This is a genomic window from Mesorhizobium shonense, from assembly GCF_040545255.1.
Classification (GTDB): domain Bacteria; phylum Pseudomonadota; class Alphaproteobacteria; order Rhizobiales; family Rhizobiaceae; genus Mesorhizobium; species Mesorhizobium shonense.
The window spans coordinates 1-55,754 of record NZ_JBEPLM010000025.1 but is presented as its reverse complement, the minus strand read 5'-3'; the positions used below and the strand labels follow the sequence as shown (position 1 = coordinate 55,754).

The window sequence follows — 55,754 nt, the reverse complement described above, 5'->3', positions numbered from 1 at the left end:
ATGGGCGAGCTGCTTCACCTTGATCATGGCCGCTCTAACTCTTGTTTCTGCGCAATTCCGAACGGAAAACCGCTACGCACTTTTCCTGGAATAGTTCCAGCAATGGTCCCGTCGTACCCCTATCAGGTCGGCGGCGTGCCATTCTCGTCCAGCACCGCGCCAGCGAAATAGAGCGAGCCGCCGATGAGGATGCGCGGCGCCGGGCCGTCCCAGCTGTCGCGCAACAGCATCAGCGCATTGGCGACGGAGCCGACCGGCTCGGCCGACAGGCCGGCGTCCGCGGCGCGCAGCGACAGCTCGTCATTCGGCACGCCGGCGTCGCTTTTGCTCACCGGCACCGTGTAGACATGCCGGGCCAGCCCCTTGAAGGCGCTGAAATAGCCGCTCTGGTCCTTGGTGTTGATCATGCCGGAGATGAGGATCAGAGGGCGCGGGTTCTTTTCCTCCTGCTCGGCCAGCGCTTCGGCGATGACGACACCGGCGCCCGGATTGTGACCGCCGTCGAGCCAGATCTCGGCGCCCTTGGGCGCAAGGTCCACCAGACGGCCCTGCGTCAGCTTCTGCATCCTGGCCGGCCAGGCGACATTGGCCATCGCGCGTTCGGCGGCGCGGTGGCCGATCTCGAAGCCGGCCGCCTTGACCGCGGCGATCGCGGCGGCGGCATTGGCGAACTGGTGCCGTCCAGGCAGGCGCGGCAGCGGCAGGTCCATCAGGCCGTCCTCGTCCTGATAGACCATGCGGCCGTTCTCCTCGAAAGCCAGGAAATCCTGGCCGTAGACGACGGTCGGGCAGTCGAGCCGCTCGGCGGTCTCGATCAGCACCTCAAGCGCCGTCTCGCTTTCCTGCGCGCCGATCACCACCGGGCAGCCGCGCTTCATGATGCCGGCCTTTTCGGCCGCGATCACCTCGACCCGATCGCCGAGATAGGCTTCGTGATCCAGCGACACCGGCATGATCACCGAGACCGCAGGTCGCTCCACGACATTGGTAGCGTCGAAACGGCCGCCGAGCCCGACCTCGATGATCGCGGCTTCGGCCGGATGCTCGGAAAACAAGATGAAGGTGACGGCGGTGAGGATCTCGAAGACGGTGATCTTCTGGCCCTGATTGGCCTTGGCGACGCGCGCGATGGCCTCGGCAAAGACATCGTCGTCGACCAGCTTGCCGCCGCCCTCTGCCGCCAGCCGGTAGCGCTCGTGCCAGTTCACCAGATGCGGCGAGGTATGGACGTGGACGAGGTGGCCAGCCGCCTCCAGCAGCGCCCGCGCAAAGGCGGCGCAGGAGCCCTTGCCGTTGGTGCCGGCGATATGAATGACCGGCGGCAGCCGGTCCTGCGGATTGCCGAGACGTTCGAGCAGGCGGGTGATGCGGTCCAGCGAAAGGTCGAAGCCTTTCGGGTGGAGCGTCATCAGCTGTTCGATTTCGCGGTCGGCGGCGAGCGTTGTCATGGCAGAATCCTAAGCGCAGCCCGGCTGGCGCGCAATCGCGGTTCGCGGCGAACGGTGTCGCGTCAGGCCTGCGGCCGGGATTCCGCGTTGACGACCGCCGGCGGCAAGATTTCTGGCTCGACCGGCTTCTCTGGCGCCGGCATCTTGAGCAGCATCTTCAAGAGCCGCGCGATGGTCTGGCGCATCTCCAGCCGCGAGACCACCATGTCGACCATGCCATGCTCCATCAGGTATTCGGCGCGCTGGAAGCCGTCGGGCAGCTTCTCGCGGATGGTCTGCTCGATGACACGCGGGCCGGCAAAGCCGATCAGCGCGCCGGGCTCGGCGATGTGGACGTCGCCCAGCATGGCATAGGAGGCGGTGACGCCGCCCGTCGTCGGATTGGTGAGCACGACGATATAGGGCAGGCCGGCTTCCTTCAGCCGGTCGACACCGACCGTGGTGCGCGGCAGCTGCATCAGCGAGAGGATACCCTCCTGCATGCGGGCGCCGCCCGAGGCGGCGAACAGGATCAGCGGCCGCCTGCGCTGGAGGGCGACCTCGAAGGCGTGGACAATGGCTTCGCCGGCCGCCATGCCGAGCGAGCCGCCCATGAAAGCAAAATCCTGCACGGTGACGACGACCGGCAGGCCATCGATGGTGCCGGCGGCATTGAGGATCGCATCCTCGAGGCTGGTCTTGGCCTTCGCCTCCTTTAGGCGATCGGTGTAGCGCTTCTCGTCGCGGAACTTCAGCGGGTCCTGGACGACCTTGGGATTGTCCAGCGTCTCGTATTTGCCGTCGTCGAAGAAGTATTTCAGCCGCTCCTTGGCCGAGATCTTCATGTGATGGCCGGAAGCCGGGATGACGAACTGGTTGGATTCCAGGTCCTTGTGGAAGATCATCTCGCCGGTCTCGGGATCCTTGATCCAGAGGTTTTCCGGCATGTCGGTGCGCCGGCCGAGCATCGAATTGATCTTCGGACGGACGTAATTGGTGATCCAGTTCATGGCTTCGGCTCCTGTCCTGGAAGATAGACGTAGGAAGACTATTCGGCGGCAGCAAGGCGGGCAGAGCGCACGCCCTGGGCGAGGCCGCTGACCAAAGTGGCGACCGCCTCGGCCGGATCGGCGGTCTTCTCGCCCTTGGGTCCCAGCACATTGGCAACCGCGTTGACGATCGCGGTGCCGACGACGACGCCGTCGGCCGAGGCGCCGATCACCCGGGCCTGCTCGGCGGTCTTGACGCCGAAGCCGACGCAGACGGGCAGCGCGGTGTGGCCCTTGATGCGCTTGACCGCCGTCGCGACCTTGGCCGTGTCGGCAAGGGCCGAGCCGGTGATGCCGGTCATCGACACGTAGTAGACGAAGCCGGAAGTGTTCTCCAAAACCTTGGGCAGCCGCTTGTCGTCGGTGGTCGGCGTCGCCAGCCGGATGAAATTGATGCCGGCCTTCAGCGCCGGGATGCAGAGCTCCTCGTCCATCTCCGGCGGCAGGTCGACGACGATCAGGCCATCGATGCCGCTGGCCTTGGCATCGGCGAGGAAGCGATCGACACCATAGATGTAAATCGGGTTGTAGTAGCCCATCAGCACGATAGGCGTCTCGTCGTCGCCGGCGCGGAATTCAGCCGCCATCTTCAGCGTCTTGACCAGCGTCTGGCCGCCTTTCAGCGCCCTCAGGCCCGCCGCCTGGATGGCCGGACCGTCGGCCATCGGATCGGAGAAAGGCATGCCGAGCTCGATGACGTCGGCGCCGGCGCCCGGCAGCGCCTTCATGATGGCTAGAGAGGTGTCGTAGTCCGGATCGCCGCCCATGATGTAGGTGACCAAAGCCGGACGGCCCTCGGATTTGAGCTTCGCCATGCGGCGGTCGATGCGGGTCGTCATTGTCAGATCTCCATGCCCAGCATCGAGGCCACCGTGTGCACGTCCTTGTCGCCGCGGCCGGACAGGTTGACGATGACGATCTGGTCCTTGTCCATGGTCGGCACGATCTTCATCGCATGCGCGATGGCATGCGCGGATTCCAGCGCCGGGATGATGCCTTCGACGCGGGTCGTCAGCTGGAAGGCTTCCAGCGCCTCGTCGTCGAGGATCGGCTCATATTGGACGCGGCCCGAATCGCGCAGCCAGGAATGCTCAGGCCCGACGCCGGGATAGTCGAGACCGGCCGAGATCGAATGGCCATCGAGGATCTGGCCGTCCGAATTCTGCAGGAGATAGGTGCGGTTGCCGTGCAGCACGCCGGGCTGGCCGGCATTCATCGAGGCGCAATGCTCGACGCCGTCGAGGCCGCGCCCGCCGGCTTCGACGCCGATGATGCGGACTTGCCTGTCGTCGAGGAAGGGGTGGAACAGGCCGATGGCGTTGGAGCCGCCGCCGACGGCGGCGATGATGACGTCGGGCAGGCGGCCTTCCTGCTCAAGCACCTGGGCACGCGCTTCCGAGCCGATCACCGACTGGAAATCGCGCACCAGCTCCGGATAGGGATGCGGACCGGCGGCGGTGCCGATCAGGTAATAGGTGCCCTCGACATTGGTCACCCAGTCGCGCAGGGCCTCGTTCATGGCGTCCTTCAGCGTGCCGTGGCCGGCGGTGACCGGCCGCACCTCGGCGCCGAGCAGCTTCATGCGGAAGACGTTGGGGCTCTGGCGGGCGACGTCGGTGGCGCCCATGTAGACGACGCAAGGATAGCCGAAGCGCGCCGCAACCGTGGCGGCAGCGACGCCATGCTGGCCGGCGCCGGTCTCGGCGATGATGCGCTTCTTGCCCATGCGCTTGGCGAGCAGGATCTGGCCGAGGCAGTTGTTGATCTTGTGCGAGCCGGTGTGGTTGAGGTCCTCGCGCTTGAAATAGACCTTGGCGCCGCCCCCGAGGCCCTTCGCCGAGGAAACTTCACGAAGATGCTTGGTCAGGCCCTCGGCGAAATAGAGCTTCGACGGCCGCCCGGCATAGTGGGTGGAGAGGTTCTGCAGCTCGGCCTTGAACTCCGGATCGTTCTTGGCTTTGTTCCATTGCTCTTCGAGGTCGAGGATCAGCGGCATCAGCGTCTCGGCGACGAAGCGGCCGCCGAAAATGCCGAACATGCCCTGCTCGTCGGGCCCGGTGCGGAAGGAATTGGGCATAGCCGGCTTGTCCATCGCCGATCTCCTAAGTCTTGACTGGTGAGCCTGCCGGAAGGCCGGCTTTCGCCTTTCCGCGGCATGCCCAGGTTGGGTTCGTCAGGCGGCGCGGTCGTCGCGCGCGGCCCTCACGGCCCGGAAAAACTGCTCGATCAGCGCCGGATCCTTGACGCCCGGAGCGCTTTCCACGCCGGACGAGATGTCTATTCCGGGCGGATTGGCCAGTCTCAGGGCATCGCCGACATTGGCGGCGTTGAGCCCTCCGGAAAGCATGTAATCGAGGCCGGCGTCAAGGCCGGCAAGGATGCGCCAGTCGAAGGCGACGCCGTTGCCGCCCGGCAATTGCGACCCCTTGGGCGGCTTGGCGTCGAACATGAAGCGGTCGGCGATGCCGATATAGGGTTTCAGCCGGTCGAGATCCGCCGCTTCGCTGACCGACAGCACCTTCATCACCGGCAGGCCGTAGCGCGCCTTGAGCTCCGCCACCCGTTCCGATGTTTCGGCGCCGTGGAGCTGCAGCATGTCGGGGCGCATCCCGGCGACGATCTCGTCGAGGAAGGCGTCGTCGGCATCGACGGTGACGGCGACCGCCTTGGCCTTGCCGATCGCAGCCCGGCGCAGGCGGCCGGCGTCGACGGGTTCGATATAGCGAGGGCTCCTGGCGAAAAAAATGAAACCGACATGGCTGGCGCCGCCGGCAAGGGCGGCGGCCATCGCGGCGTCGGTCTTCAATCCGCAGATCTTGATGTCGAGCGTCATGGCGCGGGATTGGCACGAAACGGCCAAAGAGTCGAGAAAAAGCATGCTGTTGCCGGACGATCAGAAAGCGCTAACTTTCTCAGGAGACAAGGCGGGAGCAACAATCATGGCCGACCAGACCGTCGCCGAACTCAGGCAGAAGATCGCGCAGGCGCGCGAGGTAATCGCGCATCTGATGGAGAAGTCCGACTTCAACGGCGCCGAGGCGCACCGGGCGCTGGATTATTTCGGCAGCGATGCCTTCGACCGGAATTTTTTGCCATGGCCGCATCAGGGCGAGGAAGGGCTGCGGCCGGAAGAGCTTAATGCGGCGAATGACGATTGAGCGGTCAAGGTCGGTGCGAGCCGAAGGTAGATAATTGGGGAAAAGGCGGCGGGACAGCACCCCCCTCTGGCCTGCCGGCCATCTCCCCCGCAAGGGGGGAGATCAGCAGCTTCGGCGCTTAGCCCTTCCTGCAACGCTTGAGATTGGCGAAAGCCGTGGCAACATCCAATCTCCCCCCTTGCGGGGGAGATGGCCGGCAGGCCAGAGGGGGGTGGGAAGGATCGCGGCGTGGCAGCTTTTGTTCCCTTTCCAGCCGCCGCCAGCCTTACTCAAACACGATCGCCTGTAACGCCCCACCGTTGCGCTTCAGCCAGTCCTTGCAGCGGTCGGTGTCGGGGCAGAGCTTTTCGCACAATTTCCAGAATTTCGGACCGTGGTTCATCTCTTTCAGATGCGCGACCTCGTGCGCCACCAGGTAATTGATGACCGGCGGCGGCGCCATCATGATGCGCCACGAGAAGGAAAGATTGCCCTCCGACGTGCATGACCCCCAGCGGCTGGAGGTATCCTTATACCGGATTGCCTTGGCGCGCTTGCCGATCGCCTCGGTATGCTTGACCACCAGCTTCTCGATCTCGCGCTTGGCCTCGCGCTTCAGATAATCGGCAATGCGGCGCGGCAGGTGAATGCGCTCGCCATGGACGATCAGCAGCGGGCCGCGATCGTCGCGCGCGATGGTGACGGTGCCGCGCTTTGCCGGCTCATGGACGATGCGATGCGGCACGCCGCGGATCGGGACCTTGATGCCGGGCCGCACCTGCGGCCGCATCGGCACCTTGGCCAGGCGCTGCTCCAGCCAGTCTTGATGACGGTCGAGGAACTTCTCCACCTCGCCGCGCCGCAGGCCGGGCGGCACGGTGATGCGCAGGCCCTGGCCGCCGGAATCGATGCGCAGCGTCAGCCGCCGGGCCCTGGCGCTCTCGACAATCTTGAGCGGCAGTGTGCGGCCGGCGACGCAATGCTCGCGCTCGACGACGGGCTTGGGCTTTGGCTTGGTCAGGTTGCGAAAGAAGCCGAGGGACATGGCTGGACGATACGCGATTCGAGGAAAACGGCCAGTAGACTGAAGCTATATGGAGAACAAAAAAGAAACGGCGCCGCTTGCGCGACGCCGTCTTATCGTGCCGAGACCTGTCGCAGGATCTCAGTCGTCGAGCAGGTTCGTGCCCTTGCCGCGCTTCGGTGCGGGCTTTCCGGTCGCGTCGTTCGTGGTGGTCGGCGCAGTCCGCTTGTTGCGCTCAGCCATGAAGCGGTCGAACTCTTCCTGGTCCTTGGCGCGGCGCAGCTCGCGCGCATACTCGTCGAACTCGGTGAGCATTTCGTCGAGCTTGCGGCGCTCCTCGGCGAGGCGCTCGAGCTCCTTCTCGCGCCAGTCGTCGAACGCGACGTTGCCAGTGCGAGACGAGCCATGGCCCCAGCGGGCAGCCTTGTCGGAGCTGCGGCGGCAGCCGGCGAAGATGCCGTCCGTGGCGCGGTTGACGTCGCGCTTGAAGCCTTCGAGCCGGTCGCCCCAGATGATGTAGGCGAGCATGGCGAAGCCGAGCGGCCAGAACACCATGAAGCCGATCACCATCAGCGCGATGGTAGCCGGCGTCCAGGCCGGACGGATCAATGCGGTTGTGTTCATTTCTCCCAATCCTTCCATTGGAGACAGCCAAACCGGCTGCGTGGAATCGAAATGGGAAGGCGAAATCGGCGATTCAAGGCAAGTTCGGCCAAAACCGGCGAAGGGTCTGAAATGATTATCGCTTTTTGAGTTTTTCGAGGAAAAGCACTGCCATTCCGGCAACGAGCCCCCAGAACGCCGCGCCGACGCCGAACAAAGTGAGCCCCGAGGCCGTCACCGCGAAGGTGACGGTGGCCGACATGCGCTCGTCCGCGTCATGGAGCGCGATCGACAGCGCGTTGGCTAAAGGCGCCGTCAGCGCCAGGCCGGCGACCAGCACGATCAGGCTCTGCGGCAGGACAGCGAAGATCGCCACCAGCGAGGCGCCGAAGATGGCAAAGACCAGGTAGGCGAGTGAATAGAACGGCCCGGTCTTCCAGCGTTCGGCGGGGTCGGGATGGACATCCGGGCCGGTGCAGATCGCCGCCGAGATCGCCGCCAGATTGGTGGTCGAGGCGGCGAACGGCGCCGAGAGCAGCGAAAACAGGCCGGTGACGCCGATCAGCGGGCCGGGCTCCGGGTGATAGCCGGCGGCTTTCAGCACGGCGAGGCCGGACAGATTCTGCGAGGCCATGGTGACGAGGTAGAGCGGCAGGGCCAGGCCGACGATTGCCGAGATGGTAAACTGCGGCGCGACCAGCGTCAGCGTCGACAGCTCCGGCGCCGGCAGGCCGCCGACGCGGCCGGTGAGGAAGGCGGCAAGGCCGCCGCCGATCAGCACCACCAGGACCGAGACCGCCGGGTTGAACAGCCGGATGACGAAGAAGGCGGCGATCAGCGGCAGGATCAGCCACGGATCGGCGGGGATGGCCTTCACCGCACTGATGGCGAAGCCGACCAGGATGCCGGCCAGCATGCCGGATGCGACCGAGGCGGGTATCATCGCGATCAGTCGGGTCAGCGGCTTGAACAGGCCGGTGGCGATCAGAAGCATGCCGGTGACGATGAAGGCGCCGACGGCTTCCGGCATCGTGAAGCCGCTGGAGGCGGCAATCAGCGCCAGGCCCGGCGTCGACCAGGCGGTGATGACCGGCATCTTGGTGCGCCAGGACAGCCACAGGCATTCGATGGCCATGGCCAGGCAGATCGCCGTCACCCAGCTTGCGGTCTCGATCTGCGTGGCGCCGACCGCCTTGGCGGCGGCAATGATGATGGCTAAAGTGCCACCGAAGCCGACGATTGCCGCGACGAAGGCGGATATCGGAATGGAGATGCGCATCGTCAGGCGACCCGCCGGGCCATGTCGCCGACGGCGCGCTTGAGCAGGTCGAGGTCCTGCGGGCGCGACAGGCGATGATCGCCGTCGGGGATCAGCGACAGCGTGACGTCATCGGACGGCAGCAGGGCCGCGAGTTTTAACGCATGCCCCGATGGCACGTCCGGATCGGCGAGACCCTGCAGAATATGCACCGGGCAATGGGTGTCGATCGGCCCGGTCATCACCCGGTTCGCCCGGCCATCCTCGATCAGCGCGCGCGTGTAGATATAAGGCTCGTCCGAATAATCCGACGGTTCGGCGAAAAATCCCTTTTTCGAAAGGTCGCGCTTTTGCGCCTTGGTCAGCACCGGTTCGATCAATTCGGCGGTAAAATCCGGCGCCGGCGCCAGCAGAACCAGGCCGGCGACGCGATCGTCGCCGGCCTTGCGCAATTCCTGCACCATGCGCAGCGCGATCCAGGCCCCCATCGAGGAGCCGACCAGGATCTGCTTGCCCTTGCTGAAGCTCCGCAAGACGGCGAGGCTCTCGGCCAGCCATTTCGAGATCGTGCCGTCGGCGAACTCGCCGCCGGATTCGCCATGGCCGGAATAGTCGTGGCGCAGATAGGCGCGGCCTTCGCTGGCCGTCCAGGCCGACAGCGCTTCGGCCTTGGTGCCCAACATGTCGGACTTGTAGCCGCCCAGCCAGACGACGCCAGGGGCGGCACCCGGCGCCTGCCTGACGGCGATCTCCGCTCCGTCCACGTCGATGAAAACTGGTGCGCTGGCGTTCATGACCTTGTCCTTCCCGGCCGGTCTTTTGGCACAACCAATGGTTCGCGGAAAAGTGCTCGCGACGTTTCTTTGCTTGGTGCAGGCGACAGCTAGCTTTTGCGGGCAAGCTTTGAGGTGATTTCCTGGCGAGGCTGTGCTATTGACTCCGGCCGCGCGCTCACCACATAGGCGCGTTCACAGATCGAACTCAAAAACCCTGAACGAAAACGGCCGAGGAGACCACGACCATTCGCAGACCTTTCAAAGCAGCGGCACCCACCAAGGACGGTCCGCGCTCCAATCGAGACATCCGGGTGCCCCGGGTCCAGCTCATCGACGCAGAAGGCCACAACCGTGGCGAAGTTTCCATCAACGACGCGCTGCTTCTGGCCGAAGAGGCCGGGCTCGATCTCGTCGAGATATCGCCCAACGCGCAGCCGCCCGTCACCAAGATCCTCGATCTTGGCAAGCTGAAATACGCCAACCAGAAGAAGGCGGCCGAAGCACGCAAGAACCAGAAGGTCATCGAGATCAAGGAGATCAAGATGCGCCCGAACATCGACAGCCATGACTACGAGACCAAGATGAAGGCCGTGCGGCGCTTCTTCGAAGAGGGCGACAAGGTCAAGCTGACGCTGCGCTTCCGCGGCCGCGAGATGGCGCATATGGAGCTCGGCATGCAGCTTCTGAACAAGGTCCGCGAGGAAGTGGCGCCGATCGCCAAGGTCGAGGCGGAGCCGAAGCTCGAAGGCCGCCAGATGATGATGGTGCTGGCGCCCCGCTGACAGGGTGCCTCACATTTTCTTTCCCTCCAGGAGCCATCCGGCGCGACCGCCGCAATCCGTCGTACCGATCACGGTTTCGAGAAAGAGAATTGACCGGCCGGCGCTGCTTCGTGCTCCAAAATCCGCCTGAATTGCGGAGCACGGCGTCCCGACGATCGGCGGGGGCGCCTACCCGATCGCCGGCAAACCCTCGACGATCGGACTGCAATCATGGTCGATGACGTGAAATTCGCGAATGACGACCCGCCCGCCGGGTTGGGCGCCTACCAGCAGATGCGCAGGCTGGTGCTGGCGGTGCTGATCGTGGTGCTGTTCGCGGCATTGCTGTTCGGCCAGTCGACCTTTCCGCCAGACACGCCGATGCATGAGTCGATCGAGATGTTCGGCGTGCTGCTGATCTTCCTCGGCGTCGTCGGGCGCCTGTGGTCGACGCTTTATATCGGCGGGCGCAAGTCCTCCGAAGTGGTCACCGGCGGACCCTATTCGATCACCCGCAACCCGCTCTATGTGTTCTCGACGGTGGCCGCCGCCGGTGTTGGCGCCCAGATCGGCTCGTTCAGCGGCATCGTCCTGTTCGCGCTTCTGTGCGCCGGGGCCTTCCATATCGTCATCCTGCGCGAGGAGAAATTCCTCAAGCAGGCGCTCGGCGCCCCTTACGAAGCCTACCTGGCGCGCGTGCCGCGGTTCTTTCCAAAACTCTCGCTTTACAAGGAAGGCGACACCGGCAGCTTCAAGCCGCGCCTGCTCTTGAACACGCTGCTCGACGGGCTTGTATTCCTGGTGGCGCTGCCTGCCTTCGAGCTGATCGACGGCGCCCAGCAGTCGGGGATGCTGCCGGTGTGGTTCCGGTTGCCCTGACTTGGGGACGGCGCATGCCGGGCCGGATCTGCCGCGCAACGTCATCGGCTTGGAGTGAAGATCACAAATTACGGACGTCGGCGCCGCCCCTCATCCGCCTGCCGGCACCTTCTCCCCGTATAGTGACGGGGAGAAAGGGCTGGCCGCGATGCTGGCGCCATTCTTGCAACGTTGGCGATTGGCGAAATCAGCGATGAGAGCGCCCCTCTCCCCGTCACTATACGGGGAGAGGATGCCGGCAGGCAGGTGAGGGGCGGCGCCGGCGCCGGGAGAATTCATCCTGAAGCGTTCGCCATACGAGCGTCGCCTCGGGTGTTGCACACCGGCCGTCTTTGATCTATAGGACCGCCGTTCCGCGTACCGGTTCGAAAATCGTCTCTGATTTTCGGAAAGCACGATACGCAGAATGAAAAACGAAAACCGCCCGGCAGGGCATGCCGTGGCGGTTTCATTTGCTTTTCGGGCTTTGGTCGGCCCGAAGCGAGAAAAGAAGCGCGATTGTGCGCCCATGATACGGAGTAGCAAAATGCCCAAGATGAAGACCAAATCGGCCGCCAAGAAGCGGTTCAAGATTACTGCCACCGGCAAGGTGCTGTCGGCTGCCGCCGGCAAGCGCCACGGCATGATCAAGCGTTCCAACAAGTTCATTCGCGATGCCCGCGGCACGATGGTTCTGGCTGAACCGGACGGCAAGAAGGTCATCAAGAATTTTCTGCCGAACGGCCTTTAAGCATTTCGGTCCGGAACAGCGTTTTAAGGAGATCATGACATGGCACGCGTAAAGAGAGGCGTCACCGCCCACGCCAAGCACAAGAAGGTCCTGAAAGCCGCCAAGGGTTTCTACGGCCGTCGCAAGAACACCATCCGCATCGCCAAGCAGGCGGTGGAGAAGTCGCTGCAGTACGCCTACCGCGACCGCAAGAACCGCAAGCGCTCGTTCCGCGCGCTGTGGATCCAGCGCATCAACGCGGCGGTGCACGAGCATGGCCTGACCTATGGCCGCTTCATCGATGGCCTCAACAAGGCCGGCATCGAGATCGACCGCAAGGTGCTTTCGGACATGGCCATCCACGAGCCGCAGGCTTTCGCAGCGCTTGTGGCCAAGGCCAAGGTCGCGCTCGAATATCTGAAGAACACCACGCCGAATGCTTTTGAGAGCGCTGTAGCCTAACCAGCGCCTTCCCAAGCATCTTCGACACTTGATTTGGGAAACCCGCGCTGGCAGGGCTGGCGCGGGTTTTTCTTTGCTTCCAATCGGGTCCGGAACATGAGCGACATGGACACTCTCGAAAATTCCCTTCTGGCCGATATCGCGGCCGCGACCGACGAGCAGGCGATCGAGGCGGTGCGCGTCTCAGCGCTGGGCAAGAAGGGCTCGGTCTCCGAAATGCTGAAGACGCTCGGCGCCATGAGCGCCGAGGAGCGCCAGGTGAAAGGCCCGGCGATCAACGGCCTGAAGAACCGCATCACCGAAGCGCTGAGCGCGCGCAAGGCGGAGCTGAAGGACGTCGCGATCGCCGCACGGCTTGCCGCCGAGAAAGTCGATGTCACGCTGCCGGTGCGCCAGTCGCCGGCCGAGCGCGGCCGCATCCATCCGATCAGCCAGGTGATCGACGAGATCGCGGCGATCTTCGGCGACCTCGGCTTCGCCATCGCCGAAGGTCCGGACATCGAGACCGACTATTACAACTTCACCGCGCTCAACTTCCCCGAGGGCCATCCGGCGCGCGAGATGCACGACACCTTCTTCTTCCAGCCGGATGAGAAGGGCGAGCGCAAGCTTTTGCGCACCCATACCTCGCCGGTGCAGATCCGCACCATGGAGCGGCAGAAGCCGCCGATCCGCATCGTCATCCCCGGCAAGACCTACCGGCAGGATTCGGACGCCACGCACTCGCCGATGTTCCATCAGGTCGAGGGACTGGTAGTCGACAAGACAGCCAACGTCGCCAACATGAAGTGGGTGCTGGAGGAGTTCTGCAAGGCCTTCTTCGAGGTGCCGTCGGTCAAGATGCGCTTCCGGCCGTCCTTCTTCCCGTTCACCGAGCCCAGTCTCGAGGTCGACATTCAGTGCGACCGCTCGCGGCCCGGCGAAGTGCGCTTCGGCGAAGGCTCCGACTGGATGGAGATCCTGGGCTGCGGCATGGTGCATCCGAACGTGCTGCGCGCCGGAGGGCTCGATCCCGACGAATATCAGGGCTTCGCCTGGGGCATGGGCATCGACCGCATCGCCATGCTGAAATACGGCATGCCGGACCTGCGCGCCTTCTTCGACGCCGACGTGCGCTGGCTCACGCATTACGGCTTTCGCCCGCTCGACCTGCCGACGCTGTTCGGGGGGCTCTCGACGTGACCGCCCCGCATACCGGCGGCTGCCGCTGCGGCGCGGTACGGTTCGAGGCGTCAGCCGAGCCGCACCACATCAGCTATTGCCATTGCGGCGATTGCCGGCGCGCCAGCGGCGCGCCGGTGTCGGCCTTCGTCGGCTTCATGGCCGATCAGATCGCGCTCGACGGCAAGTCGTTGAAGACATTCGAGAACGGCCCGGTGACGCGCTCGTTCTGCGGCGTCTGCGGCTCGCCGATCGCCTATGTCGACGAGCGGCTGGCCGACCAGATCTATTTCATGCTCGGCGCCATGGACATGCCGGCCTATTTCAGGCCGACGCTGCATGCCCATGTTCGCGAGCAGCTGCCCTTCCTGCATATGCCGGACGACTTGCCGCGCCATCTCAAGACCAGCGTGCCAAGACCATCATCGTCTAACCCGGACGGAACACAGTCATGAAATTCACCCTCTCCTGGCTCAAGGACCATCTCGAGACCGACGCTTCGCTTGCCGAGATCGTCGAGCGACTGACCGCGATCGGCCTGGAAGTCGAACATGTCGACGACAAGGCGAGCCTGAAACCCTTCGTCATCGCCAGGGTGCTGACCGCGGTGCAGCATCCCGACGCGGATCGCCTGCGCGTGCTCACCGTCGATACCGGCGACGGCAAGCCGCCGGTGCAGGTGGTGTGCGGCGCGCCCAACGCCCGCGCCGGCCTGATCGGCGCCTTCGCGGCGCCCGGCACCTATATCCCCGGCATCGACGTGACGCTCTCGGTCGGCAAGATCCGCGGCGTCGAAAGCCACGGCATGATGTGCTCGGAGCGCGAGCTGGAACTGTCGGATGAGCACAGCGGCATCATCGACCTGCCGGCCGATGCGCCTGTCGGTACCAGCTTCGCGGCCTATGCGCATCTCGACGATCCGGTGATCGAGATCAATTTGACGCCGAACCGGCCCGATGCGACCAGCGTCTACGGCATCGCGCGCGATCTCGCGGCGAGCGGCCTCGGCCGCCTCACCGGCGGCGCGATCATGCCGCATGCCGGCGAAGGGATGTGCCCGGTGAAGGTCAAGATCGAGGCGCCGGAACTCTGCCCCGGCTTCGCGCTGACGCTGGTCAAAGGCGTCAAGAACGGCCCGTCGCCGAAATGGCTGCAGCAGCGGCTGATCGCCATCGGGCTTCGGCCGATCAGCGCGCTGGTCGACATCACCAACTATGTCACCTTCGATCGCGGCCGGCCGCTGCATGTCTTCGACGCCAACAAGGTCGCAGGCAATCTGGTCGTGCGCCGCGCCAGGGACGGCGAGAAGGTGCTGGCGCTCGACGGGCGCGAATACACGCTGACGCCGGAGATGTGCGTGATCGCCGACGACGATGGCGTCGAATCGATCGCCGGCATCATGGGCGGCGAGCATTCGGGCTGCGACGAGAACACCACCGACGTGCTGATCGAGTCGGCGCTCTGGGACCCGATCGCGACGGCCCGCACCGGCCGCGCGCTCGGCATCATCAGCGATGCGCGCTACCGCTTCGAGCGCGGCGTCGATCCCGAATTCATGGTGCCCGGCGTCGAGCTCGCCACCAAGCTGGTGCTCGATTTCTGCGGCGGCACGCCGACGGAAATCGAGGTGGCAGGCTATGCCGGCCACAAGCCGAAGATCATCTTCTTCCCGCTCTCGGAAGTGAAGCGGCTGACCGGCATTGAGGTGCCAAGAGAGGAAGCGCTCGGGATCCTGACCAGGCTCGGCTTCGAGCCGCGCAGCTCGGGCGACGCCGTCGAGGTGAAGGTGCCGTCCTGGCGGCCGGATGTCGACGGCAAGGCCGACCTGGTCGAGGAAGTGATGCGCATCCACGGCGTCGACAACATCTTGGCCCAGCCGCTGACCTCGCATGACGCGGTCAACGGCAAGATCCTGACCACGCTGCAGGTGCGCACCCGCGCGGCCAAGCGCGCGCTGGCCGTGCGCGGCATGATGGAGGCCGTCACCTGGTCGTTCATCCCGGCCAAGCACGCCGAGCTGTTCGGCGGCGGCCAGAACGCGCTGAAGCTCGCCAATCCGATCGCCGCCGACATGTCCGACATGCGGCCCTCGCTGCTGCCGGGGTTGATCGCTGCTGCGCAACGCAATGCCGATCGAGGCATCGGCGACGTGGCGCTGTTCGAGGTTTCCGGCACCTATGAGGGCGACATGGCCGACCAGCAGCGGCGCGTCGCCGCCGGCGTCAGGCGCGGCACGGCCAAGCTCGACGGTTCCGGCCGCAGCTGGTCCGGCAATGCCGGACCGGTCGGCGTGTTCGACGCCAAGGCGGATGCGATCGCGGCGCTCGAAGCCTGCGGCGCGCCGGTCGACCGGCTGCAGGTCGAAGCAGGCGGCCCGGCCTGGTACCATCCCGGCCGCTCCGGCACGATCAAGCTCGGGCCGAAGACCGTGCTCGGCACCTTCGGTGAATTCCATCCGAAGACGCTCGAATCGCTCGACGTTGTCGGATCGATCTGCGGCTTCGAAGTCTATGTCGACGCCGTGCCGGAGCCCAAGGCCAAGCCGACACGCACCAAGCCGAAGCTCGAGCTATCGCCCTTCCAGGCGGTAAAGCGCGACTTCGCCTTCGTCGTCGACAGGTCGGTCGAGGCAGGTACCTTGGTGCGGGCAGCTTTAGCCGCCGACAAGAAGCTGGTCACCGGCGTTTCGGTGTTCGACGTCTTCGAGGGCGCTGCGCTCGGCGCCGCCAAGAAGTCGATCGCCATCGAAGTCTCGATCCAGCCGGTCGAAAAGACGCTGACCGACGAGGATTTCGAGGCGCTCGCAAAACGCATCGTCGAGAACGTCAACAAGCAGACGGGCGGCGTGCTGAGAGCGTAAGGCATTGCGGAGCGATGGCGAATCGCCCTCCAAAGGGCGATGGACCATCTTCGCTATTCCGGCCTGCCCTACGAAGAACAGCGTGCGGCCTTCCTCGCCATCGTCGCGGCCGACCCGCTGCTTGCCGAAACACTGGCGCGGGTGCGTGCGCTCGCCTTGCCGGATTGGCTGGTGGTGTCCGGCGCGCTGTACAACAGCGTCTGGAACCATCTGACCGGCAAGCCGCCGGGCTACGGCATCAAGGATGTCGACCTGTTCTATTCCGACGATACCGACCTTTCCTACGAAGCCGAGGACGCGGTGATCCGCCGGGCGGCGCGGCATTTCGAGGGACTGGCGCTGCCGGTCGAGGTGCGCAACCAGGCGCGCGTGCATCTCTGGTATCCGCTCAAGTTCGGACAGGAGTGCCCGCGCTATGCGAGCGCCAGCGAATCCGTCAGCTACTTTGCGTCGAAGACGCATGCGGTTGGTGTGCGGTTCGATGGAGCCGGGGCGTTGGAGCTGATTGCGCCGTTCGGGCTCGACGATATTTTCTCGTTCCGCATCACACCGAACAGGGTGCTGGATAATCAGCGGACGCATGAGACGAAGGGTGCTCGGGCGAGCGAGTACTGGCCGGAGATCAGCGTGGTGCCTTGGTAGGGAATTGGAGACGTCCGCGCGAGGCACCCCCCTCTGCCCTGCCGGGCATCTCCCCCGCAAGGGGGGAGATTGGCAGCTTCAACGCTGCCGCTTCTCTTTCAACGTTGGCAATTGGCGAAATCGGCAGTGAAGTCTGATCTCCCCCTTGCGGGGGAGATGGCCGGCAGGCCAGAGGGGGGTGCCTCGCGCCGGCATCTCACAACTTTGCGTCGCGCCACGCAAAAAAGGGGCGCCGAAGCGCCCCTTCAGTTATCCAGGTGGGTGTCTAGCCATTCACCAGCGCCAGCAGCTCTTCGGTGTAGCGCTTGCCGACCACCTTGTCTGGCGACAGCGCGTCACCGATAGCCGCGACTTCCGCCGCACTCAATTCGATCCCGGCGGCCGCGGTGTTCTGCTCCAGATGGCGAATCTTTCGCGCACCGGGGATCGGCACGATGAAATCGCCCTGGTGCAGCACCCAGGCGAGCGCCAGCTGCGCCGACGTCACGCCCTTCTCGGCCGCCATCTTTTCCAGCACCGCGATGAAGGCGTTGTTGGCTGCCATGGCTTCGGCCTGGAAACGCGGCAGGCCAAGGCGCCAGTCGCCGGCGCCGAGGGCGTCGGGCTTGGCGATGGTGCCGGTCAACAGACCCCGACCGAGAGGGCTGTAGGGAACGAAGCCGATGCCGAGCTCGCGGCAGACGGCGAAGACCTCGTCCTCAGGGTCGCGGCTCCACAGCGAATATTCGCTCTGCACAGCGGCGATCGGATGCACGGCATGCGCCCGGCGCAGCGTCGCACCGCTTACCTCCGACAGGCCGAGCGCCCGCACCTTGCCCTCGCGCACCAGCTCAGCCATGGCGCCGACCGTATCCTCGATCGGCACGTTGGGGTCGACGCGGTGCTGATAGTAGAGGTCGATGACATCGGTATCGAGCCGCTTGAGCGAGGCTTCCGCCACCGCCTTGACGTGCTCGGGGCGGCTGTCGACGCCGGCCATGCGGTCGGTGCCCGTGCCTTCATCGAGAATCTTGAAGCCGAATTTGGTGGCGATGGTCACATGATCGCGCACCGGCTTCAGCGCCTTGCCGAGCAGGATCTCGTTCTCATAGGGGCCGTAGACTTCGGCCGTGTCGAAGAAATTGACGCCGATCTCGACGGCGCGGCGCAGCGTGGCGATCGCCTCGGCTTCCGGCTGGCCGCCATAGCCGAAGCTCATGCCCATGCAGCCGAGGCCGACGGGGAAGACTTCGAGTTCAGTTCCTAGCTTGCGGGTTTTCATCACGCGTCTCCTTGTTGCGATGGGCAGGAGATAGCGCCTTGCATTTCGTTCGATAATCATGTCTCTTTTGCACGGCTTGTTCTATAAAATAGATCAATGAACCGCGCCAACCTTTCCCAGCTTGCAGTCCTCGCCACCGTCGCCCAATGCGCGAGCTTCCGCGGCGCCGCGCGCGAGCTCGGCATCGCGCCCTCGGCAGTGAGCCACGCGGTATCGAGCCTCGAGGCGCGGCTTGGCGTGCGGCTCTTGGCGCGCAGCACACGCAGCGTCGCGCCGACCGAGGAAGGCGCACAGCTCTTGGAACGGCTGCGGCCGGCACTGTCCGAAATCGACCTGGCGCTGGAGACGGCGGTCGAGGCGCGCGACCGGCCGGCCGGCAATCTCAGGCTCAGCGTGCCGCGCACCGCCGCGCATCTGGTGCTGACGCCGCGGCTCGGCGCCTTCACTGCCGCCTATCCCGACATCGTGCTGGAGATCGTCATCGAGGACCGCTTCACCGACGTCGTCGAAGGCGGCTTCGACGCCGGTGTGCGGCTCGGCGAAAGCCTGCAGCGCGACATGATCGCGGTGCGCATCGGGCCCAACCTTCGCGGTGCCGTCGTCGCCGCGCCGTCCTACTTCGAAACGACCCCCAAGCCGCGCCATCCGTGCGATCTGGCGGACCACCGCTGCATCCGCTTCCGCTTCTCCAGCGGCATCCTCTATCGCTGGGAATTCGAGAAGAACGGCGAGGAAATCGAGATGGCGGTGGAAGGGCCGCTGATCCTCGACGAGGATCATCTGATCGCCCAGGCAGCGGTCGACGGCGCCGGCCTCGCCTTCGTCTTCGAAGACTATGTGAAGGCGCCGCTCGCCGACGGCCGGCTGATCCGCGTGCTTGAGGACTGGTGCCCGTCCTTCGACGGCTTCTTCGTCTACTATCCAAGCCGGAGGCAAATGCGGCCGGCGCTGAGGGCATTCGTGGATTTTTTCAAGGTCACGGGCTAGGCTGCCACAGCAAACCATCGCTGGTGCTGACTGGAATCCTACCGAACGTCGGCGCCGCCCCTCACCTGCCTGCCGGCATCCTCTCCCCGTATAGTGACGGGGAGAGGGCTGCTGTCGCTGGTGGTTTCGCCAATCGCCAACTTGGCAGGAAATGCGCCAGCGCTGCGGCCAGCCTCTTTCTCCCCGTCACTATACGGGGAGAAATGCCCGGCAGGGCAATGAGGGGCAGCGCCAGCGTCCGGAATTGTGTGGAGAATGGGGCATAGGATAGCTTGGAAGAAAGCTGATCTCAGTGACGTTCTTGCACTATGCAATCATCCATCACCAACACCCCGACCCGTTACGGCTGGGCGATGATCATCCTTCACTGGCTGATCGGCATCATCTTCATCGGCCAGTTCGTGCTCGGCGTCGTCATGGTGCGGATCGAAAGCCAGCGGATGTCCTTCGAGCTGATCCAGCTGCACAAATCCTTCGGCTTCCTGCTGCTTGGGCTGATCATCCTGCGCATCGCCTGGCGGCTTGGCAATGCGACGCCGCCCTTGCCGGCTTCGGTCGGAACGCTGGAGCGCAAGACAGCGCCGCTTGCGCATTTCGCGCTCTATGCCTTCCAGATCGCCCTGCCGCTCTCCGGCTGGGCGCTGGTCTCGGTCTCGACGCTGGAGATCCCGACCATGCCGTTCAACCAGTTCGTGATGCCCAACCTGCCGCTCACCGATTCGGACGCCGCGGAAGGCTTCTGGTCGGCGGCGCACTGGTATCTCGCTTATGCCGGCATCGCGCTGGTCGCGCTGCATATCGTGGCAGCGCTGCGCCACCATTTCCTGCTGCGCGACAGCGTGCTCAAGCGTATCATCACGCCTTCGTCAGACGGGGAATAGGGCGGGCCGGCCATTCGTTGACAAGACGAAGGGACAGCAATGCGCTGGCTCAGCAAAAGGACCATCCCAATGTATAAGCGCATCCTCGGATTGGTGGCTGTCGCAGCGTGCCTTGCCGTGCCTGCCGCTGCGGCGGTCTCGCTCGGCGACGCCGCCGGCAGCTACACGATCAGTCCGGCGGCTTCCAGCATCCGCTTCACCGTCGGCAAGGCTGGGGGCGGCGGGTTCGACGGCGCCTTTGCCCGTTTCAAGGGAAACATCCGCATCGACAATAGCGATGTCGAGCGCTCGCGGGTTAACATCACCATTTTTCCCGAAAGCGTCGGCACCGGTCAGAACCGCATCGACGCCTTTCTGCGTTCCGACGCGGTGTTCGACGCCGCCAACAACCCGGAAATCCAGTTCCGTTCGACCAGTGTGAACCGCACCAGCGCCACCACGGCGGTCATCGACGGCCGGCTGACGGCGCGCGGCAAGACATTTCCGGAAAAGTTCACGGCCGAACTCGACGGGCTGAAGTCCGGCACCATCAAATTCCACGTCACCGGCAAGGTGCTCCGGTCGCGCTACGGCATGGATGTCGGCACGCCGCTCTACTCCAACGTCGTCGACTTCGACATGACGCTGACGGGGAGAAGGGGCTAGTTCTAAGCCCCGCCTCCTCGGGTTCGTCATCCTAGGGCGAAGCAAGGAGCAAATCGACGCGCGCAGACCCTAGGATCCATTCCGTGACGCTAAAGCGTTGCAACGGTTACAGAATTCTGCACCGTTGCACTTTACGTCATAGGTCACGGAATGGATCCTCGGGTCAAGCCCGAGGATGAGGAAGGCGCTTTGTGACCCGCGTCTGCGATTGGCTTTTCTGCTGAATTAGGGCACACCTCCATCGATGTAATCGACATGGAGAAGCGCAATGTTCCGATGGGGTGTTCTGTCGACGGCCAAGATCGGCCGCGAGCAGCTTTTGCCGGCGATCGTCGATTCGGAAAACGGCGTGCTGTCGGCGATCGCCAGCCGCGACCTGTCGAAGGCCAAGGCCCTTGGCGAACGCTTCGGCGCTCGCCGCGCCTTCGGTTCCTATGAGGACCTACTCGCTTCCACGGAGGTCGACGGCGTCTATATCCCGCTGCCCACCTCGCAACATGTCGAGTGGACGGCGAAGGCGATTCAAGCGGGAAAACATGTGCTGGTCGAGAAACCTCTGGCGCTCGACGCCAAGGACATTCCGCCGCTGATCAAGCTGCGCGATGAGAAGAAGGTGCTGGTCTGCGAAGCCTTCATGGTCGTCTACCACCCGCAATGGATCAAGGTGCGCGACCTCATCGCCGGCGGCGCCATCGGCCGGCTGCGCCACGTGCAGGGCGCGTTTTCCTATTACAATGTCGACCCCAAGAACATGCGCAACCAGCTCGATCTCGGCGGCGGCGCGCTGCCCGACATCGGCGTCTATCCGACGGTGTCGACACGGTTCTCGACCGGCAGGGAGCCGGTCCGCGTCCAGGCCCATATCGAGCGCGACAAGACCTTCGGCACCGACATCTATTCCTCGATCCGCGCCGATTTCGGCGACTTCGAACTGTCCTTCTACCTATCGACGCAGATGGCCGCGCGGCAGGTGATGGTGTTCCACGGCGAGAAGGGTTTCATCGAGGTTTTTGCCCCGTTCAATGCCGGTCTCTACGACCACCACCGCATCGAATTGCACAACCAGAACCACACCGAGGCGCAGGTGTTCCGCTTCCCCGGCACGCAGCAATACAGGCTTGAGTGCGAAGCCTTCGTGCGCGCCGCCCAAGGCGGCAAGGACCGCGTCTTCACGCTGGAGGAATCGGTGCTCAACCAGAAGGTCATCGACGCCATCTTCCGCGCCGGCAACAAGGACGGCTGGGAACCCGTCTGAGAGATCGCCAAAGGACGGCTGGGGGGAGAAAATATGGCTGACGACGCGGACGTCATCATTGTCGGCGCGGGGCTGGCCGGCCTCGTCGCCGCCGCCGAACTGGCCGGGGCCGGCAAAAAGATCATCATCGTCGACCAGGAGCCGGAGCAATCGCTGGGCGGCCAGGCCTTCTGGTCGTTCGGCGGGCTTTTCCTGGTCGATTCGCCCGAGCAGCGGCGCATGCGCATCCGCGATTCGCACGACCTCGCGCTCGAGGACTGGCTGGGCACCGCCGCCTTCGACCGCCCGGAGGATTTCTGGCCGCGCCAATGGGCGGAAGCCTATGTCGGCTTCGCCGCCGGCGAGAAGCGTTCCTGGCTGATCGAGAGGGGCTTAAAATTCTTCCCCGTCGTCGGCTGGGCCGAGCGCGGCGGCGGCAATGCCTCAGGCCACGGCAATTCGGTGCCGCGCTTCCACATCACCTGGGGCACGGGACCCGGCGTGCTCGAACCGTTCGTGCAGCGCGTCCGCGAGGCGCAAAAGCGCGAGCTCGTTCAGTTCAAATTTCGCCACCGCGTCAACGAGATCACGCGCACCGGCAAGACGGTGACCGGCGTGCGCGGCGACATTCTCGAGCCGAGCAGCGTCGAGCGCGGCCACAAGAGCTCGCGCGAAATCGTTGACGATTTCGAACTTCACGCTCAAGCGGTGATCGTCGCGTCCGGCGGCATCGGCGGCAATCACGAGCTGGTGCGCCAGAATTGGCCCGAACGCCTGGGCGCGCCGCCGAAGCGCATGATCACCGGCGTGCCAGACCATGTCGACGGCCGCATGCTGGCGATCTCGGAAGCGGCGGGCGGCAGGATCATCAACCGCGACCGCATGTGGCATTACGTCGAAGGCATCAAGAACTGGGCGCCGATCTGGACGGAGCATGCGATTCGCATCCTGCCCGGCCCATCATCGCTCTGGCTGGACGCGCGCGGAAAGCGGCTGCCGGTGCCGCTCTATCCGGGCTTCGACACTTTAGCCACGCTCAATCACATCATGGGCACGGGCTTCGACTATTCCTGGTTCATCCTGACCAAGAAGATCATCCAGAAAGAATTCGCGCTTTCGGGCTCCGAGCAGAACCCCGACCTCACGGGGAAAAGCTGGCGGCAGGTGCTGGGCCGCGCGACGTCGGGCATTCCCGGCCCGGTGAAAGCCTTCATGGAAAAGGGTGAGGATTTCATCGTCGAGTCGGACCTTTCGAAGCTGGTGGCGCGGATGAACGCGCTGGCCGGCGGCGAACCGCTGCTCGATGTGGCGCAGGTCGAACGCGAGATCCGCGCCCGCGACATGCAGCTCGACAACCCGTTCTCCAAGGATGCGCAGATCACCGCGCTGCGCGGGGCGCGCGCCTATCTCGGCGACAGGCTGATCCGCACGGCGAAGCCGCACAAGATGCTCGATCCGGCGAACGGCCCGCTGATCGCCGTGCGCCTCAACATCCTGACCCGCAAGACCCTGGGCGGCCTGCAGACCGATCTCGACAGCCGTGTGCTCGATGCCGATGGCCAGCCGGTGCCGGGGCTCTACGCGGTTGGCGAGGTCGCCGGCTTCGGCGGCGGCGGCGTACATGGCTATGCGGCGCTGGAAGGCACCTTCCTCGGCGGCTGCATCTTTTCCGGCCGCAGCGCCGGAAGGGCTGCGGCGAAGGCGGTCGCCTGACCGCATAGGTCGGCGACCGCGAGGCGATGCCAGCTACCGGCTGGCCAACACCATGCGGTTGCCTTCGCTGTCGCGGAACTCGGCGACGGTGCGGCCCGGCTGCCATGGCGCTTCCTGCGGCTCGGTGACGATCTCGACGCCTTTAGCCTTGAGCGATGCGACCCTTGCCTCGACATCATCGTCGACCAGGACGAGCACCGGATCCGGGCTCGGGGCCGCATCGGCGCGACTGATGAAATGCAAGTTGGTGACCGCGTGAGGGAACGCCAGCTCTACCCAGCGCCAGCCACCATCGCCCATCGACTGGTCGGCTATGACTTGGCACGCAAGGTTGTCGGTGTAGAACGCCTTGGCGCGGTCCTGGTCGTACACCGGAAGTTCGGCAAATTGGATATGCATGATGTCTCTCTCCTTATCGCGGCCGCGGGCGCGGCCTTTGCGTATGACGTTTGCGGCCGGCAAAAAGATTCGCGTGCCGGTGAGAATCTTTTCGGCGGCACGAAACGTCTTCCTTACGCAGACACGTCAAACAGGAGACGACCATGACCTACAACCTCATCCGCTACGGCGTGAAGGATGCCAGCATCGCCGAGAACCGGGCGCTGGTGGCAAAGGTGTTCGAGGCGCTGGATGAAACCAAGCCGCAATCCGTGCGCTACCTCGTGCTCGAGCTGGAGAACGGCGAGTTCGTCCACCTTGTCGGCTATGACAAGGACAGTTCGGAACTGACCGGGCTCGACGCGTTCAAGGCCTTCGGCGCCGATCACGCGGAGCGGCGTTCGACACCGCTTGCCAGGTCATCGGCGAAGATCGTCGGCAATTATCGTATGCTGGCGAAAACCGACGAGGCCGTGCCGGCCTGACCGGGCGCGGCATGGCTCGACGAGCCGATCAAAGAGAACGAGGACGATGAGCATAGCGACACTCGACCGCGCGGCGCTTGAAGCCATGCTCGTCGGCATGCGTCCGAAACTGCACCGCTATGCGGCGCGCATGGCCGGCTCGACGCTCGAGGGCGAGGACATCGTGCAGGAGACCGTGGTGAAGGCGCTTGCCGCGCATGACGGCGGCGCCGCGGTCGAACGCCCCGAGCAATGGCTGTTCCGGATCGCCCACAATGCGGCGCAGGATCATCTGCGCCGCCGCCAGCGGGAGCGCTCCCGCATGACCGAGGCCGACATGACAACGGTTGTGGACCTCTCCGCCAGCGCGGAGGCACGGCTTGCGGCCGCGACCAGCCTGCGCAGCTTTATGCAGCTTACGCCGGCGCAGCGCAGCGCCGTGATCCTGGTCGACGTGCTCGGCCTCAGCCTCTATGAAACCTGCGAGGTGACAGGCGCCACGCTTGCTGCCACCAAGGCGGCGCTGCATCGCGGCCGGGCCGAGTTGAAAGCGCTGGCATCGGCGCCGGACGAAGCGGTCATGCCGAAGCTCGATCCGGAAGAAGAGCGCCGGCTGCGCCGCTATATCGACCTGTTCAACGCGCGCGACTTCGATGGGGTCAGGGCGCTGATCGCCGAAGATATCCAGCTCGACGTCGTCAACCGGACCCGCCTCACGGGCAAGAAAGAGGCCTCGACATATTTCGGCAATTACGACCGCCTCAGCGACTGGGCGCTGTCGCTCGGCTTCGTCGACGGCCGGCCGGCTATCCTGATCCGCAACCCGCAGGCGGGCGATGCGGTGCGCGGCTTCGTGCTGATCGACTGGCGCGGCGATGAGGCCGTCCGCATCCGCGATTTCCGCTACGCGCCTTATTGTGCCGCGGAGGCGGATATCCGCTTGGTCTCTGGCGAGCGGGCATGACGGGGATACTGCGCTAAGATCGCTTCGCCAGATTTCCGCCGCTACTTCTTCGATCGGGCCGAGTTTCCTCCCGCTACCGACACGTCTATAAATCCGCAGCGGGGCGTTGGGCAGAACGGACGCGGGTTGTGACGCAGGCTGGTCTCGAAACGCACGGCACCGCAGCACGGATGCTCGCTGCGCTTGTCGCGCTGGCGGCCTGGGCCGGCATCGCCGTGCATTTTCACGCGCTCGCCGACGGGCCGGCGACTTGGCCCGCCGCGCTTTGGGCCCTGGCTGGCTATCTCACGATCACGACCAACCTGCTGGTCGCAATCGTGTTTACCGGCGTTGTGATAAAGGCGCGGTTCGCCACGCCGTGGCTGCTGGGCGCAACCTTGCTCAACATCCTGCTTGTCGGCGTCGTCTATGGGCTCCTGCTGCAGGGCCTGAAGGAGTTGACCGCCGGCTCGCAGCTCGCCAACATCCTCCTTCATCGGGTGACGCCGGCGCTGACGACCGTTTTCTGGCTGGCCTTTGTCCGCAAGGGCACACTGACCTGGCGGGCGCCATTTGTCTGGGCGCTCTATCCGCTCTTTTATCTCGCCTACGCCCTGGTTCGCGGCGCGACGGAAGCACGTTACCCCTATCCGTTCATCGACGTCGCCCGGATCGGCTGGGAGCAGACCCTTGCCAACAGCGCCTCGATCGCCCTTGCCTTCGTTGCGGCGGGAGAGGTGCTGGTCTGGCTCGATCGGCGGCTCGGCGGAAAGACAAGCTCGTGAGCGGGCCGCCGGCACAGCATCCGCAATCGCTATTCCGGCCGGCAAGGCTATATTCGACCTGATCGCACCAGCGGAAGAATGGTCACATGCTTCCTTCAGCAGGACTCGAGCGGCTGAACGCGTTCTCCGACGGCGTGTTCGCCGTGCTCATCACCGTGCTGGTGCTGGAGCTTCGCCCACCGGAGATTCCGACCTTCGTGGCATTGCTCGCCCTTTGGCCGACATGGCTGAGTTATGGCGTGAGCTACCTCTTCATCGCCATCGTCTGGGCGAACCACCATCATCTGCTGCGCCACGCGAGCGAGATGACGGCACGCCTGATGTGGCACAATTTCGCGCATCTGTTCTCGGTCTCGCTGCTGCCGCTGGCCACCGCCTGGATGGCCGTCAGCGAGCTGTCACCGCAACCGGTCGCTTTTTATGCCGGTGTCTTCTTCCTGGTGAACCTGACCTACATTTTCCTCATTCGCGAGCTGATCGAGCCGATGCCGGTCGAGGTCATCCCGCTCAACGTCCGCAAGGCCATGCGCATCCGCTCGATCGCAACGCTTTGCCTGTTTGGGCTCGCGGCACTCGTCGCGCTGAAATACCCGATCATCGGACTGGCCATCTGTTGCTGCTGTCTGGCCGTGTATCTCAGGCCCGAGGCGCCCGGGGCGCGGAATTAGAGCGCATCGCTGAAAGACGGATTCAGGCGACGCGCCTAAATCTTCCTGCTACGCGACCAACCTCGCCCACGCCACCATCAACATCCATGTCTTAAACATCATTTATTGACGATGAGACCTTTTAATGTATGCTGGAGATCCGAGACCTCATATCTCAGAACTGAACAAGAGAGTCGCCGGTGATAACCGCACCGCAATTGCGCGCCGCCAGATCGCTGCTCGGCATCGATCAGCGCCGGCTTGCCGAATTGTCCGGCCTGTCGGTGCCGACGATCCAGCGCATGGAAGCCAGCGGCTCGATCATCCGGGGCAATGTCGATTCGCTGATGAAGCTGATCGCGGCGCTCGAGGTGGCCGGCATTGAATTGATCGGGGAAGGCGCGGTCAGCCAGGGCGGCGGACGCGGCGTGCGGCTGAAGGCCGGCTTCGATCCGGCCAGGGCGGCCGATACCGGCGATGCCGGGCTCGGCGGGAGCCTGCCGTGATTTCGACCGTCGCGCTTCTGTTGTGCGGCCCCGCCGCGCTTCTGGCGACAGCCATCCTGGGCGGAGCCGCCAGCCGGCGCGCCTCGGCGACGCGTCTGGTCTATGGCGCGGCGCTCGCCATTTCGGCCGCCTTGCTCGTCATCGTCGCAGGCCACCTCGCGGGCAATCCCGGTGAGGTGTCCACTGCCACCTTGCCGCTCGGCCTGCCTTGGATCGGTGCCCGGTTTCGGCTCGACGGCCTGTCGGCCTTCTTTCTCGTCGTCGTCAACCTGGGCGGCGCCATCACCAGCCTCTACGGTCTTGGCTACGGCCAGCACGAATCCCAGCCGCATCGCGTGCTGCCGTTCTATCCGGCCTTTCTCGCCGGCATGAACCTTGTCGTGCTGGCCAACGACGCCTTCAGCTTCCTTTTGTCTTGGGAATTCATGTCGCTTGCCTCCTGGGCGCTGGTCATGGCGCATCACCGCGATGCGGAAAACAGGCGGGCCGGCTACATCTATCTGGTGATGGCAAGCTTCGGCACGCTGGCGCTGCTGCTTGCCTTCGGCCTGCTGGCGGGATCGACGGGAACCTATACGTTCGACGCCATGCGGGCCGCGCAACCCGGCCCGCTCGCCGCCGGCACGGTGCTCGCCCTCATGCTGCTCGGCGCCGGCTCAAAGGCCGGGCTCGTGCCGCTGCACGCCTGGCTGCCGCTTGCCCATCCGGCAGCACCCAGCCACGTCTCGGCGCTGATGAGCGGCATCATGACCAAGGTCGCCATCTACGGTTTCATCCGCGTGGTGTTCGATCTGCTCGGCGCGCCGGCATGGTGGTCCGGCGTCGCAGTGCTTCTCATCGGCGGCGTGACGGCGGTTCTGGGCATCCTCCATGCGCTGATGGAAAAGGATCTCAAGCGGCTGCTTGCCTACTCGACCATCGAGAACATCGGCGTCGTCTTTGCGAGCCTCGGCCTTGCGCTGGCCTTCAAGGCGAACGCCATGCCATCGGCCGCGGCGCTGGCCTTCACCGCGGCGCTGTTCCACGTGCTCAACCATTCCTTCTTCAAGAGCCTGCTGTTTTTCGGCGCCGGCGCCGTGCTGACGGCGACCGGCGAGCGCGACATGGAAAAGCTCGGCGGCCTCATCCATCGCTTGCCGGTGACCAGCTTCGTCTTCCTCGTCGGCTGCGTCTCGATCTCGGCGCTGCCGCCGTTCAACGGCTTCGCCTCCGAATGGCTGGTCTTCCAAGCCATATTGCAGAGCCCCGAGCTGCCGCAATGGGGCCTGAAGGTCATCGTGCCCGCCGTCGGCGGCATGCTGGCGCTGGCGGCGGCGTTGGCCGCGGCCTGCTTCGTCAAGGCATTCGGCATCACCTTCCTTGGCAGGGCGCGATCGGCGGTGGTGGAACGAGCGCATGAGGTCGACCGCTGGTCGCTGGCGGCGATGGTCGTGCTCGCGGTCTTGTGCCTGCTCGCCGGCATCCTGCCCGGTTTCGTCATCGACAGCCTGTCGCAGGTTGCGCTTTCGCTCATCGGCGACCGCATGCCGGTTCAGACGGCGCAGCCATGGCTGTCGATCGTGCCGATCGCCGAGAGCCGTAGCTCCTACAACGGCCTGCTGGTGTTCGTCTTCATCACCATCTCGGCCTCGCTCGCGGCCTTCTTCATTCACCGCTTCGCCTCGCACGCGCTGCGCAGGGGCCCGGCATGGGGATGCGGCTTCGCAGAGGCGACACCCGCCGCGCAATATACCGCCGTCAGCTTCGCGCAGCCCATTCGCCGGGTCTTCGGCGGCTTCGCGTTCCGCGCCCGGGAGACGGTGGAAATGCCGGCGCCGGGCGCGCTCGACCCGGCGCGCTTCAAAGTGGAAATCCATGATGTAGCCTGGGAGACGTTCTACCAGCCGATCTCCGGCGCGATCGATTTCGCCACCGAGCGGCTGAACTACCTGCAGTTCCTGACGATCCGCCGCTATCTGACGCTGGTCTTCCTCTACCTCGTCATCCTGCTCCTGGTGCTTGCGCTATGGCCGTGATTTTCGAGCTGGCCGTGCAGGGCGCGCAGATGTTTTTGGTGCTTGCGCTGGCGCCGCTGCTGATCGGCTTCGTGCGCAAGGTGAAGGCGAGGCTGGCGAGAAGGCAGGGACCTTCGCTGATCCAGCCCTATCGCGATCTGATCAGGCTGATGCGCAAGGAGGTCGTGCTGGCGGACAATGCCTCCTGGCTGTTCCGCGTGACGCCCTATCTGATCTTCGCCGCCACCTGGGTCGCGGCGGCGCTCGTTCCGACATTCGCCGCCGGCCTTCAGTTCAGCTGGACCGCCGACCTCATCGTCATCGTGGCGCTGCTCGGCAGCGCGCGCTTCTTCCAGGCACTGGCCGGAATGGACGTCGGCACCAGTTTCGGCGGCATCGGTGCCAGCCGCGAGGTGATGATCGCCTCGCTCGCCGAACCGGCGATGTTGCTCATCGTGTTCAGCCTGGCGTTGGTCGCCGGCGCCACGCAGCTTTCGACGGTCGCCGCCTTCATGGGCTCGCCGGAGGTCGGACTGCGGGTGTCGCTCGGCATGTCGCTGATCGCCCTGGTGATGGTGGCGATCGCCGAGAACGCGCGCATACCGGTCGACAATCCTGCCACGCATCTGGAGCTCACCATGGTGCATGAGGCGATGATCCTGGAATATTCCGGCCGTCATCTGGCGATGATCGAGCTCGCCACCTTCATCAAGCTCCTGCTCTATGTGTCGCTGATCTCCTGCGTCTTCCTGCCCTGGGGCCTGGCGCATGCCGGGGCGGGGCCGAAAGCGCTGGCCATCGGCGCCGCCGCCTATCTCGCCAAGCTTGCCGCGCTTGCCATCCTGCTTGCCGTGTTCGAGACGGCGGTCGCCAAGATGCGTGTCTTCCGTGTGCCGGACTTCCTGGGCGCGGCGCTGATGCTGGCGCTGCTTGGCACGCTCCTGCTGTTCGTCTCGCGGAGCCTGTGATGAACGGTCTCACCTTCGATATCGCCCATCTGCTCGCCGGCAGCCTGGTGCTGGTCTCCTTCATGATGCTCTACCAGGACCGCCTGTTCGCCCTGATCAACGTCTTTGCCTTGCATGCGGTTGTGCTTGCGCTCTCGGTGGCCTGGCAGGCCTATATCCAGGACGCCCATCATCTCTACATCACCGCGGCAATAGCGCTGGTCTTCAAGGCGATCGTCATTCCGGTCGGGCTGCATCGCATCATCCAGCGGCTCGGTATCCATCGCGACATCGAGACCGCAGTCGGCATCGGCCCGACCATGCTCGCGGGCATCGGGCTGGTGACGCTCTCCATGGTTCTGATGCTGAGAGTAACGCCCGAGGCCGACCCGCTCGCCCGCGAGGACCTGGCCTTCGCGCTGTCGATCATCTTGCTGGGTCTGCTGGTGATGGTCACCCGGCGCAACGCCGTCAGCCAGGTCGTCGGCTTCATGTCGCTGGAAAACGGCCTGGTGCTGGCCGCTACCGGCGCCAAGGGCATGCCGCTGGTCGTCGAGATCAGCGTCGCCTTCTCGATCCTGATCGCCTTCATCGTCATCGGCGTCTTTCTGTTCCGCATCCGGGAACGGTTCGATTCGGTCGATGTTGGCGCGCTCGACGACTACCGGGGAGAGCGCCGGTGACCGGATTTTCCTTCGATGCCGTCGCCGCGATCCTGCTGGTGCCCGCCGGTGCCGCCGCCCTTCTGGCGGCGATGCCGAACTACAAGATGACGGCGATCGTGAACGTGATAGCGAGCCTCCTCACTTTGCTCGCCGCGCTGTCGCTCTTCGTCACCGAAAGGCCGGAACCCGGGCAGTATCTCATCGTCGACGATCTCAACATCGTCTTCATCGTGCTCAACACATTCGTCGGCTTCACCACCAGCGTGTTCAGCGCGTCCTATATCGCGCATGAGCTGGAGACCGGCCGGCTGACCGCGCCGAACCTCCGTTTCTACCACGCGATGTACCAGATCATGATGTTCGGCATGAACCTGGCCTTCGTTTCGAACAATATCGGTCTGATGTGGGTCGCGGTAGAGCTTGCCACGCTGACCACCGTGCTGATGGTCGGCATCTACCGCACGCATGAGGCGCTTGAAGCGGCCTGGAAATATTTCATCTTGGGAAGCGTCGGCATCGCGCTCGCTTTGTTCGGCACCATCCTCGTCTACATGGCGGCACAACCGGTCGTCGGAGAGGGCACCAATGCGATGGTCTGGTCGGTGCTGATCGAAAAGGCGGCGCATTTCGATCCCGCGCTCCTCAGCGTCGCCTTCATCTTCCTGCTGCTCGGCTACGGAACCAAGGTGGGGCTCGCGCCGCTGCATGCATGGCTGCCCGACGCGCATGCCGAGGGCCCGACGCCGATTTCGGCGGTGCTGTCGGGTCTTCTGCTCAACGTCGCGCTCTACGCGGTGCTGCGCTTCAAGCTCTTGCTCGCCGCCAGCCCGGAGGCGATCGGCCCAGGACCGCTGATGGTCACGATGGGGCTGACCTCGCTGATCTTCGCGGCCTTCATGCTCTACCGCCGCCGCGACATCAAGCGCCTGTTCGCTTATTCCTCGATCGAGCACATGGGCATCATCGTCTTCGCCTTCGGCATGGGCGGTCCGCTCGCCAACTTCGCCGGCCTGCTGCACATGGTCATGCACAGCCTGACCAAGTCGGCGATCTTCTTCGCTGTCGGCCATATCGCGCAGGTCAAGGGCACGCAGAAGATCTCCGAGATCAGAGGGTTGACCGAAAGCCATCCCGGGCTTGGCTGGGCGCTCGTCATCGGCGTCGTGGCAATAGCCGGCCTGCCGCCGCTCGGCATCTTCATGAGTGAATTCCTGGTCGTCAGCTCGACCTTCGCCCGGCATCCGTGGCTGGCGATCCCGCTGGTGTTCGGGCTGCTGATCGCCTTCGGCGCGCTGCTTTTGCGACTGACCGGCCTTGCCTTCGGCGAGCCGCGCGGCGGCACGGCGCCGGTCGAGGCGTCCTATGTGCCGATGTACTCGCATCTCGCCTTGGTGTTTGCCGCTGGCATCTATCTGCCGGCGCCGCTGGTCGCGTGGTTCCAGCATGTCGCCGGCATCCTGGGGTGAGGCCATGAGCAAGAAAAGCATGCTCGCGCTCGCAGATCTCATCGAGACCGACCACCCGGTCGAGCATCACGCTCCCTGGCGCCGCGTGGTGGTGACCCCGAAAGTCTGGAACCTTGCCGTCGAACAGCTCGCCGGCGGCCGCTGGAGCCTGCTCGGCCTGTGGGGGGAGCCGGACAGGGTGCACATGGCGCTTCTCGACGAAGCGCGGAACATCGGCGTGATCAGCCTGGACTGCCGCGGCGGCCGCTACCCGTCGGTCGGCCAGCACCACCCGCCGGCGCTGCGGCTGGAACGCGCCGCGGCGGACCTCTTCGGGCTGGCGCCGCAAGGCCTGCCCGACACCCGCCGCTGGCTCGACCATGGCCAATGGGGCGTCTTGCATCCGCTGGCGGCGCGGCCCGGTGGGCCGGCGGCCCCCTCCTCCTACCGCTTCCTCGCGGCGGAAGGCGAAAGCCTCCACCAGATCGCGGTCGGGCCGGTGCATGCCGGCATCATCGAGCCTGGGCATTTCCGCTTCACGGCAAGCGGCGAAACGGTGGTGCGGTTGGAGCAGCGGCTGGGATATGTGCACAAGGGCATCGAAGGCTTGATGGCGGGCGCGCCGATCGATCGTGCGGCAAAATTCGCGGGTAGGACGTCGGGCGACAGCACCGTTGCCTATTCCCTTGCCTTCGCCCGCGCGGCGGAGGCGGCGCTCGGGCTCACGCCACCGCCGCGCGCGGTATGGCTGCGGGCGCTGATGGCCGAGCTGGAGCGCCTTGCCAACCACCTCGGCGATATCGGCGCCATTTGCAACGACGCCGCCTTCGCGCTGATGCACGCGCATTGCGGCGTGCTGCGCGAACGCGTGCTGCGCGCCGCCGACGCCGCCTTCGGCCACCGCCTGATGCGCGACCGCATCGTGCCCGGCGGCGTTGCAATCGATCTGAACGAGGCCGGGACCAGCGCTATCCGTTCGCTGGTCGCGGAGATCAGGCAGCGCTTTCCGCATCTGGTCGAACTCTACGACAACACCGCGTCGCTGCAGGACCGGACGGTGGCGACCGGCCGCGTTCAGGTCGGACTTGCACGGCAATATGCCGCCGGCGGCTATGTCGGCCGGGCATCGGGGCGCGATTTCGATGCGCGGCGCGATCTTGCCTACGCGCCCTATGACCAGCTCACCTTCAATGTGCCGGTCCTTCAGGAAGGCGACGTCAACGCGCGCGTCTGGATCCGCGTGCGGGAGGTCGAGCAGAGCCTGTCGCTCGTCGAGGAGATATTGGGGCGGCTGCCCGCCGGCCCGATCCGCGTCGACATCGCCCGGGCAGACAATGGCTCGGATGGACCGCGCGAGGGCATGGCGCTGGTCGAGGGTTTCCGCGGCGACATACTGGCCTGGCTGCGCATCGGCGAGGAGGGCTTGATCGAGCGCTGCCACCTGCGCGACCCCTCATGGTTCCAGTGGCCGCTCCTGGAAGCGGCGATCGAAGGCAACATCGTCGCCGACTTCCCGCTCTGCAACAAATCGTTCAACTGCTCCTATTCCGGCCACGATCTTTAACGTGGTCCAAGGCACGCCGTCATGCGCAAGCTCCTCTTCGAAAGCCTGATCCGCCCGCCCTTGACCGAGCATCCGCCTGAGGTGAGCGATGCGGCGGTCGACGAGCTGGCGCGCGCGCTTGACGGCGTTGCCCGCAAGCGGCTCGGCCGAAGCCTGTCGATCCGTGCCGTCGACGCCGGCTCCTGCAATGGCTGCGAGCTCGAGATGCATGCGCTCAACAACGCCTTCTACGACATCGAGCGCTTCGGCTTCCGCTTCGTCGCGTCGCCCCGCCATGCCGACGTGCTTTTGGTCACCGGGCCGGTCACCAGGAACATGCGCGAGGCGCTGAAGCGGACCTTTGACGCGACGCCCAACCCGAAATGGGTGGTCGCGCTCGGCGACTGCGCCAAGGACGGCGGCTGCTTCGCCGGCAGCTACGCAATTGTGGGCGGCGTCTCGGACGTAGTGCCTGTCGACCTGCATATCCCGGGCTGTCCGCCACGGCCGATCGAGATACTCAAGGGATTGATCGTTCTGCTCGACGGCGCGAACGGGAAGGGCGGCGCTTCCAGGGGCTGAACCCATAGAGCCTTTCACCGTTTCATGGAAACAGCGAACCGCGCTCGTGGAACGTCACGCAGATCCATGCGTTTGCGCATAAACCTGCGCGGTGATGACGGAGCGCGCACATGGCATCCATCCGATACATTGTGACGAACGTGGATAGATCGGTCGAATTCTACCGCGATAAGCTCGAGTTCTCAGTGAACATGCACAATCCCGGCAAGTTCGCAGCGCTTGTTCGTGGTGATCTGACGCTCTATTTGAGCGCCCCAGGAGCGGGCAGTGGAGGAACCGCAGGCGGCGATCCGGAGCCTGGCGGATGGAACCGGTTTATGATTGTTACGAAGGACTTGGACGGTCTCGTCAGCCGGTTGAACGCCGGTGGGGCCGAATTCAGAGGAGCAATCAGCGAAGCCGGCGCCGGTCGAGCCAGGCTTCTGAAAGACCCATCCGGCAACTTGATTGAGCTGTTTGAATTCAAATAATTAATGCTGCTGGCCGTCTCCTCTGCGCGGGATAGCAGCATATAGTATCGTTCCCGCGTCAGGCTCGTTCGCGCGTCAATCCGGCGCGCTTTATCCCAGCTTCGGCAGCCTCACAGGACGCTTCTCATCCACGCCAGGAAGGACTCCATCACCGCGGATCGCGGACTGTGATGCATCCAGACGACGTAGAAACTGTAGCCCGGCAAGGACAATGGATGCGCCTTGACGAGCGAACTGTTCTCCAGCTCTCGGCCAACCACAACGTCACTTAAAATCGCAATGCCTTGCCCGGCGACAACCGCATCGATCGCATGTAGTTCTTCGCGGAAGCTTAAATCCCAGGCTTTGTCCGGGATCAGGTCTGGATCGATCGAACGGGCCGTCGCCAGCCATCGGTGCCAGGTGGGAGCGTCCGGATCCCGGTTCATCCAGTCGAAATGGATCAACGGATAACGCAACAGATCGGCAGCACGCTCAATCGCCCGCCCATCGCCTGCCAACAATCGGGGACTGCATACGGGAAAGAAGGAATCGCGGCATATCTCGTGCGCGGCAAAGCCGACAGGTGGACGGCGCGTATAGCGGACCGCCACATCCGCGGCGCCGGCGCGCAGATCGAGGACCGCGTCCGTCCCGATGATCTCCAGCGGCACGGCCGGGTTGGCCTCCCGCCATTTCGGCAAGCGCGGCACCAGCCATCGGCTGGCGAAGGCGTTCGGGCTTGTCACCCGCAATGGCGCCTGAACATCCGGCTCGGCGACAGCGGCAAGGGAGCCGGCGAGAAGATCAAAGCCGTTTCGCAGGATGGGAAACAGCCGCGCTCCTGCCCCCGTCAGCATGAGCGGGCGCGGCCGGCGCTGGAACAGCTTGCAGCCGCATATCTCTTCCAGCAGGCGGACCTGGTGGCTGATCGCCGTCGGCGTCACGCCGAGCTCCGCCGCCGCGGCCTTGAAACTGCCGTGCCGGGCGGCGGCTTCGAAGGCGTGCAAAGCGCGGAGCGGCGGGCGGTTTCCCATGTGCGGCAGCGTAGATGAATTCTGCTCATCCAGCAGCTAAGAATTTCGCTTTTGCAGAAGGTCGGGCGCTGTGAGACCGTTCGTCCGGTTGGAACCGGAGACGGCGACGATGGAGCTTCCGCGACAGACCGATACCCTATCGGGCCGATCCCATTCCTCGGTTGCCGCGATCGCGCAGCTGCGGCAGAGCTTGCATGGCGAACTGGTATTGCCGACGGACGCCGGCTACGACGAGGCGCGCAGAGTGTGGAACGGGGCGATCGACAAACGCCCTGCTGCGATCGTCTTTTGCGCCGATGCCGATGACGTCGTCCGCGCCGTGACCTATGCCAGGTCGCAAGGCTCAATCGTGGCGGTCCGCAGCGGCGGCCACAATGTCGCCGGCCTGTCCGTCTGCGACGACGGGATGGTGATCGATCTATCGCGCATGAAAAAGATCGTCGTCGATCCTGAGCGCCGCATCGCCAGGGCGGAAGCCGGTCTGAACCTCGGCGAGTTCGACGCGGCCACGCAGGCCCACGGTCTTGCGACGACGATGGGCGTCAACGGCGACACCGGTATTGCCGGCCTCACGCTCGGTGGAGGCTTCGGCAAGCTCGGGCGAAAGCACGGCCTGAGCTGCGATAATTTGATCGCGGCTGAAATCGTCACGGCCGACGGACGGCTGTTGCGAACAAGCGCCGGCGAGCATCCCGACCTGTTCTGGGCCTTGCGTGGCGGTGGCGGCAATTTCGGCATAGTGACGGCATTCGAATACCGGCTGCATCCGCTCGGCCCGGCTCTTCTCGTGGGCTCGGTGCTTCACGCCTACAATCATGCGCGCGAGGCCATGCGGTTTTACGACAAATTCTCCCGGGACGCCCCTGACGAGTTGAGTGTCGATGCCGCGCTCGTCACACTGCCGTCGGGCGACCGTGCCTTCAGCATCTCGGCTTGCTATGTCGGGTCACCCGAAGCGGGCGAGCCCGTCATCGCACCGCTGATGAAATTCGGATCCCCCATCGAAAGCCGCCTTCAAGCCATTCCCTATCTCCAGATTCAATCGGCTGGCGACAGCCTCTTTCCACGCGGACGACGCTATTACTGGAAGGCGCAGTTCCTGCACCGGATCAGCGATGGTGCGATCGAGGCCTTGCTCGACAGCTACGCGAAGGCCCCCAATAACTCCTCGCTGCTGGTTTTCCAGCAGGTTGGCGGAGCTATCGCTCGCGTGCCCGCCTCGCACACGCCCTACGCCAATCGCGATGCGGCCCTTGACTGCTTCCCGATCGCCATCTGGGACGATCCGGCCGACGACGAGGCAAATATCCACTGGGCGCGCCACCTATGGAATGCGGTCAGGCCGTTCTCCACCGGCGGCGTCTATGCCAACAATCTTGGCGATGAGGGCGACGAGCGCGTGCGCGATGCTTACGGCGGAAATTATGTCCGCCTCGCCGCCATCAAGAAGCAATACGACCCGACCAATTTCTTCCGATCGAACCAGAATATCAAACCTGGATAATCCGCAATCCATGGGGGAACCGCCGCACTGTCCGTCCCAGTCGGGGGCTACCTCGCGGATCGCACCGGGAGCCGCAATGCCATGCTGGCGGTTAGCTGCCTCGCCTTCGCGGCACTGGTTCTCGTGCTGTGGCGCGGTTCCGAGACGCTACCCACCTTGGTTGCTCTTGGCTTGGTCTGCGGCCTGCCGGCCGGGGCGATCATGAGCCTGCCGGCACGGGTACTGGAGCCGACGACGCGAGCGCTGGGAATGGGCCTCTTCTACACGGTGTACTACGCCACGATGCTCGTCGCTCCCTGGCTCGGCGGCAAGCTTGCGCTTTGGGCAGGCAGCGCCGGCGCAGCCCTTGGCCTTGGCTCGGCCACGCTTCTGGCGTGTCCGATCCTGCTATGGGGGTTCGAACGCCGGCTGCTCCTGCCGGAGCGGACGATAGCACAGGTGAATTGAGCTCGGGGCCAGCCCGTTCCGGCAAGTTCATCGAGGGCCTAAGTTCACCGATCGACGGCGGGGCGACACCGGGTGCTGCGACAGCGCTCCTGCCGCCTGCGCTGAATTGCACGCCGTGTCTGAGGATTCACGCGGCAACTTGCCGGCACCGCCCATGCTCTTCCCATTCTTCGAGCGGGCAAGATTGCCGAATCCACCTGCGGCTCCAAGTGAGAGGAGATACATAGGAGCAATCCGATGACTCAAGCCGGACTTTCACCGCTGCGCGGCCTCGCCAAGCTTCGCGATGCCAGGACGCGACGCTTTTCCAGCTACGACCGCACCGGCGGCAACGACGACCGTTTGCACATCGAGCCGGGCGAGACCGTGACAATCGCCGAACATGAAGGCGCCGGCATCGTCACCCATATCTGGGCGACGCTGGCCTGCGGCAGCGAAAGCTTCCTGCGCAAGGCCGTGCTGCGCGCCTACTGGGACGGCGAGGGGCAGCCGAGCATCGAGACGCCCATCGGCGACTTCTTCGGCATCGGTCACGCCCGCACGAAGAACTTCGCCAGTCTCCCCGTGCAGGCAAGCCCCGAGGACGGCAAGGGCTTCAACTGCTATTTCCCGATGCCCTTCGCGACCGGCATGAAGATGACGGTCAGCAACGAGGCCGAGCACGAACTGGTGCTCTATTGCTATGTCGACCTCGAACTGCATGACGGGCTGGAGGACGATCTCGGCCGCTTCCACGCGCAGTACCGCCAGGCGCGGCCCGAGGGCATGGCGGAGACCGGCCTCACCAACGAGCAGTTCCTGTTCGGCGGCGAGAACACGGACGGCAAGGACAACTATACGATCCTCGAGGCCGAGGGCCGCGGCCACTATGTCGGCGTGCTGTTCAGCGTCTTTTCGCGCCGGCGTTCCGCGCAGTGGGACTGGTATGGCGAGGGCGACGACATGATCTTCATCGACGGCGAGCCCGGCCTATCGGTGTTCGACCGCAAGCCCGACCCGCGCATCGGCCAGCAAGTGGCGCTGATCGCGCCGCGCGGCGAGAGCGCGCCGGGCGCCAACGACGCCTGGCCGCCGACGCTGCACGGCACCGGCACGGAGGATTATTTCAACACCGCCTGGTGCCCCACCCAGGACTATTCGGCGCCCTATCACGGCGTCATCGCGGCGGGAGGGCCGAACTGGAGCGAGCCGGTCACGCTCTATCGCTGGCATATCGAGGACCCGGTGATCTTCCGCCAACGCATCCGCGTCAGCATCGAGCACGGCCACGCCAACCGGCGCGCCGACGACATCTCGTCGGTCGCCTTCTGGTACCAGGCCGAGCCGCACAAGCCGTTCGCGCCGCTGCCGGCGGTCGCCGAGCGCATTCCGAGTTTCGGCCGCGACGCGGAGGGTTAGGGGGGCGTCGCGACGAAAAGAATTCGGACGACGCGCTTCAGTCTTTGTCTTGATGCATGTCATGTGCCCAAAGCCCTCAGCGCTTTTTGGGCAGCATGCGTAGAATTCTGCCATCACGCCTAGTGCGCGAGCGGGGCCGTCATCAATGCCGGTTTCATTAACCTTTGTCTTCGAGGCATGCGGCAGGTTTAAAGTGCTAATAATTCATGCAACGTGGCGTACATATTGTTGACCTACGGAAGCCCTGAAAAGTGAGCAGCTCCATTGCACAGTACTCCAGCCGACGCAGTCAATTTGCAGCTTATTGTTCACAATGACGACCAGACTCCATGGGAGTTCGTCGTCGATCTCGTTCGCGCGGTCTTCGATCGATCGGAAGCGGAGGCCGAGGCCTTCGCTGCGAAAGTGACGCAGCAGGGAAAGGCCGTGTGCGGCAGCTATCCTCTCGCGGTCGCGAAGGCGATGCTGGAGACGGCACGGCTGCGCATCGAAGCAGCCGGTCACCCGCTTCGCATCACCGCCGTCCCTGGCGGAACAGAAGACGCGACAGCGCCCGACCGTCCAGGACCGGCTTCGCGCAACCAGAAATTCAAATATGCCCATGAGGCAATTGCCTGGCATTTTTCGGGACTGGCGCACGACGAGATCATCGCAACCTCCCGCCAGTTCCCCGGCCATATGCGGGCCGACGTGCAGGTAGCGCTCGATAGACTGTTCTCAACCTCGCCTATTCGCTTCTTCGGTCTCTACGAGCAACATCGCTACGAGACGTTGACCTATGCCGCGCTGACAAAAGACGGGCAGTACGCGGTCACCATCTCGGCGGCGCAATATCAAGATGTCGATATCGGCGAAAGCGACCCAATAAAATGTCTCAACAACGGCTTGTGGCTCAATCGCGATGGCGACCTGCACTACGCGGTCGTGCTGTCCTTTCATCGTGAGTATGGCCGCGAGGCCGGGACCTGCGTCGAGATCGCCGTGCCGGCCGGCGAGCACGGTGTGGCGCTTGTAGGCCGCTGCTTCTCCCAGTTGGAGGCTGCGATCAATACTGCGCGATCCTACCGCGGCAAGGTTCTGTCGCTCGAAACGGAAGAGGACTATCAGGGCCGCTCCAAAGGCGTGATGGTCCATCGACTGCCGGAAGTGCGACGCGAAGCGATCATCCTGCCGGAGCGGACTCTGAAGCTTCTCGAACGCAACGTGATCCGGTTCATAGAGAGCCGGGAAGCACTGAGACGGCTTGGGCAATCGACGCGCAAGGGCATCCTGCTTTACGGTCCGCCGGGCACCGGCAAAACGCACACCATTCGCTACCTCGCCGCCAATCTCCCTGGCCATACGACGCTCATCATAACAGCCGGCCAGATGGGCCTGCTGTCGCAATACATGACTCTGGCGCGCCTGCTGCAGCCGGCTATGGTGGTGATCGAGGACGTGGACCTTATTGCCCGCGACCGCGAGAATATGGGAGGTCCATGTGAGGAGTCCCTCCTCAACACCTTGCTCAACGAGATGGACGGGCTAAAGGACAATGCCGACATCCTGTTTGTCCTTACCACCAACCGGCCCGAGCAGCTTGAAGGTGCGCTGACAGGGCGGCCGGGACGTATCGACCAGGCCATCGAGGTGCCGCTGCCGGATGACGACTGTCGGGAGAAGCTCGTGCGCCTTTATGGCGGCGGGCTGAAACTTTCCGACAAGATCGTGGCCGAAGCTGTGGCCCGCACAAAAGGTGTCAGCGCAGCCTTCATCAAGGAGCTTATGCGCCGTACCGCGCAAACAAGCATCATGCGTGGCGACGGAAAGGCTGTGACGCCGAAAGATCTCGCCGAGGCCCTGGACGACATGCTTTTCACGGGCGGCAGGCTCAACGTCAAGTTGCTCGGCGGAGCAGCAGACGGACCATGACGCGCTTAGCCGCATCTGAATTTCAGGCCGCGTCGTTCAAGCGGCGATTTTTGGACCAAACGTCAATGCGCCGACATCGAGGTTCCGGAGACAACAGGGCTTTTGCGCGCCCAGTCCCGGCACAGCGCGATCCAAAAGTTCGTGGCATCGAAGAAGGGCCGGCCCTTGTGTGCGGTTGATACGTATCCTGACATGAATGGGCGAACCTTCGTGCTACGGTGCAGGTGGTTTCATGGCACCCAATCTTGCCTGCCATGAAGTGAAGAGGAGAATTCACCACGTCCAGGATCAGCCGCCGCGCTCTGCTCTTTCATTCCAGCAGCGCTGTTGTCGCCTCGACGGTTGCGGCAGCGGCTCCCGCCACAGAGCCACCGCGCCAAGACCGAGAAACGTCCCGCGAACTGCGTGCACTGATTGAGGCGCACACGACAGCATACGCGGTGTTTGGCAAGGCCGTCCATGAAATGGGTGGAAGCAGCCGCAACTGGGACAGAGCCAGCCGAGCAGAGGAAAAGGCTCTGCTGGCCATCTGCGCCTACCCGGCGGTCAGCGAAGGCGATCGCTTGGCCAAGGCCCGATATCTGCTGGAGATCGAGGCGCGCGGCGAACTCGACCTGCCGGAGCACATGCAGGCTATTCTCCGCTCAACAATGTGGAAGGCATGAGACTGACCGGCACGCAACCGGTCAGTCTCTATAAGATCACTCGAAGCTCGCCGGCTGGCATCAGCGACAAATCAGCGGGCGAAACGCGCCTCTATCTCTGTGCGACAGGACGGACGGTGATCTCGTTGACGCCGACCTCCCGCGGCTGCTCGATGGCATAGAGCACCGCCCGCCCGATCGCCTCCGGTTCGATGGCGTTGCGGCGGTACTCCACCATCGCCCGGGCGGCTGCTTCGTCCGTGATCGTGCCTGCGAGCTCGGACCGCGTCACGCCGGGATAGATGCAGGTGGCGCGGATCGTCTCGTTCTCCTGGCGCAACCCGTCTGTGATAGCCCGCACAGCGAACTTGGTGGCGCTGTAGACGGCCGAGGTCGGCACCACCTCGAAGCTGCCGACCGAGCCGATATTGACGACGTGGCCGCTCCCCTGCGCCTGCATCACCGGCAGGACGGCCGCGATGCCGTGAAGGACGCCGCGGATGTTGACGTCGATCATCCGATCCCATTCCTCGACCTTCAGCGCGGCGAGGGGCGACAGCAGCATCACCCCGGCATTGTTGACGAGGACGTCGATCCGGCCGAACCGCTGCCGCGCCTCGGCGACGAGGGCTTCCATGCTGGCGCGTTCGGTGACGTCGAGGGCGCGGGCGGCGGCCTGGCCGCCCTTCGCCTCGATCTCCTCGACGAGCGTGGCGAGCCGTTCGGTCCGCCGCGCGCCCAGCATGAGGGTGGCGCCGGCGTCGGCGAGGACACGCGCGGTGGCCTCGCCGATGCCGCTGGAAGCGCCGGTGATGAGCACGACCTGGTCTATGGACATGATGGTCTCCTGTATTGTGTTTGATGTGACGGGCCGAGCGCTCACTGCGCCGTGTAGCCGCCGTCGACGAAGAGCTGCGCCCCGGTGATGAAGCTCGAGGCGGGGGAAGCGAGGAAGGCGATGGCCTCGGCCACCTCCTCCGGGCGGCCGATGCGCCCGATCGGGTGCGCGTCGCCGAAGCTGCGCAGCATTTCCCGGCCGTTCTCGACCACGCCTTCCATGATGTCGGTGTCGATGACGCCGGGCAGGACCACGTTGCAGCGGATGCCGCGGCGGCCGTACTCGACCGCGACGATGCGGGCGAGCTGCGCCGAGGCCGCCTTGGAGGAGGCATAGGCCGCCTGCGTCGGGAACGCCGTCGTCGCCGAGAGCGAGGCGTTGATGACGACGGCGCCGCCCTCCTCCATCAGCGGCACCGCCGCCCGGATCGTGACGAAGGCGCCGCGGGCGTTGATCTGGAAGATGCGGTCGTATTCCTCGACCGAGGTTTCGGTCAGCGGCTTGTTGAGGGTTCGTCCGGCATTGCTGACGACGATGTCGAGCCGGCCGAAGCGCTCGCGGGCGAGATCGACCGAACGCCGGGCAAGGCCCTCGTCCGAGACGTCGCCCACCAGCGTGGCAACGTCGCGGGCTTCGAGCGCTTGGACCTCGTCGGAGAGGTCGGAGGCGACGATCCTGGCGCCGCGGGCACGCAGCAGGTCGAGCGTGGCGCGTCCGATGCCGCGACGCGCGCCGGTCACGAGCGCCACCTTGCCGGTCAGGTCATAGGTATTGGGCAGATTGGTCATTGCTGTCTCCATGGTGCTGGCGGAGCGCACCCGTGCGCCCACCATCGATGCCCGGGAGATAGCAATCGCTCGCTGTCGATATAACTTGCCGCGAACTGGACCTTATGGTTAGGAACACTAACCAATGCAGATCGATCTCAACCTCCTCACCCTGTTCGCCGCGGTGGCGGAGACGGGCAATTTCCGCGCCGCGGCCGACCGGCTTGGGGTAACGCGCTCGGCGGTAAGCCAAGGCGTGCGGCGCCTGGAGACCGCGCTCGGCCAAGCGCTGTTCCTGCGCACCACCCGCAGCGTGCGCCTGACCGAGGCGGGCGAGCGCTTCCTGGCCCAGGTCTCGGCGCCATTGGCCGAGATCGCGAACGCCCTCGAAGCGGCGTCCGGCTCGGCGGAGCAGCCCCGCGGTCTCCTGCGGATCGCTGCCACCTCGATCGCCGAGGAGTTCCTGTCCGGGCCGCTGATCGCCTCCTTCAGCGAGGCGCATCCCGGCGTCACCCTCGACGTGACGGTGACCGATCTGGAATTCGACATCATCGCGGCCGGCTTCGACGCCGGCGTGCGCCTCGGCGAGGTCATCGAACGCGACATGATCGCGGTGCCGCTGACGGGCGACCAGCGCCAGGTCGCGGTGGCGACGCCGCACTATCTCGCGCGCCACGGCACGCCAGAGCATCCGCGCGACCTCGTCCACCACCGCTGCATCGGCTGGCGGCCGCAGCCGCACACCGCACCTTATCGCTGGGAATTCGAGAAGGACGGCCGCGCCTTCGACGTCTCGGTCGAACCGCAGATCACCACCAACGACATGTTCCTGATGATCCGCACCGCGCTCGCCGGCGGGGGCATTACCTTCGGCATGGAAGAAACCTTCCGGTCCCATCTCGAGCGCGGCGAGCTCGTCTCGATCCTCTCCGACTGGCTGCCGCCCTTCGCCGGCTTCTTCCTGTACTTCCCCAGCCGCCACACCGTGACGCCGAAGCTGAGGGCGCTCATCGACCATGTGCGACACTATCGCCACCGATCTTAGGCGCGGCGCGGTACCTGCGACCGGCGGCCACTTGCCTGTCGTTCGTCTCCCCAGTGCTTAGTCGGCCTGGGAAGGGGGCGGCGAATTCCCGCTCGCGCAGCTTCGAACCTTGCAGGACCTATCCAACGTAGCCGCATTTGGATTTCGGGCCACGTCGCTCAAGGGGCGATATTTGGACTAAACGTTAATGTGCCGACGTCGGTAGGCTGCCATCTCTAGCGCAGCGTCGCCAGCAGGCGTGCGGCAGACTTCAGATCAGCCGTATCCAAGCCCTCCGCGAAACGCTCGAACAGCGGTTGGAGTAAAGCTCGGGCGCTTTCGTATTGGCTGCGGGCGCCCAGAAGAGTAGCCAGGTCCATCGCGGCGCGCAGCTCCCACCCCCGTGCGCCATGACCGCGGCTCATTTCGAGCGACCGCCTGAGATACAATTCCGCCTCGTCATCAGCACCCGGCTTCGTCACGCGGACGAGGTTTGCCTTCCCCCGCAGCAACTCCGGCATGTAGCAAAGATCCCCATTTGCCTCGACCGATCGGATTGTCCCGTTGACTAGTGCGAGGGCTTCCGCGAATCGGCCCGTCGCGGCGAAGCCTTGAACGAGCGCGATGCTGAGCGGCGTTGTGAGCAGTTCGTATGGGGCTGCATGAAGGTCCTGAAGAACGCGTTGCAGGCTCCGAACCCCGCTTTCTGCATCGCCTCGACGAATGGCGAGCTCTCCTTGGAAGCCTCGCCCGACTGTGAGGTAAGGCCTTAGAGAGTGCAGCTCGGCGCAGGAGAAAAGACGATCGATGTGCTCCTCCGCGCGGTCGAAATCACCGACCCAGACCAACACGGAAACTGCCCAGACCAGAGCGATGGAGAGCGTTAGCGGATGGTCCAAGGTTTCCGCATCCTTGACTGTCAGCAGCGCACGCTCCACCGCCCGATCCGGATAGCCTTGCAGCCAGAGTGTCCGGGCCAGAATCGCGTCGGCGAGAATTCTGCCGTCAAAGCCGAGATAGTTCGTCGTGGTCCGGTCAGAGCGAGGGCCACATCGCAGCGCCTCTTCGAGCGCAGTCCGCGCACGGCCATGCTCCCCGTTCAGATGAAGCGAGATTCCCATCAACGAGTGCGCCAATGTCGTGGACACGGAGTCCTTGATAGCGCCAGCGATGACGGAGCAGCGCTCCGCATAGCGGAGCGCCGTCCTGAATCCTCCCGTGCGCAGGTGGAACATCTGCAATGGACCCAAAACCTGAAGCTGATCGAGCGCATTGCCTCGCTCCTCGGCAATGGCGAAGCTTCTGTTCAATGCCGCACGCGCAGCGTCCTGTCCTCCGCGCGTGAACATCAGGGATACACCCGAGGCCGCCTGAAGACGCATCTCGTCGGGCCCTCCATGTGTGCTGTTGTCGAGAGCGAGAATTGCCTGGGCAGCCCAGCGGTGGCATTCGGTGAGCAAGGACATCGACAGGAAGACCGGAGCTGCGGCAGTGGCAAGCCGGATGCCGAGCTGAGTGTTCCCGTTTGGCCCGAAGCACCATTCCAAGGCCGCTCGCACATTCGCAATGCCGGCGAGGTGAAGAGCGCGCTGCGCCGCGCTCGACAAGGTCGGCCATTCAGTTCCAGTCTCCTCCAGCCATCGCAGATAGTAGGTGACGTGGCGGGCGGCCAGCTCCGTGAGTTCGGCATCATGGACGTCGAGTTGGAGGGCATAGGCCCGCGTCGTATCGAGCAGCCGATAACGCATTGTTGCGCCGGCCGGTCTTGCCGCGATCATCGACTTGGCTACGAGGCTGTCGATGGCACCAAACACCAGAGTCTCGTCAGCGGTGGGGCTCGTCACGATCGCCAGGGCGGCCTCAATCGAAAAGTGGCCAACGAACACGGCGAGCCGGCGAAGCACCAGACGCTCGAACTCGGACAGAAGCCCGAAGCTCCAGTCCAAGGTGGCCTGGAGGGTCTTCTGGCGCGGCGGGGCGGTGCGCTGCCCCGGCCACAGCAGGGTCAGCCGCTCGTCGAGAAGGGCCGCGGTCTTATGAAGGCCGTAGCTCGCAACCCGTCCGGCCGCCAGCTCGATCGCGAGCGGCATGCCGTCAAGCTTCCGGCATATTTTGGCCACGACCTTGGCATCCGCATCGTCGAGATCGAGGCGAGCGCCGCTCGCCGCGGCGCGTTCCACGAACAGCTGGGATGCAGGGAAGCCCTGCGCAACTGACGCCGTGAGCTCCGGATCGTCCGGCGGGTATGCCAGCGGCGCCAGCTTGTAAACGTTCTCCCCTTCGACCAGAAGCGGCTCGCGACTCGTCGTGAGGATGTGAGTCTGCGGCGTGTCGGCGAAGATACGGGTTGCCAGGACTGCAGCCGCATCGATGACATGCTCGCAGGTATCGAGGATCACGAAGGTCCGCCGCCCCGCGAGATAGGCGATCAGCTCGGAGATGGCGTCGTCGGACTGTGGTGACAACCCCAGCGTCGAGGCCACCGTTGTTGCGACCAGGCTGGGATCGCCGAGCGCGCCTAGATCGACGAAGTGCACGGCGCCGGCGAACATCTCGATCAGATCATGCCCGACCGCCACCGCAACAGTGGTCTTGCCGACCCCACCCGTGCCGACGATTGTGACGAAGCGCGTGGCAATGAGCTGGGTTGAAAGCGCGATGGCATCATCGACTCGACCCACCATACGAATGAGCCGGCTTGGTAGATTGGCGTGATAGCTGGCGGCGACCTCGCTGTGCACATCGTTTCGACTGCCTGATCGCGAGATCGGTGCCACAAAGCAGTAGCCTCGTCCGGCCAAGGTAGCGATGTAGCGCGCGCCCTCCTTGCCATCGCCTAAGGCTTTTCGCAGGTTGGCCATGTGAAATCGCAGGCTACCCTCCTCCACAGTGACATCGGGCCAGACATGAGCCAACAGATCCTTCTTGCTGACGACCTCGTTTGGGCGGGCAGCTAAAATGGTCAGGATGTCGAAGGCGCGTGCGCCTAGGTCAACCGGCGCGCCCTGGCGCAGGAGGAGCCGTTCGTTCGCAACCAGAGTGAAAGGACCAAACGATATCATGTCGCTTGTCGCGGCTCCGATCGTATCATGGAGTCATCCTTCGCCTGATTGAGGAGGATCCCGGCTCGCAGAAGGGCTTTCCCTCAGGACAGATTCGCGCCGAGTGACGATCTGCGGCGAGACTTGCTGCTGCTGGCGAGCACTAACAGCTCCTCATAACGCATAACGGGCCAGCAGGGCGACATCTCTCTATGTGTCGAAGCAGCACAGCCTTCCATCGACCAACGGAGAGTGATCATGCCCGCACAAACAAAACGGCTCTACACTGGCAAAGTCCGCACTACCGGCGGTCGGGACGGAGCATCCCGCAGCTCCGACGGGAGGCTGGATATCCGGCTCTCGACACCCGGAGGTCAGGGCAGCGGCACCAATCCGGAACAGCTGTTTGCGGCCGGCTGGTCGGCCTGCTTCGAGGGAGCGATGGCGATCGCCGCCCGTAAGATGAACGTCGCGCTGCTTGCCGGCACAGCAATCGACGCCGAGGTGGATCTGAACGTCGATGAAGGTGCCTACTTCCTCAGCGCACGCCTCAATGTGAGCCTGCCGGGTCTCGACCGCGACGTCGCACGAGCGGTCGTCGACGCGGCCCATCAGACCTGTCCCTACTCGAAGGCCACACGCGGCAACATCGATGTCGAAATTAACCTGATCTAGCCTCGATCCCGACTGTCGGTCGGCCCTGACGAAACCTCACAGCAAGGCGGTGCAGCAATGAATGCAATCAGAACTCCGGAAGACATCGACCATTCCCGCCGGCGACTGTTCGGCATCGCCGCCGCGACCTTGGCGGCTGCGCAACTCGGCGCGATCAGTGGTGCGAGCGCACAAGGGGGCGATCCGGAAGACATCGCCTCAGGCTCCATAAAGCCGCGGACTTCATTTGCGTCGCTGAAGCAAATCGACGCGGGCCTGCTGAAGGTTGGATATGCCGAGGACGGCCCTTCGGACGGCCCTCCAGTCATCCTTCTGCACGGCTGGCCCTATGACATCTACAGCTATGCCGACGTCGTACCGCTGCTTGCGGATGCAGGTTACCGCGTGATCGTGCCCTATCTGCGCGGTTACGGCACGACGCGCTTCCTGTCGGACGCTACCGTCCGAAACGGCCAGCAGGCGGCACTTGCCGTCGACCTCATCGCCATGATGGATGGCCTCGGGATTCAGAAGGCGGTCGTTGCGGGCTACGACTGGGGGGCACGGACCGCCAACATCGTCGCCGCGCTCTGGCCGGAGCGCTGCAAGGCCATGGTGTCTGTCAGCGGATATCTGATCGGCAGTCAGGCGGCCAACATGGCGCCGCTGCCACCGCAGGCCGAGCTCCAATGGTGGTATCAGTTCTATTTCGCCACCGAACGTGGCCGTGCAGGCTATGCGAAAAATACGGCCGACTTCGCCAAGCTGATCTGGAGGCTCGCCTCCCCGCAGTGGAAGTTCGACGATGCCACCTTCGCCTTGAGTGCGGCAGCCTTCGCCAATCCGGACCATGTCGACATCGTCATCCACAATTACCGGTGGCGTCTCGGCCTCGCCGCAGGCGAACCCAAATACGACGACCTGGAAAAACAGCTCGCCACGTCTCCAATGATCGGCGTGCCGACGATTACGATGGAGGGCGACGCCAATGGCGCGCCGCATCCGGACCCCGGCGTCTACGCCAAGCGATTTTCCGGCAAGTACGAGCACCGGCTGATCACGGGCGGCATCGGTCACAACCTGCCGCAGGAGGCACCACAGGCCTTCGCCCAGGCAGTCATCGACGTCAACCGGTTCTAGCCACTCGACAGAAGGAACATTGCAATGAGACGCGTTAATCTCGCATTGGCCGTGCTGGCGGCGATCTTCGTCACTGCGGCGGGTGATGCGCTTGGAGCCGGCGCGGGTTCGGAGGCGACGAATGCGTCGCCGATCTATGGCGTGACAATCCCCGACGGTTACCGAGGCTGGAAACTGGTCGCCCCGGCGTTGGAAGCGGACCCGCTGAACGAGCTTCGTGCAGTCGTCGGCAATTCGGTTGCAATCGAAGCTTATCGTGCTGGCACGCTGCCGTTCCCGGACGGCACTGTTCTCGTCAAGCTGGCATGGAAGCGGGTGCAATCGCCCGAATTTGAACCCGCTTCTGTTCCCGGGGCAGCGACGACCGTCCAAGTCATGGTCAAGGATTCGAAGAAATATGCGGCCACGGGCGGGTGGGGCTTCGGCAGGTTCGTCGACGGCAAACCGGTCGATGAGGCTCAGCACCAGACCTGCTTCGCTTGCCATGAGGCGCGCGTTCGGGGACACGACCATGTCTTCACGCGTTACGCGCCGTAACCAGGACCGATCCATGGATTCCCGCGGGAGACCAGAGGCCTGCGGCCATTGCCGGAGAAATCCGGTCTTCCCATCGCCTGGCCGGCCCAGTCGGCCGATTCAATCAACCATGAAGGAACATGTCGGATGAAAATACTATTTGCAGCCTTGGCAATTGCCAGCGCCTTGTTCGGCAATGCATATGCGCAGACCAACAAACCCACCGTCGTTTTGGTTCATGGCGCATTCGCCGATTCGTCGAGCTGGAACGGCGTCGTTAAAATCCTGGAGAAGGATGGCTATCCCGTCGTAGCTGTCGCTAATCCGCTGCGTGGCGTCAAAAGTGACGCCGGCTACGTCGCCGACATCCTTGGTTCTATCAAATCGCCTGTTGTCCTCGTTGGCCATTCCTACGGCGGCTCCGTCATCAGCGACGCGGCCGAAGGCCATGCGAACGTCAAGACGCTGGTCTATGTCGCGGCCTTCGCGCCTGATGCGGGCGAGACCGCCGTGCAACTCGCCGGCAAATTTCCCGGCAGCACGCTCGGTCCGACCCTCGCGCCGCCGGTCACCCTGTCAAGTGGAGGCAAGGATCTCTACATCCAGCAGGAAAAATTCCACGATCAGTTCGCCGCCGACGTCCCCGAAGCCGAAGCCAGACTGACGGCCGCGGGGCAGAGGCCTATCGCAGAAGCTGCGCTGAATGAAATCCAAACTGAAGCAGCGTGGAAAAAGCTTCCGACCTGGTTCATCTACGGAGACGGCGACAAGAACATACCGGCGGAAGCCTTGGCTTTCATGGCTGCTCGGGCCCACTCGCGGGATACCGTGGTTATCAAGGGCGCCTCGCATGTGGTGATGGTGTCGCACCCCGAATCCGTAGCGCGACTGATCGAGAAGGCCGCTACGGAGGCATCACGATGAAAGCGGTCGTAATGGCTACTCAAGGATACCAAAGGGCAGTTCGCGCAAGAGGTGCTTCGCCTGTCCGGCGGCGACGGCGTCCACGTCGTCTATGACGGCTCAGGGCCGAAAACCTTCCAGGGATCGCTCGACTCACTGCGCCGTTCCGGCACTTTCTGCTGGTACGGCCCGGCGCTCGGCGGTCCCGGTCCGCTCGATATCATGAGCCTGCCGAAGAGCATCAAGATCGGCTATGCCGTCTTCTCCGATCATATCCACACTCCGGCACTCCTTCACGCTCGCTCCAGTCAGCTATTCGACTGGATAACAAGCGAAAAGCTGAAGGTTAGGATCGGCGGCATCTACCCGCTTGCCGAGGCAGCACAGGCGCATGCCGACATGGAAAGCCGCGCCACGACAGGCAAGCTTCTGCTCATCCCGTAATCTCTGGCATTTTCCAGAAAGCGCAGCAAAAGGTCCCGCAATTGCTTTGACTGCCATCCGTCCCTCTCGGCACAAGGGTGATGCCTCGTATGCTGACGAGAAGACCTCGCGCTCGGCAGACCAATTTCTCTCTCTGGTCTGCGGCGCCCTGCTAAGTCCTTGAAATTATGGCGCGCCCGAAGAGATTCGAACTCCTGACCCCCAGATTCGTAGTCTGGTGCTCTATCCAGCTGAGCTACGGGCGCGCATCAGGCCGTGTAAGACACACAAGCCCCGCGACCCAGTCAAAAAGACCGGCCGCGAAATGTGGAGTGTTCCCTAACGACTGAATTTGCGAAAAGCAAGCCGATCCGGCAAAAGTTTTGTCGCAGGTGTTTTGCCAATGTGGAGGTGTGGCGAGATTCAGGTCAGGCCGGCCTCACCTGAATCGTGGCACACCTCAGGCAGGTCGGCGCAAACTTCCGCGCGCCTGGTCGAGCCGCACCGGCTGGTCGGGGATGGTGACGGCGAAGACCGTGCGGCCGCCGATCGATTCGACAAGCTCCACCGTGCCGCCATGGGCGCGGACCAGCTCATGGGCGATCGCAAGACCCAGCCCGGTGCCGCCGCTGCGCGCCGAGCCGCGGAAGGCCGCGAAAAGGTTCTCGCGCGCCTTGGGCGGCAGGCCGGGCCCGGTGTCGGTGACGGTGATGCGGCTGACGCTGCCCGAGCGCTCGGCCGAGACGGCGAGACGGCGGACCACCGCGCTCTCGGTATCGGCTGCCATCGCCTGCACCGAATTGCGGCAGAGATTGGTGAGCACGCGGAACAGCTGGTCGGAATCGGCATCGACCTCGAAGGTGAGATCGACGGCATTGATGAACTCGATGCCTTCCTCGATGTCGAGCAGGCCGTGCACGTCGTCGACCAGCTGGCGCAGCCGCAAGCGGCGGCGCGACGGCGCCGGCTCCTGCGTGCGGCCATAGGCGAGCACGCCTTCCGAATAGGCGACGGCGCGGTCGAGCGCGCGAAGGAGCTTCGGCGCGAAAGACTGCACGGTCGGGTCCTTCACCTGGCGCAGGCGATCCGACATCAGCTGCGCGGAAGCGAGGATGTTGCGCATGTCGTGGTTGATCTTCGACACCGCGAGGCCGAGATCGGCGAGGTGCTTCTGCTCGGAAAGCATCTTCTGCAGCCGGTCCTGCATCTGCGCCAGCTCGCGCTCGGCGACGCCGATCTCGTCGGAACGCTCCGTCGGGCAGATTATTCGCCCGGGATCGTCAGGCGCCTCGGAGAAGGACAGGATCGAGCGCGTCATGGTGCGGATCGGGCCGATCATGATCAGGTCGATCGCCGCGTAGACGAGCATGGCGGTGAACAGCGAGATCAGCAGCGAGACGACGGCGACGTTGCGCGAATAGCGCAGCATCGCGTTGCGCAGACTGTAGTCCGGCATGATCAGCTCGAATTCCTTGTCGCTGTCGCCGACCGGCCCGAAGACTCGCAGCATTCGGTTGCCGCCGGCGAACAGTGTCTCCAGCGCGCCGGTCATGCCGTTGACGAGGCCGACATTGGCGATGTCGACATGCTCGTCGACCTTCGGCGGCATGTCGGCCACGACCAGAAGCCGCGAGACGCCGCCGTCGCGCACCGCGATCGCCTTGGCGCCGATCGCCATCAGCACGTCGTTCTGGGCGGTGTGCGACAGCGAGTTGGGCTCGCCCTGCAACAAGACGATCGACACGGCGGCGGCGGTGCTCAGCCGTTCCTTCAGCCAGTTCACCCGGTAGCTGGCGATCCAGGGCAGGAAGATCAGGATTTCGGCGAGCAGCACGAAGACGATGGTGAGCAAAAGAAGCTTCGTCGACAGGCCGCGCGACAACGGCACCCGGCGCGGCGAACTCACCGTCTCCGGGCGTGCCTTTTCATCCGTGGACAGGACTTCACTCGTCATGACGCGGTCTTCACGAAGGCTTGATCGGTCAAGATTATGCGATTTGCGGCTTTTTTGCCAATTTCGCCTCTGGCCCCGTGAAAAAAATGCTCCTGGACGGGCCGGATTGACTTCCAAAAACCTTCTTTCTATAAGCCCGCTCACGCTCGGGCCATTCGTCCCGGCGCGGTTTCGATCGCGCCTAACACCGGCCCGGCCAAGCTCCTGTTACAGAGTGACAGAATCAAGAAGGGCCGCACGCCGCGGTATTAAAACAAATGAAGCGTACCTACCAACCGTCCAAACTCGTCCGCAAGCGCCGGCACGGTTTCCGTGCCCGCATGGCCACCAAGGGTGGTCGCGGCGTCGTTGCCGCCCGCCGCAACCGCGGCCGCAAGCGGCTCAGCGCCTGAACGAAAGACGAGATCGTTGCCCGCAACCGGCAAGCCAAAGGGACAGGTTCCCGGGCGGCTTCTGAAACGCGCGGACTTCCTGGCTGTGCGCGGCGGCGAGAAGCGCCGCGGGCGGCTTTTTCTCGTCGAGGTTCTCGACCGTGGCGACGTTTCTGCGCCGCGCGTCGGCTACACCGTCACCAAGAAGGTCGGCAACGCCGTGGTGCGAAACCGCGTCCGGCGGCGGCTGAGAGAAGCCGTGCGCACGCATGCCGCCGATGACATGGCGCCCGGCAATGACTATGTCATCGTCGGGCGCGAAGACGTGCTTGCCATTCCGTTCGGCCAGTTGAAGGCCGAGCTTTCCCGCCGGCTGCGCGGAACACGATAGGCCAAGGCTTTCGATGGAAAACAACCGCAATTTCTTCATCACCATCGCGCTGTCGGTGCTGATCCTGACGCTGTGGCAGGTGTTCTACATGAACCCGCGCATGGAGCAGCAGCGCGAGACGGCACGCATCGAACAGCAGCGCGCCGAGGCGCAGAAGAAGGAAGCGGGCGGCGGCGCCAATTCCGGCGCCGCCGGAACGCCGGCCCCGGCTCCGGGCGCCATTCCCAATGCGCCGGGCGCCGAGAGCGCGACGCCGCAGAATCTGGAGCAGGCGCTCGCGGCAACCACGCGCGTCAAGATCGATACGCCGAGCCTGTCCGGTTCGATCAACCTCACCGGCGCACGCCTCGACGATCTCAAGCTCAAGCACTACACCGAGACGGTCGACAAGAATTCGCCTGAGATACAGCTTCTCAACCCGGAGCCGTTGCCCAACGGATATTTCGCCGAGATCGGCTTCGTCGGCGACAGCAATGTCGGCACGCTGCCCGGGCCGAAGACGGTGTGGAACGTCGACGGCAATGCGACACTGAGCCCCTCGACGCCGGTGACGCTCACCTTCACCAACGACAAGGGGCTGGTCTTCAAGCGCACCTTCTCGGTCGACAACGACTATATGTTCACGGTTTCCGATACCGTCCAGAACACTGGCGGCGCTGCCGTCTCGCTGTTCAACTACGGCCGCGTCGCCCGCTTCGACAAGCCGGCGGTCGCCAGCACCTACGTGCTGCATGAAGGCCTGATCGGCGTTACCGGCAGCGAAGGCCTGCAGGAGCACAAATACGCGGCGATCGAGAAGGACAAGCAGTACAAGCCCGGAAAGTCGACCGACGGCTGGCTCGGCATCACCGACAAATACTGGGCGGTGACGTTGATTCCCTCGGAGAAGCAGCCGTTCCAGCCCAACTACTCCTATGTCGACATCAACAACGGGCTTCGCCACAGCTACCAGTCCGACTACATGACCGATGCGATCACGGTCGCGCCTGGGCAATCGACGACGGTCGAGACGGAGATCTTTGCCGGAGCCAAGGAAGTCGCCAAGGTCAATGCCTACGCGCAGGACCGCAACATCCGGCTGTTCGATCGGCTGATCGATTGGGGTTGGTTCATCTGGATAACCAAGCCGATGTTTTACCTCATCGACACGCTGTACAAATTCTTCGGCAATTTCGGGCTGGCGATTCTGGCCACCACCGTCATCGTCAAGGCCATCTTCTTCCCGCTCGCCAACAAGTCCTACGCGTCGATGGCGAACATGAAGAAGGTGCAGCCGAAGATGCTGGAAATCCGCGAGAAATACGCGGACGACAAGATGAAGCAGCAGCAGGCGATGATGGAGCTCTACAAGACCGAGAAGATCAATCCGCTGGCCGGCTGCTGGCCGGTGGCGCTGCAGATCCCGGTCTTCTTCTCGCTCTACAAGGTGCTCTACATCACCATCGAGATGCGGCATGCGCCGTTCTTCGGCTGGATCCACGACCTTGCCGCGCCCGATCCGACCTCGCTGTTCAATCTGTTCGGCCTGCTGCCGTTCGCAGCACCCGCCTTCCTGCCGCATATGGGCGCCTGGGCGGTGGTGATGGGCATCACCATGTTCCTGCAGATGCGGATGAACCCGGCGCCGCCGGACCCGACGCAGGCCGCGGTCTTCACCTGGATGCCGGTGATCTTCACCTTCATGATGGGCAGCTTCCCTGCCGGTCTCGTCATCTACTGGGCCTGGAACAACCTGCTCTCGATCCTGCAGCAGGGCGTGATCATGAAGCGCCAGGGTGCCAAGATCGAATTGTGGGACAATCTGGCGGCGCTGTTCCGCAAGAAACCATCGCCGGCGGAATAGCCGGCACCCGACCCGACAACAAAGACCCCGGCACGTTGAACTGACCCCCGAAAGTTGGACACAACCTTCGGGGGTTTTGCATGTCCAAACACAGTGCGCGTTTCAAGCGCTCGGTTGTCGATAGCTATTTG

General features: G+C 64.3%; 56 protein-coding genes, 1 tRNA gene and 2 pseudogenes (1 of these 59 running past the window's edge). 41 read left to right on the top strand and 18 right to left on the bottom strand.

Annotated features, from left to right (window positions below):
- The 6 genes from ABID26_RS34420 to ABID26_RS34395 all read right to left on the bottom strand — a co-directional run.
- On the bottom strand, positions 1–27 hold the 5' end (the start) of the coding sequence (locus ABID26_RS34420; protein ID WP_126096851.1) for a VOC family protein. The gene continues 393 nt to the left of window position 1, outside the view; only the first 27 of its 420 coding nucleotides appear in the window; the start codon lies at positions 25–27; its stop codon lies beyond the left edge, outside the window.
- Between the two features lie 95 nt (positions 28–122).
- A complete protein-coding gene (locus ABID26_RS34415) occupies positions 123–1,448 on the bottom strand; it encodes a bifunctional folylpolyglutamate synthase/dihydrofolate synthase (protein WP_126096850.1) in 1,326 nt (441 codons plus the stop codon).
- 62 nt (positions 1,449–1,510) lie between these two features.
- Positions 1,511–2,437: an acetyl-CoA carboxylase, carboxyltransferase subunit beta gene (gene accD / locus ABID26_RS34410; RefSeq protein WP_126096849.1), complete on the bottom strand. Its 927-nt coding sequence runs from the start codon at positions 2,435–2,437 to the stop codon at positions 1,511–1,513.
- A gap of 38 nt (positions 2,438–2,475) precedes the next feature.
- Positions 2,476–3,315: a tryptophan synthase subunit alpha gene (gene trpA / locus ABID26_RS34405; RefSeq protein ID WP_126096848.1), complete on the bottom strand. Its 840-nt coding sequence runs from the start codon at positions 3,313–3,315 to the stop codon at positions 2,476–2,478.
- Between the two features lie 2 nt (positions 3,316–3,317).
- Entirely contained in the window at positions 3,318–4,568 is a 1,251-nt protein-coding gene (gene trpB / locus ABID26_RS34400; RefSeq protein ID WP_126096847.1) for a tryptophan synthase subunit beta, read from the bottom strand.
- 81 nt (positions 4,569–4,649) lie between these two features.
- Positions 4,650–5,309: a phosphoribosylanthranilate isomerase gene (locus ABID26_RS34395; protein WP_126096846.1), complete on the bottom strand. Its 660-nt coding sequence runs from the start codon at positions 5,307–5,309 to the stop codon at positions 4,650–4,652.
- A 106-nt stretch (positions 5,310–5,415) separates the two neighbouring features.
- Between ABID26_RS34395 and ABID26_RS34390 the strand changes: the two genes are divergently transcribed.
- Positions 5,416–5,634, top strand: a complete 219-nt coding sequence (locus tag ABID26_RS34390) for a hypothetical protein (protein ID WP_126102469.1) — start codon at positions 5,416–5,418, stop codon at positions 5,632–5,634.
- A 265-nt stretch (positions 5,635–5,899) separates the two neighbouring features.
- Here the strand turns inward: ABID26_RS34390 and ABID26_RS34385 are convergent, their stop codons facing one another.
- The 4 genes from ABID26_RS34385 to ABID26_RS34370 form a co-directional block, all read right to left on the bottom strand.
- On the bottom strand, positions 5,900–6,658 hold the full coding sequence (locus ABID26_RS34385; protein ID WP_126096845.1) for a M48 family metallopeptidase: 759 nt from the start codon (positions 6,656–6,658) through the stop codon (positions 5,900–5,902).
- 120 nt (positions 6,659–6,778) lie between these two features.
- Entirely contained in the window at positions 6,779–7,261 is a 483-nt protein-coding gene (locus ABID26_RS34380; protein ID WP_126096844.1) for a DUF2852 domain-containing protein, read from the bottom strand.
- Between the two features lie 115 nt (positions 7,262–7,376).
- On the bottom strand, positions 7,377–8,519 hold the full coding sequence (locus ABID26_RS34375; protein ID WP_126096843.1) for a benzoate/H(+) symporter BenE family transporter: 1,143 nt from the start codon (positions 8,517–8,519) through the stop codon (positions 7,377–7,379).
- A gap of 2 nt (positions 8,520–8,521) precedes the next feature.
- Positions 8,522–9,292 (bottom strand): alpha/beta hydrolase, encoded by a 771-nt coding sequence (locus tag ABID26_RS34370; RefSeq protein ID WP_126096842.1) that lies wholly within the window; start codon positions 9,290–9,292, stop codon positions 8,522–8,524.
- 227 nt (positions 9,293–9,519) lie between these two features.
- Here ABID26_RS34370 and infC point away from each other — a divergent pair, with 227 nt between their 5' ends.
- The 8 genes from infC (at position 9,520) to ABID26_RS34330 (ending at position 16,748) form a co-directional block, all read left to right on the top strand.
- A complete protein-coding gene (infC, locus tag ABID26_RS34365) occupies positions 9,520–10,056 on the top strand; it encodes a translation initiation factor IF-3 (protein WP_126096841.1) in 537 nt (178 codons plus the stop codon).
- Between the two features lie 210 nt (positions 10,057–10,266).
- On the top strand, positions 10,267–10,914 hold the full coding sequence (locus ABID26_RS34360) for a methyltransferase family protein (RefSeq protein WP_292374899.1): 648 nt from the start codon (positions 10,267–10,269) through the stop codon (positions 10,912–10,914).
- A 526-nt stretch (positions 10,915–11,440) separates the two neighbouring features.
- On the top strand, positions 11,441–11,644 hold the full coding sequence (rpmI, locus tag ABID26_RS34355) for a 50S ribosomal protein L35 (protein ID WP_027166935.1): 204 nt from the start codon (positions 11,441–11,443) through the stop codon (positions 11,642–11,644).
- A 39-nt stretch (positions 11,645–11,683) separates the two neighbouring features.
- Complete coding sequence (rplT, locus tag ABID26_RS34350; RefSeq protein WP_040968947.1) at positions 11,684–12,085, top strand: 50S ribosomal protein L20; 402 nt, start codon at positions 11,684–11,686, stop codon at positions 12,083–12,085.
- A 96-nt stretch (positions 12,086–12,181) separates the two neighbouring features.
- Positions 12,182–13,267 carry a phenylalanine--tRNA ligase subunit alpha gene (pheS, locus tag ABID26_RS34345; RefSeq protein WP_292374900.1) on the top strand — a complete coding sequence of 362 codons (1,086 nt, stop codon included), beginning with the start codon at positions 12,182–12,184 and terminating at the stop codon, positions 13,265–13,267.
- Positions 13,264–13,701, top strand: coding sequence for a GFA family protein (locus ABID26_RS34340; RefSeq protein WP_292374901.1), 438 nt, complete (start codon positions 13,264–13,266; stop codon positions 13,699–13,701). The genes pheS and ABID26_RS34340 overlap by 4 nt, the downstream gene beginning before the upstream one ends.
- A complete protein-coding gene (gene pheT, locus ABID26_RS34335) occupies positions 13,698–16,106 on the top strand; it encodes a phenylalanine--tRNA ligase subunit beta (protein WP_292374902.1) in 2,409 nt (802 codons plus the stop codon). The genes ABID26_RS34340 and pheT overlap by 4 nt, the downstream gene beginning before the upstream one ends.
- Before the next feature lie 39 nt (positions 16,107–16,145).
- The gene (locus ABID26_RS34330; protein ID WP_292374903.1) at positions 16,146–16,748 is read left to right on the top strand and encodes a nucleotidyltransferase family protein; all 603 of its coding nucleotides are present in this window, start codon (positions 16,146–16,148) and stop codon (positions 16,746–16,748) included.
- Between the two features lie 265 nt (positions 16,749–17,013).
- Here ABID26_RS34330 and ABID26_RS34325 read toward each other — a convergent pair whose 3' ends face one another.
- Positions 17,014–18,009, bottom strand: coding sequence for an aldo/keto reductase (locus ABID26_RS34325; RefSeq protein WP_354417931.1), 996 nt, complete (start codon positions 18,007–18,009; stop codon positions 17,014–17,016).
- 96 nt (positions 18,010–18,105) lie between these two features.
- Here ABID26_RS34325 and ABID26_RS34320 point away from each other — a divergent pair, with 96 nt between their 5' ends.
- The 5 genes from ABID26_RS34320 to ABID26_RS34300 all read left to right on the top strand — a co-directional run bounded on the left by ABID26_RS34320 (position 18,106) and on the right by ABID26_RS34300 (position 23,469).
- Positions 18,106–18,996 (top strand): LysR family transcriptional regulator, encoded by an 891-nt coding sequence (locus ABID26_RS34320; protein WP_292374904.1) that lies wholly within the window; start codon positions 18,106–18,108, stop codon positions 18,994–18,996.
- 308 nt (positions 18,997–19,304) lie between these two features.
- A complete protein-coding gene (locus ABID26_RS34315; protein ID WP_292374905.1) occupies positions 19,305–19,877 on the top strand; it encodes a cytochrome b in 573 nt (190 codons plus the stop codon).
- A 69-nt stretch (positions 19,878–19,946) separates the two neighbouring features.
- Positions 19,947–20,522 (top strand): YceI family protein, encoded by a 576-nt coding sequence (locus ABID26_RS34310; RefSeq protein WP_126096833.1) that lies wholly within the window; start codon positions 19,947–19,949, stop codon positions 20,520–20,522.
- 268 nt (positions 20,523–20,790) lie between these two features.
- Positions 20,791–21,777, top strand: a complete 987-nt coding sequence (locus ABID26_RS34305; protein WP_292374906.1) for a Gfo/Idh/MocA family protein — start codon at positions 20,791–20,793, stop codon at positions 21,775–21,777.
- A 33-nt stretch (positions 21,778–21,810) separates the two neighbouring features.
- Entirely contained in the window at positions 21,811–23,469 is a 1,659-nt protein-coding gene (locus tag ABID26_RS34300) for an FAD-binding dehydrogenase (protein ID WP_292374907.1), read from the top strand.
- Positions 23,470–23,502: 33 nt separating this feature from the next.
- Here ABID26_RS34300 and ABID26_RS34295 read toward each other — a convergent pair whose 3' ends face one another.
- Positions 23,503–23,868, bottom strand: coding sequence for a VOC family protein (locus tag ABID26_RS34295; protein WP_292374908.1), 366 nt, complete (start codon positions 23,866–23,868; stop codon positions 23,503–23,505).
- A gap of 143 nt (positions 23,869–24,011) precedes the next feature.
- Between ABID26_RS34295 and ABID26_RS34290 the strand changes: the two genes are divergently transcribed.
- The 12 genes from ABID26_RS34290 (at position 24,012) to ABID26_RS34235 (ending at position 34,838) form a co-directional block, all read left to right on the top strand.
- Entirely contained in the window at positions 24,012–24,332 is a 321-nt protein-coding gene (locus tag ABID26_RS34290) for a hypothetical protein (protein ID WP_292374909.1), read from the top strand.
- Positions 24,333–24,378: 46 nt separating this feature from the next.
- On the top strand, positions 24,379–25,275 hold the full coding sequence (locus tag ABID26_RS34285; protein ID WP_126096829.1) for an RNA polymerase sigma factor: 897 nt from the start codon (positions 24,379–24,381) through the stop codon (positions 25,273–25,275).
- Positions 25,276–25,403: 128 nt separating this feature from the next.
- Positions 25,404–26,039 carry a Pr6Pr family membrane protein gene (locus tag ABID26_RS34280; protein ID WP_292374910.1) on the top strand — a complete coding sequence of 212 codons (636 nt, stop codon included), beginning with the start codon at positions 25,404–25,406 and terminating at the stop codon, positions 26,037–26,039.
- Positions 26,040–26,125: 86 nt separating this feature from the next.
- Positions 26,126–26,707, top strand: a complete 582-nt coding sequence (locus ABID26_RS34275; RefSeq protein ID WP_126096828.1) for a TMEM175 family protein — start codon at positions 26,126–26,128, stop codon at positions 26,705–26,707.
- Positions 26,708–26,886: 179 nt separating this feature from the next.
- Positions 26,887–27,192 (top strand): helix-turn-helix domain-containing protein, encoded by a 306-nt coding sequence (locus tag ABID26_RS34270; protein ID WP_126096827.1) that lies wholly within the window; start codon positions 26,887–26,889, stop codon positions 27,190–27,192.
- Entirely contained in the window at positions 27,189–29,207 is a 2,019-nt protein-coding gene (hyfB, locus tag ABID26_RS34265) for a hydrogenase 4 subunit B (protein WP_126096826.1), read from the top strand. Before ABID26_RS34270 ends, hyfB begins: the two co-directional genes overlap by 4 nt.
- On the top strand, positions 29,198–30,154 hold the full coding sequence (locus ABID26_RS34260; protein ID WP_126096825.1) for a respiratory chain complex I subunit 1 family protein: 957 nt from the start codon (positions 29,198–29,200) through the stop codon (positions 30,152–30,154). Before hyfB ends, ABID26_RS34260 begins: the two co-directional genes overlap by 10 nt.
- Positions 30,154–30,816: a hypothetical protein gene (locus ABID26_RS34255; protein ID WP_059186827.1), complete on the top strand. Its 663-nt coding sequence runs from the start codon at positions 30,154–30,156 to the stop codon at positions 30,814–30,816. Before ABID26_RS34260 ends, ABID26_RS34255 begins: the two co-directional genes overlap by 1 nt.
- Positions 30,813–32,264 (top strand): hydrogenase 4 subunit F, encoded by a 1,452-nt coding sequence (locus ABID26_RS34250; protein WP_126096824.1) that lies wholly within the window; start codon positions 30,813–30,815, stop codon positions 32,262–32,264. The genes ABID26_RS34255 and ABID26_RS34250 overlap by 4 nt, the downstream gene beginning before the upstream one ends.
- A gap of 19 nt (positions 32,265–32,283) precedes the next feature.
- Complete coding sequence (locus ABID26_RS34245) at positions 32,284–33,807, top strand: hydrogenase large subunit (RefSeq protein ID WP_126102465.1); 1,524 nt, start codon at positions 32,284–32,286, stop codon at positions 33,805–33,807.
- A gap of 21 nt (positions 33,808–33,828) precedes the next feature.
- The gene (locus ABID26_RS34240; protein WP_126096823.1) at positions 33,829–34,368 is read left to right on the top strand and encodes an NADH-quinone oxidoreductase subunit B family protein; all 540 of its coding nucleotides are present in this window, start codon (positions 33,829–33,831) and stop codon (positions 34,366–34,368) included.
- A 110-nt stretch (positions 34,369–34,478) separates the two neighbouring features.
- A complete protein-coding gene (locus ABID26_RS34235; protein WP_126096822.1) occupies positions 34,479–34,838 on the top strand; it encodes a VOC family protein in 360 nt (119 codons plus the stop codon).
- A gap of 110 nt (positions 34,839–34,948) precedes the next feature.
- On the opposite strand, the gene ABID26_RS34230 is transcribed toward ABID26_RS34235, so the two are convergent.
- Entirely contained in the window at positions 34,949–35,854 is a 906-nt protein-coding gene (locus ABID26_RS34230) for a LysR substrate-binding domain-containing protein (protein WP_126096821.1), read from the bottom strand.
- Positions 35,855–35,963: 109 nt separating this feature from the next.
- On the opposite strand from ABID26_RS34230, the gene ABID26_RS34225 reads away from it, so the two are divergent.
- From ABID26_RS34225 to ABID26_RS34200, 6 genes and pseudogenes are all read left to right on the top strand, one after another.
- Positions 35,964–37,358, top strand: a complete 1,395-nt coding sequence (locus tag ABID26_RS34225) for an FAD-binding oxidoreductase (RefSeq protein WP_292374913.1) — start codon at positions 35,964–35,966, stop codon at positions 37,356–37,358.
- A 6-nt stretch (positions 37,359–37,364) separates the two neighbouring features.
- On the top strand, positions 37,365–37,805 hold the full coding sequence (locus tag ABID26_RS34220; protein ID WP_126096820.1) for an MFS transporter: 441 nt from the start codon (positions 37,365–37,367) through the stop codon (positions 37,803–37,805).
- 237 nt (positions 37,806–38,042) lie between these two features.
- Positions 38,043–39,203 carry a glycoside hydrolase family 172 protein gene (locus tag ABID26_RS34215; protein WP_126096819.1) on the top strand — a complete coding sequence of 387 codons (1,161 nt, stop codon included), beginning with the start codon at positions 38,043–38,045 and terminating at the stop codon, positions 39,201–39,203.
- Positions 39,204–39,467: 264 nt separating this feature from the next.
- Positions 39,468–39,662, top strand: a pseudogene (locus ABID26_RS34210) (ATP-dependent Clp protease adaptor ClpS); the annotation flags it as partial.
- A gap of 231 nt (positions 39,663–39,893) precedes the next feature.
- The gene (locus tag ABID26_RS34205) at positions 39,894–41,114 is read left to right on the top strand and encodes an AAA family ATPase (RefSeq protein ID WP_245460303.1); all 1,221 of its coding nucleotides are present in this window, start codon (positions 39,894–39,896) and stop codon (positions 41,112–41,114) included.
- Between the two features lie 440 nt (positions 41,115–41,554).
- Complete coding sequence (locus ABID26_RS34200; protein ID WP_245460160.1) at positions 41,555–41,779, top strand: hypothetical protein; 225 nt, start codon at positions 41,555–41,557, stop codon at positions 41,777–41,779.
- Between the two features lie 91 nt (positions 41,780–41,870).
- Here the strand turns inward: ABID26_RS34200 and ABID26_RS34195 are convergent, their stop codons facing one another.
- Both ABID26_RS34195 and ABID26_RS34190 read right to left on the bottom strand, forming a co-directional pair.
- Positions 41,871–42,596: an SDR family oxidoreductase gene (locus ABID26_RS34195; protein ID WP_126096816.1), complete on the bottom strand. Its 726-nt coding sequence runs from the start codon at positions 42,594–42,596 to the stop codon at positions 41,871–41,873.
- Between the two features lie 41 nt (positions 42,597–42,637).
- Positions 42,638–43,384, bottom strand: coding sequence for an SDR family NAD(P)-dependent oxidoreductase (locus tag ABID26_RS34190; protein ID WP_126096815.1), 747 nt, complete (start codon positions 43,382–43,384; stop codon positions 42,638–42,640).
- 124 nt (positions 43,385–43,508) lie between these two features.
- Here ABID26_RS34190 and ABID26_RS34185 point away from each other — a divergent pair, with 124 nt between their 5' ends.
- Entirely contained in the window at positions 43,509–44,408 is a 900-nt protein-coding gene (locus ABID26_RS34185) for a LysR family transcriptional regulator (protein ID WP_126096814.1), read from the top strand.
- 215 nt (positions 44,409–44,623) lie between these two features.
- Here ABID26_RS34185 and ABID26_RS34180 read toward each other — a convergent pair whose 3' ends face one another.
- The gene (locus ABID26_RS34180) at positions 44,624–47,449 is read right to left on the bottom strand and encodes an ATP-binding protein (RefSeq protein ID WP_126096813.1); all 2,826 of its coding nucleotides are present in this window, start codon (positions 47,447–47,449) and stop codon (positions 44,624–44,626) included.
- 237 nt (positions 47,450–47,686) lie between these two features.
- Here ABID26_RS34180 and ABID26_RS34175 point away from each other — a divergent pair, with 237 nt between their 5' ends.
- The 5 genes and pseudogenes from ABID26_RS34175 to ABID26_RS34155 all read left to right on the top strand — a co-directional run.
- Positions 47,687–48,103 carry an organic hydroperoxide resistance protein gene (locus tag ABID26_RS34175; RefSeq protein ID WP_126096812.1) on the top strand — a complete coding sequence of 139 codons (417 nt, stop codon included), beginning with the start codon at positions 47,687–47,689 and terminating at the stop codon, positions 48,101–48,103.
- 57 nt (positions 48,104–48,160) lie between these two features.
- Positions 48,161–49,222: an alpha/beta fold hydrolase gene (locus ABID26_RS34170; RefSeq protein WP_126096811.1), complete on the top strand. Its 1,062-nt coding sequence runs from the start codon at positions 48,161–48,163 to the stop codon at positions 49,220–49,222.
- Positions 49,223–49,246: 24 nt separating this feature from the next.
- Positions 49,247–49,759 carry a cytochrome P460 family protein gene (locus tag ABID26_RS34165; protein WP_126096810.1) on the top strand — a complete coding sequence of 171 codons (513 nt, stop codon included), beginning with the start codon at positions 49,247–49,249 and terminating at the stop codon, positions 49,757–49,759.
- A gap of 126 nt (positions 49,760–49,885) precedes the next feature.
- Entirely contained in the window at positions 49,886–50,662 is a 777-nt protein-coding gene (locus ABID26_RS34160) for an alpha/beta fold hydrolase (RefSeq protein WP_189521409.1), read from the top strand.
- 15 nt (positions 50,663–50,677) lie between these two features.
- A pseudogene (locus tag ABID26_RS34155) lies at positions 50,678–51,085 on the top strand (zinc-binding dehydrogenase); the annotation flags it as partial.
- Positions 51,086–51,253: 168 nt separating this feature from the next.
- Here the strand turns inward: ABID26_RS34155 and ABID26_RS34150 are convergent.
- A tRNA-Arg gene (locus tag ABID26_RS34150) sits at positions 51,254–51,330 on the bottom strand.
- 194 nt (positions 51,331–51,524) lie between these two features.
- Positions 51,525–53,018, bottom strand: a complete 1,494-nt coding sequence (locus ABID26_RS34145; RefSeq protein ID WP_126096809.1) for a sensor histidine kinase — start codon at positions 53,016–53,018, stop codon at positions 51,525–51,527.
- A gap of 257 nt (positions 53,019–53,275) precedes the next feature.
- Between ABID26_RS34145 and rpmH the strand changes: the two genes are divergently transcribed.
- From rpmH to yidC, 3 genes are read left to right on the top strand one after another with little or no spacing between them, the layout of a single operon-like run.
- On the top strand, positions 53,276–53,410 hold the full coding sequence (gene rpmH / locus ABID26_RS34140; RefSeq protein ID WP_008833937.1) for a 50S ribosomal protein L34: 135 nt from the start codon (positions 53,276–53,278) through the stop codon (positions 53,408–53,410).
- 16 nt (positions 53,411–53,426) lie between these two features.
- Positions 53,427–53,780: a ribonuclease P protein component gene (gene rnpA, locus ABID26_RS34135; RefSeq protein WP_126096808.1), complete on the top strand. Its 354-nt coding sequence runs from the start codon at positions 53,427–53,429 to the stop codon at positions 53,778–53,780.
- 13 nt (positions 53,781–53,793) lie between these two features.
- Positions 53,794–55,623 (top strand): membrane protein insertase YidC, encoded by a 1,830-nt coding sequence (gene yidC / locus ABID26_RS34130; protein WP_126096807.1) that lies wholly within the window; start codon positions 53,794–53,796, stop codon positions 55,621–55,623.
- Positions 55,624–55,754 lie beyond the last annotated feature (131 nt).

Excerpts from the sequence above, each read along its gene's own strand:
- ABID26_RS34415 (WP_126096850.1), bottom strand. The coding sequence starts at position 1,448 with ATGACAACGCTCGCCGCCGACCGCGAAATCGAACAGCTGATGACGCTC.
- accD (WP_126096849.1), bottom strand. The coding sequence starts at position 2,437 with ATGAACTGGATCACCAATTACGTCCGTCCGAAGATCAATTCGATGCTC.
- trpA (WP_126096848.1), bottom strand. The coding sequence starts at position 3,315 with ATGACGACCCGCATCGACCGCCGCATGGCGAAGCTCAAATCCGAGGGC.
- trpB (WP_126096847.1), bottom strand. The coding sequence starts at position 4,568 with ATGGACAAGCCGGCTATGCCCAATTCCTTCCGCACCGGGCCCGACGAG.
- ABID26_RS34395 (WP_126096846.1), bottom strand. The coding sequence starts at position 5,309 with ATGACGCTCGACATCAAGATCTGCGGATTGAAGACCGACGCCGCGATG.
- ABID26_RS34390 (WP_126102469.1), top strand. The coding sequence starts at position 5,416 with ATGGCCGACCAGACCGTCGCCGAACTCAGGCAGAAGATCGCGCAGGCG.
- ABID26_RS34385 (WP_126096845.1), bottom strand. The coding sequence starts at position 6,658 with ATGTCCCTCGGCTTCTTTCGCAACCTGACCAAGCCAAAGCCCAAGCCC.
- ABID26_RS34380 (WP_126096844.1), bottom strand. The coding sequence starts at position 7,261 with ATGAACACAACCGCATTGATCCGTCCGGCCTGGACGCCGGCTACCATC.
- ABID26_RS34375 (WP_126096843.1), bottom strand. The coding sequence starts at position 8,519 with ATGCGCATCTCCATTCCGATATCCGCCTTCGTCGCGGCAATCGTCGGC.
- ABID26_RS34370 (WP_126096842.1), bottom strand. The coding sequence starts at position 9,292 with ATGAACGCCAGCGCACCAGTTTTCATCGACGTGGACGGAGCGGAGATC.
- ABID26_RS34360 (WP_292374899.1), top strand. The coding sequence starts at position 10,267 with ATGGTCGATGACGTGAAATTCGCGAATGACGACCCGCCCGCCGGGTTG.
- rpmI (WP_027166935.1), top strand. The coding sequence starts at position 11,441 with ATGCCCAAGATGAAGACCAAATCGGCCGCCAAGAAGCGGTTCAAGATT.
- rplT (WP_040968947.1), top strand. The coding sequence starts at position 11,684 with ATGGCACGCGTAAAGAGAGGCGTCACCGCCCACGCCAAGCACAAGAAG.
- pheS (WP_292374900.1), top strand. The coding sequence starts at position 12,182 with ATGAGCGACATGGACACTCTCGAAAATTCCCTTCTGGCCGATATCGCG.
- pheT (WP_292374902.1), top strand. The coding sequence starts at position 13,698 with ATGAAATTCACCCTCTCCTGGCTCAAGGACCATCTCGAGACCGACGCT.
- ABID26_RS34330 (WP_292374903.1), top strand. The coding sequence starts at position 16,146 with ATGGACCATCTTCGCTATTCCGGCCTGCCCTACGAAGAACAGCGTGCG.
- ABID26_RS34325 (WP_354417931.1), bottom strand. The coding sequence starts at position 18,009 with ATGAAAACCCGCAAGCTAGGAACTGAACTCGAAGTCTTCCCCGTCGGC.
- ABID26_RS34320 (WP_292374904.1), top strand. The coding sequence starts at position 18,106 with ATGAACCGCGCCAACCTTTCCCAGCTTGCAGTCCTCGCCACCGTCGCC.
- ABID26_RS34315 (WP_292374905.1), top strand. The coding sequence starts at position 19,305 with ATGCAATCATCCATCACCAACACCCCGACCCGTTACGGCTGGGCGATG.
- ABID26_RS34310 (WP_126096833.1), top strand. The coding sequence starts at position 19,947 with ATGTATAAGCGCATCCTCGGATTGGTGGCTGTCGCAGCGTGCCTTGCC.
- ABID26_RS34305 (WP_292374906.1), top strand. The coding sequence starts at position 20,791 with ATGTTCCGATGGGGTGTTCTGTCGACGGCCAAGATCGGCCGCGAGCAG.
- ABID26_RS34300 (WP_292374907.1), top strand. The coding sequence starts at position 21,811 with ATGGCTGACGACGCGGACGTCATCATTGTCGGCGCGGGGCTGGCCGGC.
- ABID26_RS34295 (WP_292374908.1), bottom strand. The coding sequence starts at position 23,868 with ATGCATATCCAATTTGCCGAACTTCCGGTGTACGACCAGGACCGCGCC.
- ABID26_RS34290 (WP_292374909.1), top strand. The coding sequence starts at position 24,012 with ATGACCTACAACCTCATCCGCTACGGCGTGAAGGATGCCAGCATCGCC.
- ABID26_RS34285 (WP_126096829.1), top strand. The coding sequence starts at position 24,379 with ATGAGCATAGCGACACTCGACCGCGCGGCGCTTGAAGCCATGCTCGTC.
- ABID26_RS34275 (WP_126096828.1), top strand. The coding sequence starts at position 26,126 with ATGCTTCCTTCAGCAGGACTCGAGCGGCTGAACGCGTTCTCCGACGGC.
- ABID26_RS34260 (WP_126096825.1), top strand. The coding sequence starts at position 29,198 with ATGGCCGTGATTTTCGAGCTGGCCGTGCAGGGCGCGCAGATGTTTTTG.
- ABID26_RS34255 (WP_059186827.1), top strand. The coding sequence starts at position 30,154 with ATGAACGGTCTCACCTTCGATATCGCCCATCTGCTCGCCGGCAGCCTG.
- ABID26_RS34245 (WP_126102465.1), top strand. The coding sequence starts at position 32,284 with ATGCTCGCGCTCGCAGATCTCATCGAGACCGACCACCCGGTCGAGCAT.
- ABID26_RS34240 (WP_126096823.1), top strand. The coding sequence starts at position 33,829 with ATGCGCAAGCTCCTCTTCGAAAGCCTGATCCGCCCGCCCTTGACCGAG.
- ABID26_RS34235 (WP_126096822.1), top strand. The coding sequence starts at position 34,479 with ATGGCATCCATCCGATACATTGTGACGAACGTGGATAGATCGGTCGAA.
- ABID26_RS34230 (WP_126096821.1), bottom strand. The coding sequence starts at position 35,854 with ATGGGAAACCGCCCGCCGCTCCGCGCTTTGCACGCCTTCGAAGCCGCC.
- ABID26_RS34225 (WP_292374913.1), top strand. The coding sequence starts at position 35,964 with ATGGAGCTTCCGCGACAGACCGATACCCTATCGGGCCGATCCCATTCC.
- ABID26_RS34215 (WP_126096819.1), top strand. The coding sequence starts at position 38,043 with ATGACTCAAGCCGGACTTTCACCGCTGCGCGGCCTCGCCAAGCTTCGC.
- ABID26_RS34195 (WP_126096816.1), bottom strand. The coding sequence starts at position 42,596 with ATGTCCATAGACCAGGTCGTGCTCATCACCGGCGCTTCCAGCGGCATC.
- ABID26_RS34190 (WP_126096815.1), bottom strand. The coding sequence starts at position 43,384 with ATGACCAATCTGCCCAATACCTATGACCTGACCGGCAAGGTGGCGCTC.
- ABID26_RS34185 (WP_126096814.1), top strand. The coding sequence starts at position 43,509 with ATGCAGATCGATCTCAACCTCCTCACCCTGTTCGCCGCGGTGGCGGAG.
- ABID26_RS34180 (WP_126096813.1), bottom strand. The coding sequence starts at position 47,449 with ATGATATCGTTTGGTCCTTTCACTCTGGTTGCGAACGAACGGCTCCTC.
- ABID26_RS34175 (WP_126096812.1), top strand. The coding sequence starts at position 47,687 with ATGCCCGCACAAACAAAACGGCTCTACACTGGCAAAGTCCGCACTACC.
- ABID26_RS34170 (WP_126096811.1), top strand. The coding sequence starts at position 48,161 with ATGAATGCAATCAGAACTCCGGAAGACATCGACCATTCCCGCCGGCGA.
- ABID26_RS34165 (WP_126096810.1), top strand. The coding sequence starts at position 49,247 with ATGAGACGCGTTAATCTCGCATTGGCCGTGCTGGCGGCGATCTTCGTC.
- ABID26_RS34160 (WP_189521409.1), top strand. The coding sequence starts at position 49,886 with ATGAAAATACTATTTGCAGCCTTGGCAATTGCCAGCGCCTTGTTCGGC.
- ABID26_RS34145 (WP_126096809.1), bottom strand. The coding sequence starts at position 53,018 with ATGACGAGTGAAGTCCTGTCCACGGATGAAAAGGCACGCCCGGAGACG.
- rpmH (WP_008833937.1), top strand. The coding sequence starts at position 53,276 with ATGAAGCGTACCTACCAACCGTCCAAACTCGTCCGCAAGCGCCGGCAC.
- yidC (WP_126096807.1), top strand. The coding sequence starts at position 53,794 with ATGGAAAACAACCGCAATTTCTTCATCACCATCGCGCTGTCGGTGCTG.